43 protein-coding genes and 2 pseudogenes (1 of these 45 running past the window's edge) are annotated in these 56,578 nt (G+C 71.9%); 13 read left to right on the top strand and 32 right to left on the bottom strand.

Annotated elements, in window-relative coordinates; translation table 11 throughout:
- Positions 1-223: 223 nt before the first annotated feature.
- Positions 224-772 (bottom strand): AAA family ATPase, encoded by a 549-nt coding sequence (locus E1269_RS01920; RefSeq protein WP_131890387.1) that lies wholly within the window; start codon positions 770-772, stop codon positions 224-226.
- 22 nt (positions 773-794) lie between these two features.
- Between E1269_RS01920 and E1269_RS01915 the strand changes: the two genes are divergently transcribed.
- The gene (locus E1269_RS01915) at positions 795-983 is read left to right on the top strand and encodes a hypothetical protein (RefSeq protein WP_131890385.1); all 189 of its coding nucleotides are present in this window, start codon (positions 795-797) and stop codon (positions 981-983) included.
- 4 nt (positions 984-987) lie between these two features.
- On the opposite strand, the gene E1269_RS01910 is transcribed toward E1269_RS01915, so the two are convergent.
- The 8 genes from E1269_RS01910 to E1269_RS01875 form a co-directional block, all read right to left on the bottom strand.
- Complete coding sequence (locus E1269_RS01910; protein ID WP_131890383.1) at positions 988-1,728, bottom strand: nucleotidyltransferase domain-containing protein; 741 nt, start codon at positions 1,726-1,728, stop codon at positions 988-990.
- 26 nt (positions 1,729-1,754) lie between these two features.
- A complete protein-coding gene (locus E1269_RS01905; RefSeq protein ID WP_162606175.1) occupies positions 1,755-2,528 on the bottom strand; it encodes an SDR family NAD(P)-dependent oxidoreductase in 774 nt (257 codons plus the stop codon).
- 92 nt (positions 2,529-2,620) lie between these two features.
- Positions 2,621-4,855 carry an ABC transporter ATP-binding protein gene (locus tag E1269_RS33230; protein ID WP_131890379.1) on the bottom strand — a complete coding sequence of 745 codons (2,235 nt, stop codon included), beginning with the start codon at positions 4,853-4,855 and terminating at the stop codon, positions 2,621-2,623.
- A 22-nt stretch (positions 4,856-4,877) separates the two neighbouring features.
- Positions 4,878-6,032, bottom strand: coding sequence for an ABC transporter permease (locus tag E1269_RS01895; protein ID WP_131890377.1), 1,155 nt, complete (start codon positions 6,030-6,032; stop codon positions 4,878-4,880).
- Positions 6,033-6,042: 10 nt separating this feature from the next.
- Entirely contained in the window at positions 6,043-6,984 is a 942-nt protein-coding gene (locus E1269_RS01890) for an ABC transporter permease (RefSeq protein WP_131890375.1), read from the bottom strand.
- Positions 6,985-7,101: 117 nt separating this feature from the next.
- Complete coding sequence (locus E1269_RS01885; RefSeq protein ID WP_131890373.1) at positions 7,102-8,034, bottom strand: MurR/RpiR family transcriptional regulator; 933 nt, start codon at positions 8,032-8,034, stop codon at positions 7,102-7,104.
- A gap of 51 nt (positions 8,035-8,085) precedes the next feature.
- Positions 8,086-9,390, bottom strand: coding sequence for a sulfatase family protein (locus E1269_RS01880; RefSeq protein ID WP_131890371.1), 1,305 nt, complete (start codon positions 9,388-9,390; stop codon positions 8,086-8,088).
- Between the two features lie 8 nt (positions 9,391-9,398).
- Positions 9,399-11,351 (bottom strand): ABC transporter substrate-binding protein, encoded by a 1,953-nt coding sequence (locus tag E1269_RS01875; protein WP_203432717.1) that lies wholly within the window; start codon positions 11,349-11,351, stop codon positions 9,399-9,401.
- A gap of 179 nt (positions 11,352-11,530) precedes the next feature.
- Here E1269_RS01875 and E1269_RS01870 point away from each other — a divergent pair, with 179 nt between their 5' ends.
- Positions 11,531-12,535, top strand: coding sequence for a Gfo/Idh/MocA family protein (locus tag E1269_RS01870; RefSeq protein ID WP_131890367.1), 1,005 nt, complete (start codon positions 11,531-11,533; stop codon positions 12,533-12,535).
- Between the two features lie 205 nt (positions 12,536-12,740).
- Entirely contained in the window at positions 12,741-15,284 is a 2,544-nt protein-coding gene (locus E1269_RS01865; protein WP_131890365.1) for a sialidase family protein, read from the top strand.
- 62 nt (positions 15,285-15,346) lie between these two features.
- Here the strand turns inward: E1269_RS01865 and E1269_RS01860 are convergent, their stop codons facing one another.
- From E1269_RS01860 to E1269_RS01850, 3 genes are all read right to left on the bottom strand, one after another.
- The gene (locus E1269_RS01860) at positions 15,347-16,285 is read right to left on the bottom strand and encodes a fumarylacetoacetate hydrolase family protein (protein WP_131890363.1); all 939 of its coding nucleotides are present in this window, start codon (positions 16,283-16,285) and stop codon (positions 15,347-15,349) included.
- A gap of 18 nt (positions 16,286-16,303) precedes the next feature.
- Entirely contained in the window at positions 16,304-17,173 is an 870-nt protein-coding gene (locus E1269_RS01855) for a sugar phosphate isomerase/epimerase family protein (RefSeq protein ID WP_131890361.1), read from the bottom strand.
- 106 nt (positions 17,174-17,279) lie between these two features.
- Positions 17,280-17,768: a cupin domain-containing protein gene (locus E1269_RS01850; protein ID WP_131890478.1), complete on the bottom strand. Its 489-nt coding sequence runs from the start codon at positions 17,766-17,768 to the stop codon at positions 17,280-17,282.
- A 105-nt stretch (positions 17,769-17,873) separates the two neighbouring features.
- Here E1269_RS01850 and E1269_RS01845 point away from each other — a divergent pair, with 105 nt between their 5' ends.
- A complete protein-coding gene (locus E1269_RS01845) occupies positions 17,874-18,656 on the top strand; it encodes an aminoglycoside phosphotransferase family protein (protein WP_131890359.1) in 783 nt (260 codons plus the stop codon).
- Between the two features lie 19 nt (positions 18,657-18,675).
- Here E1269_RS01845 and E1269_RS01840 read toward each other — a convergent pair whose 3' ends face one another.
- From E1269_RS01840 to E1269_RS01785, 12 genes are all read right to left on the bottom strand, one after another.
- Entirely contained in the window at positions 18,676-20,175 is a 1,500-nt protein-coding gene (locus E1269_RS01840; RefSeq protein WP_203432712.1) for a mannitol dehydrogenase family protein, read from the bottom strand.
- Positions 20,172-21,191, bottom strand: a complete 1,020-nt coding sequence (locus E1269_RS01835) for a LacI family DNA-binding transcriptional regulator (RefSeq protein ID WP_131890357.1) — start codon at positions 21,189-21,191, stop codon at positions 20,172-20,174. The genes E1269_RS01840 and E1269_RS01835 overlap by 4 nt, the downstream gene beginning before the upstream one ends.
- 235 nt (positions 21,192-21,426) lie before the next feature.
- Positions 21,427-21,894 (bottom strand): GNAT family N-acetyltransferase, encoded by a 468-nt coding sequence (locus E1269_RS01830; protein ID WP_131890355.1) that lies wholly within the window; start codon positions 21,892-21,894, stop codon positions 21,427-21,429.
- Between the two features lie 175 nt (positions 21,895-22,069).
- Positions 22,070-23,761, bottom strand: a complete 1,692-nt coding sequence (locus tag E1269_RS01825) for an alkaline phosphatase D family protein (RefSeq protein WP_131890353.1) — start codon at positions 23,759-23,761, stop codon at positions 22,070-22,072.
- A 131-nt stretch (positions 23,762-23,892) separates the two neighbouring features.
- On the bottom strand, positions 23,893-24,057 hold the full coding sequence (rpmG, locus tag E1269_RS01820) for a 50S ribosomal protein L33 (RefSeq protein WP_131890351.1): 165 nt from the start codon (positions 24,055-24,057) through the stop codon (positions 23,893-23,895).
- Positions 24,058-24,087: 30 nt separating this feature from the next.
- A complete protein-coding gene (ykgO, locus tag E1269_RS01815; RefSeq protein WP_131890349.1) occupies positions 24,088-24,210 on the bottom strand; it encodes a type B 50S ribosomal protein L36 in 123 nt (40 codons plus the stop codon).
- Between the two features lie 265 nt (positions 24,211-24,475).
- Positions 24,476-27,274, bottom strand: coding sequence for a glycoside hydrolase domain-containing protein (locus E1269_RS01810; RefSeq protein ID WP_131890347.1), 2,799 nt, complete (start codon positions 27,272-27,274; stop codon positions 24,476-24,478).
- A 125-nt stretch (positions 27,275-27,399) separates the two neighbouring features.
- Positions 27,400-28,443, bottom strand: coding sequence for an ABC transporter ATP-binding protein (locus tag E1269_RS01805; RefSeq protein WP_131890345.1), 1,044 nt, complete (start codon positions 28,441-28,443; stop codon positions 27,400-27,402).
- The gene (locus tag E1269_RS01800; protein ID WP_131890343.1) at positions 28,424-29,434 is read right to left on the bottom strand and encodes an ABC transporter ATP-binding protein; all 1,011 of its coding nucleotides are present in this window, start codon (positions 29,432-29,434) and stop codon (positions 28,424-28,426) included. The genes E1269_RS01805 and E1269_RS01800 overlap by 20 nt, the downstream gene beginning before the upstream one ends.
- Before the next feature lie 7 nt (positions 29,435-29,441).
- Positions 29,442-30,347: an ABC transporter permease gene (locus E1269_RS01795; protein WP_131890341.1), complete on the bottom strand. Its 906-nt coding sequence runs from the start codon at positions 30,345-30,347 to the stop codon at positions 29,442-29,444.
- Between the two features lie 3 nt (positions 30,348-30,350).
- On the bottom strand, positions 30,351-31,274 hold the full coding sequence (nikB, locus tag E1269_RS01790; RefSeq protein WP_131890339.1) for a nickel ABC transporter permease: 924 nt from the start codon (positions 31,272-31,274) through the stop codon (positions 30,351-30,353).
- A complete protein-coding gene (locus E1269_RS01785; protein ID WP_131890337.1) occupies positions 31,274-32,041 on the bottom strand; it encodes an IclR family transcriptional regulator in 768 nt (255 codons plus the stop codon). The genes nikB and E1269_RS01785 overlap by 1 nt, the downstream gene beginning before the upstream one ends.
- A gap of 356 nt (positions 32,042-32,397) precedes the next feature.
- Between E1269_RS01785 and E1269_RS01780 the strand changes: the two genes are divergently transcribed.
- From E1269_RS01780 to E1269_RS01770, 3 genes are read left to right on the top strand one after another with little or no spacing between them, the layout of a single operon-like run.
- The gene (locus tag E1269_RS01780) at positions 32,398-33,363 is read left to right on the top strand and encodes a DUF6772 family protein (protein ID WP_131890335.1); all 966 of its coding nucleotides are present in this window, start codon (positions 32,398-32,400) and stop codon (positions 33,361-33,363) included.
- A gap of 9 nt (positions 33,364-33,372) precedes the next feature.
- Complete coding sequence (locus tag E1269_RS01775) at positions 33,373-33,708, top strand: hypothetical protein (protein WP_131890333.1); 336 nt, start codon at positions 33,373-33,375, stop codon at positions 33,706-33,708.
- A 43-nt stretch (positions 33,709-33,751) separates the two neighbouring features.
- Positions 33,752-34,801, top strand: a complete 1,050-nt coding sequence (locus E1269_RS01770) for a LacI family DNA-binding transcriptional regulator (RefSeq protein ID WP_131890331.1) — start codon at positions 33,752-33,754, stop codon at positions 34,799-34,801.
- Between the two features lie 64 nt (positions 34,802-34,865).
- Here the strand turns inward: E1269_RS01770 and E1269_RS01765 are convergent, their stop codons facing one another.
- From E1269_RS01765 to E1269_RS01755, 3 genes are read right to left on the bottom strand one after another with little or no spacing between them, the layout of a single operon-like run.
- Positions 34,866-36,401, bottom strand: a complete 1,536-nt coding sequence (locus E1269_RS01765; RefSeq protein WP_131890329.1) for an ABC transporter substrate-binding protein — start codon at positions 36,399-36,401, stop codon at positions 34,866-34,868.
- Positions 36,398-37,171 (bottom strand): endonuclease/exonuclease/phosphatase family protein, encoded by a 774-nt coding sequence (locus E1269_RS01760; RefSeq protein ID WP_131890327.1) that lies wholly within the window; start codon positions 37,169-37,171, stop codon positions 36,398-36,400. The genes E1269_RS01765 and E1269_RS01760 overlap by 4 nt, the downstream gene beginning before the upstream one ends.
- The gene (locus E1269_RS01755; protein WP_162606174.1) at positions 37,168-37,959 is read right to left on the bottom strand and encodes a histidine phosphatase family protein; all 792 of its coding nucleotides are present in this window, start codon (positions 37,957-37,959) and stop codon (positions 37,168-37,170) included. Before E1269_RS01755 ends, E1269_RS01760 begins: the two co-directional genes overlap by 4 nt.
- A gap of 149 nt (positions 37,960-38,108) precedes the next feature.
- On the opposite strand from E1269_RS01755, the gene E1269_RS01750 reads away from it, so the two are divergent.
- Positions 38,109-41,489: a lamin tail domain-containing metallophosphoesterase family protein gene (locus E1269_RS01750; RefSeq protein WP_131890323.1), complete on the top strand. Its 3,381-nt coding sequence runs from the start codon at positions 38,109-38,111 to the stop codon at positions 41,487-41,489.
- 6 nt (positions 41,490-41,495) lie between these two features.
- Here E1269_RS01750 and E1269_RS34540 read toward each other — a convergent pair.
- From E1269_RS34540 to E1269_RS01735, 4 genes and pseudogenes are all read right to left on the bottom strand, one after another.
- A pseudogene (locus tag E1269_RS34540) lies at positions 41,496-42,932 on the bottom strand (3-keto-alpha-glucoside-1,2-lyase-like domain-containing protein); the annotation flags it as partial.
- 45 nt (positions 42,933-42,977) lie between these two features.
- Positions 42,978-46,502 (bottom strand): annotated as a pseudogene (locus E1269_RS01745) (ThuA domain-containing protein); the annotation flags it as partial.
- Between the two features lie 491 nt (positions 46,503-46,993).
- Positions 46,994-48,493, bottom strand: coding sequence for an amidohydrolase family protein (locus tag E1269_RS01740; RefSeq protein WP_131890319.1), 1,500 nt, complete (start codon positions 48,491-48,493; stop codon positions 46,994-46,996).
- 44 nt (positions 48,494-48,537) lie between these two features.
- The gene (locus E1269_RS01735) at positions 48,538-49,302 is read right to left on the bottom strand and encodes an IclR family transcriptional regulator (RefSeq protein ID WP_131890317.1); all 765 of its coding nucleotides are present in this window, start codon (positions 49,300-49,302) and stop codon (positions 48,538-48,540) included.
- Between the two features lie 79 nt (positions 49,303-49,381).
- Between E1269_RS01735 and hutH the strand changes: the two genes are divergently transcribed.
- Genes hutH through E1269_RS01715 form a run of 4 tightly spaced genes read left to right on the top strand, consistent with a single transcriptional unit; the run spans position 49,382 to position 55,114 of the window.
- Complete coding sequence (gene hutH / locus E1269_RS01730) at positions 49,382-50,932, top strand: histidine ammonia-lyase (RefSeq protein WP_131890315.1); 1,551 nt, start codon at positions 49,382-49,384, stop codon at positions 50,930-50,932.
- A 17-nt stretch (positions 50,933-50,949) separates the two neighbouring features.
- On the top strand, positions 50,950-52,611 hold the full coding sequence (hutU, locus tag E1269_RS01725; RefSeq protein ID WP_131890313.1) for a urocanate hydratase: 1,662 nt from the start codon (positions 50,950-50,952) through the stop codon (positions 52,609-52,611).
- Entirely contained in the window at positions 52,611-53,795 is a 1,185-nt protein-coding gene (locus E1269_RS01720) for an allantoate amidohydrolase (protein WP_131890311.1), read from the top strand. The genes hutU and E1269_RS01720 overlap by 1 nt, the downstream gene beginning before the upstream one ends.
- The gene (locus E1269_RS01715) at positions 53,792-55,114 is read left to right on the top strand and encodes a formimidoylglutamate deiminase (protein ID WP_203432710.1); all 1,323 of its coding nucleotides are present in this window, start codon (positions 53,792-53,794) and stop codon (positions 55,112-55,114) included. The genes E1269_RS01720 and E1269_RS01715 overlap by 4 nt, the downstream gene beginning before the upstream one ends.
- A gap of 47 nt (positions 55,115-55,161) precedes the next feature.
- Here E1269_RS01715 and E1269_RS01710 read toward each other — a convergent pair whose 3' ends face one another.
- The gene (locus tag E1269_RS01710; protein WP_131890307.1) at positions 55,162-56,094 is read right to left on the bottom strand and encodes a LysR family transcriptional regulator; all 933 of its coding nucleotides are present in this window, start codon (positions 56,092-56,094) and stop codon (positions 55,162-55,164) included.
- 74 nt (positions 56,095-56,168) lie between these two features.
- On the opposite strand from E1269_RS01710, the gene E1269_RS01705 reads away from it, so the two are divergent.
- On the top strand, positions 56,169-56,578 hold the 5' portion of the coding sequence (locus tag E1269_RS01705) for a LysE family translocator (protein ID WP_131890305.1). It continues 211 nt past the right edge of the window; only the first 410 of its 621 coding nucleotides appear in the window; it begins with the start codon at positions 56,169-56,171; its stop codon lies off the right edge, out of view.

Raw genomic sequence — 56,578 nt, 5'->3', positions numbered from 1 at the left:
CACCCGACCCGCCACCGTTCCGACCCGGTGGAGGAACGTTCCATGATCATCAACCGGTGGCGACACCATGACGTCGCCAACCGTTGACGATCAACGGGACAGCACACACGAGCCGCACCCATCTGGTGATAGCCCGCAACTCACTGAACCGCCGGGCCCGCACACCGTTCAGCGGACAGTGCCGGGTCCGACGGAGTTCCGGCGCGGCCTGGTGCCGTGCAGGTCAGTCCAGGTGGGCCAGGAGGTCGCGGTAGGCCTGGTCGGGGTCGCCGTCGCGGGTGGGTACGACGACGGCGCGAGGGCGGGTGGGCAGCAGGGCCGCCAGGCGGTCGTGCATGGCGGACAGCTCGGCCGGGCCACCCTGCGTGTCCAGGTGCGCGGCCGCGTCCAGGTGCGCGGGGTCGGCGCCGGCCCGGGTGCGCTCGGCGAAGCGCCGCAGCGCGCCGTGCTTCTCGTCCCACAGCACGAGCTCGTGGAAGCGCGCGCCCACGGCCTCGGCGGTGGCCTCCAGCTCCTCCAGGAACCGCGGCCGGCCGAGGTACTGCGGCACGACGACGTCGTGGCCGGCGCGCAGGTGGGCGGCGGCCGCGGCGACGGCGATCGCGCGGGCCAGCAGGCCGGCGGCGTGCGGATCGTCGCGCCAGCCGCCGATCAGGTCGCGAACCCGGTCGACGTCGAGGTTCAGGGCGAGCGGGTGGTCGTCGACGTACCGGCGGGCGAGGGTGGACTTGCCGATGGCCGGTGGTCCGTTGAGCACGATCAGCCGGGGCACCGCACCACCATAGAGTGGTGGCATGGACGTCGTGGGCACGCTGACCCGCTGGCAGGACGCCGGCGGCGTGTGGCGGGTCGTGGCTCGCACTCCCGCCGGCACCACCGTCGCGCTGTGCCGGTGCGACGGGGGCGAGGAGGTCGACCGGGTCACGTCGGCCGACTCGGCGCTGCTGGCGTTCCTGGCCGGCCGTACCAGCAGCGACGACTGACTCGCTAGCCCGACAGTGCGGCGAGGACGCCGGCGAGCCGGTCGGCACGGTCGGCGTCGGCGCTGCGGGCCTCGGCCACCAACACCGCGACGGCCGCCCGGAACGCGCGCGTCAGCTCGGCCCTGTCGAGCGAGCGGACCAGGGCCTCGGCCACCAGGCCCAGCACGTCCGGCGGCAGCCGGTCCATGCCGCGGCCCTGGCTGGCCGGCAGCCCGTGGCGCAGGCAGGCCAGCGCGAGCACGTGGTCGCGCGTCCCGCTGATCATGTACTCAGCCTGCCAGGCCCGGCCACGCTCGATGCTCGACCTGGCATGCAGCGCGTACAGCCAGCCCATGCCGATCAGCGTCGACGGGTCCGGTGGCGACGACGGGGACTGCTCGGCCGCCGTGCCGAAGATCAGCCGGAAGGTCGGCGCCGTCGGGCCGAACTCGCCGTCCGGCGCGAACGCGAGATCCACCTGCAACGTGCTGGCCAGCAGGAACACTCGGTAGACGGTGCGGCGGAACGGCACGTCGAGATGGTCGACGGCGCCGTGCTCGGAGTACATGGCGGCGGTCCAGTCGGCGATGACGGCGTCCTGGTCGGTGCCGGCCGCGAGCCCGAACGCGAGGTCGATGTCGGACCACCGGTCCTCCGCGCCGACGGCCGCGGACCCGGTCGCGGCCGCGCTGGCGATGCGCGGGTCGGCGCGGGCTGTCTCGACGAGCCGGGCGCGCAGTTGATCACGGTCGGTGGGATTGAACACCGGGCCACGCTACGGCACGGCCGCGCTCACCAGTGCACCCAGCCGCCGTCGACGTTGATGACCTGACCGGTGATGAACGAGCTGTCGTCACTGGCCAGGAAGACGAACGTGCCGACGAGGTCGGCCGCGGTGCCGCGCCGCTTCAGCGCCTGCACGGCGGTGACGGCCGCGAAGGCCTCGTCCGCGTCGGGCACCAGCTCCTCCTCGCGCTCGGTCCGGATGGCGCCGGGCATGACGGCGTTGACCCGGACGCCGTCGGGCCCCACCTCGCGGGCCAGCGCCCGGGTGAGCCCGACGATGCCCGCCTTGCTCGAGGTGTAGTGCAGCGAGCCAGCCTGACCGGTGGCCACCATGACGCTCGTGACGGTGATGATCGAGCCGTGCCCGCCAGCCGCGAGGTCGGGGTGCGCGGCGCGGGCCAGCAGCCAGGTGGCGCGCAGGTTGACATCCATGACCCGACCCCAGTCGTCCACACCGATCTCGCGCCACGGGGTGCGGCTCGTGGCGGCGGCGTTGGCGACGACGACGTCGAGCCGGCCGACCTCCTGCCGCGCGGCCGCCACCAGAGCGTCGACCGCGTCGGAGTCGGCGAGGTCGGCACCGAGGGCGACGGCGGTGGCGTCGGTGCCGCGCAGCTCGGCGGCGAGCTTCTCGGCGAGGGTGGCCATCTCGGGGTGCGGCTCGTGTGCGATGGCTACGGCGGCGCCCTCGGCGGCGAACGCCCTGGCCACGGCCGCGCCGATGCCGCGCGAAGCCCCGGTCACCAGCGCCGCCCGTCCGGCCAGTCGCCCGTCGCGCACGCTCACCTCCGACGACGTTTCGCTGTTCGCAACAGACAGTTCGAAACTATGTCAGGCCGGTCGCCTCGTCAATCGAAAAACGAGCGGGGTGATCAGGACAGCGGGTCGGCGACACCGGCGAGGCTCAGCTCGTCGGCGTAGTGACAGGCGGCCAGGTGCTCGCTCGATCCCGTCGGCGACAGCTGGAGCAGCGGCCGCTCGTCGGCGCAGCGCTCGGCCCGGCGGTGCGGGCACCGGGTGTGGAACGGGCACCCGGACGGCGGGTTCGCCGGGTCGGGCAGGTCGTCGGCGAGCCGGATGCGCCGGCCCGCGCCGCGCAGGTGCGGGTCGGGTACCGGGACCGCCGACAGCAGCGCCTCGGTGTATGGGTGCCCGGGCCGCTGGAACACCTCCTCGGTCTCGGCCTGCTCGACGATCCGGCCGAGGTACATGACGGCGACCCGGTCGCAGATGTGCTCGACCACCGACAGGTCGTGGGAGATGAACAGGTAGGTCAGCTGGTACTCGTCCTGCAGGTCGCTGAGGAGGTTGAGGATCTGCGCGCGAATCGACACGTCCAGCGCCGAGACCGCCTCGTCGGCGATGACCAGCCGGGGGTTGGTGATGAGGGCGCGGGCGATGTTGATGCGCTGGCGCTGCCCGCCGGAGAACGCGTGCGGGTAGCGGCGCATGAACTCCGGACGCAGCCCGACGCGGCGCAGCATGGCCGCCACCCGGTCCTCGATGGAGCTGTCCACCCGCTCGGAGCGGATGTGCCGCAGCGGCTCGGCGATCAGCTGGAGCAGCGTCTTGCGCGGGTTCAGCGAGCCGAACGGGTCCTGGAAGATCACCCGGATGTGCTCGCGGTACGGCCGCAGCTGGTTGGCCTCCAGCTGGGCCAGATCGACCTCGGCACCGCCGCGGGGGTCCCGGTAGCGGATGGTGCCGGCGGTCGGGTCGAGGGCCCGGGCGATGCACCGGCCCAGCGTCGTCTTGCCACAGCCGGACTCGCCGACCAGACCGAGCGTCTCCCCCGGCCGGATGTCGAGGTCGACGTCGTCGACGGCCTGGACGTGACCGACCGTGCGGCCGAAGAACCCCTTCTTGACCGGGAACGTCATCCGCAGCCCGCGCACCGACAGCAGCGGCTCCGCCTCGTCCGGCGCCACCGCCGGCGACCGGTCCTCGGCCCCGGTGAGCGTCGCGGTGTTCGGTGCCGGCGCGGCCGGCACCGGCGGCCGTTCGACGTCGGGATCGTGCAGGTGGCAGGCGGCCTCGTGCCGGTCCCCGACCTGTCGCACGGCCGGCGGCGTGACGTCGCACAGCCCGGGCATGACCGACGGGCACCGGGTGTGGAACGGGCAGCCGGTGGGCCGGTCGTCCGGCGACGGCACCATGCCGGCGATGGCCGCCAGCCGCTCGCTGCGGGCCTGGCCCAGGGTCGGCACCGACTCCAGCAGCGCCCGCGTGTACGGATGCTCGGGGCGGTCGAAGATGTCGGTCACCGAGCCCTGTTCGGCGACGGTGCCCAGGTACATCACCGTGACGTCGTCGGCGATCTCGGCCACCACGCCGAGGTCGTGCGTGATGAACATGACCGACATCCCGGTTTCGTCCTGCAGCTGCGCGATCAGGTCGAGGATGCGGGCCTGCGTGGTGACGTCGAGAGCGGTCGTCGGCTCGTCGGCGATGAGCAGCGCCGGGTCGCAGGACAACGCGATGGCGATCATCACCCGCTGGCACATGCCGCCGGACAACTGGAACGAGTAGGAGTCGAAGCGCCGCTCCGGCTGCGGTATCCCGACCCGGGCCAGCTGCGCGATCGCGAGCTCCTTGGCCTCCGCCGCCGACACCGGTCGGTGCAGCCGGATCGCCTGGACGAGCTGGTCACCGATCGAGTACATCGGCGACAGCGACGCCATCGGCTCCTGGAACACCATGCCGATCTGGCCGCCGCGGACCTGGCGGATCTCGGCGCCGTGCGGGTCCAGCGCGGCCAGGTCGACCGCGGGTGCCTCCGGGTCCGGATGCCACCAGAGGTGGCCGGCCTCGATCCGTCCTGGCGCGTCGACCAGCCCGAGCACCGAGCGGGCGGTGATGGATTTGCCGCAGCCGGACTCGCCGACGACGCAGATGGTGCGGCCGCGCGGCACGTCGAGGCTGACGCCGTCGACGGCTTTCACCACGCTCTCGTCGGTGTGGAAGTACGTCCGTAGCCCGTCGATCCGCAGGATGGTGCCCGACGCGGCCAGCTCGCGCCCGACCTGCCGGGGGTCGGCCGGAGCCGGGCTGTCCAGGCCGGCCACCACGCCGACGCCGCGGCCGGTGTCGTCTCTGTGCGCAGTCATACGGAGTCCCGTCCTCGTGTGGTCATCGTCGATACGGGTCGGCGGCGTCGCGCAGTCCGTCACCCATGAAGTTCAGCGACAGGACCGCGACGACGACCGCCAGTCCGGGCAACAGCAGCCAGGGTGCGGTCGAGATCACCCGGATCTGCTGCGCTTCCTGCAACAGCACGCCCCACGACACCACCGGTGGCTGCAGGCCCAGGCCGAGGAAGGACAGCGCCGTCTCGGCCAGGATCATGGCCGGGATCGACAGCGTCAGGGTTGCGATGAGGTGCGAGGTGAACGACGGCAGCATGTGGCTGAAGATGATCGCCCGCCGGCCGACCCCGTCGAGCTTCGCCGCCATGACGAAGTCCTCCTCGCGCAGCGACAGGAACCTGCCGCGGACTTCCCGGGCGAGGCTCGTCCACGCCACGAACGACAGCACGACGGTGATCATGAAGTATCGCGCCAGCGGTCCCCAGTCGGTAGGCACCGCGGCCGCCAGGCCCAGCCACAGCGGCAGCGTCGGCAGCGACATGAAGAACTCGACCATGCGCTGGATGACGGTGTCGACCTTGCCGCCCAGGTAGCCGGAGACCCCGCCCAGCGTGACGCCGAGCACGAACGCGACCGCCACACCCACCAGGCCGACCGACATCGAAACCCGGGTGCCGTGGATGATGCGCGAGAGCTGGTCGCGGCCGAGCCGGTCCGCGCCGAGCAGGTACATCGGCGGACCGTCGGGGTCGGCCGGCCCGATCACGTGGATGTTCGTCTCGATCAGGCCGAACAGCGTGTAGGACGGGCCACGGGCGAACAGCTCGACCGGCACCTTGGTGTCCTCGTCGACCTCGAACCGGATCTCCAGCGTCTCCGGGTCCTGCTCGGCGGTGTAGCCGTTGACGTAGAGCCCCCAGTCCCAGCCGTCGCTGGTGTCGACGACGTGCAGCCGCTGCGGCGGCGCGTAGGTGTACTCGGGGTCCAGGTGGCTGGAGTCGTACGGGGCCAGGAAGCCGGCGAAGACGGCGACGAGGTACAGCGTCGCGGTCACGACGAGGCCGGCCAGCGCCAGCTTGTGCTTGCGGAACCGCCACCACATGAGGCGCCACTGCGAGGCCACCGACACGGCCGCGGGCGCGACGTCCTGGACCGCCGGTTCGGCCGCTGGCCCGGCCGGCGGCAACTGCTGCGTCATGTCGCTCTCCCTACCGGTAGCGGAGCCGGACCCGAGGATCGAGCCAGGCCAGGGCGATGTCGGAGATGAGCGTCCCGAGCACCGTCAGGACGCCGAGAATCAGGATGATCGAGCCGGCGAGGTACATGTCCTGGCTGCGCAACGCGCCCAGGAGCAGCGGCCCGACGGTGTTGAGGTTCATCACCGTCGCGACGATCACCTCACCGCCGACGAGACTCGGCAGCAGCCAGCCGATGGTCGAAAAGAACGGGTTCATCGCGACCCGCAAGGGGTACTTCACCAGCAGCCGCCCCTCCGGCAACCCCTGGGCCCGAGCCGCCACCACGTACGGTTTTCGCAGCTCGTCGAGGAGGTTCGCGCGCAGGATCCGGATCAGCCCGGCGGTGCCCGCCGTACCCAGGACGAGGATCGCGATGGCGAAGGTCACCGGGTTCGCCTCACCGACGGAGAGCCCGAACGTGCTGAACGCGACCCACAGCATGACCAGCGCGAGCAGGAAGTTCGGCGTCGCCAGTCCGAGGAACCCGATGGTCGTGGCGACGTAGTCGCCGATGGAGTACTGCTTCACCGCGGAGAAGACCCCGAGCGGCACCGCGACGAACCACGTCAGCAGCAGGGTCAGGCCGGCGAGCGCCATGGTCAGCGGCAGCCGGTCGGCGAGCAGGCCGGACACCGACTGGCTCCACTCGAAGGACTGTCCGAAGTCCAGGTGGAACATGATGCCCGAGATCCACTTCCAGTACTGCACGAAGAAGGGCTGGTCCAGCCCGTAGCGCTCGTTCATCGCGTCCAGCTGGGCCTGGTCCAGCGACTCGCCCTGCGACGCGTACTGCGCCATGAGTGTGGTCAGGTAGTCACCGGGCGGCAGTTGGATGATGACGAACGCCACCAGCGAGATCAGGAACACGGTCGGGACCATGTACAGGAACCGGCGCGCGATGAATGCGGCCATGGAGAAACGACACCCCCCATGTGGTCGGGTGAACGGCACGTCGAAGGCGGGAGACGAGATGGCGACGGCCCGATGGCCGGTCGCGTGCGAGTGCGGTCGGTGACCGCCCCGGCGTGGCTAGTCGCCGCGCCAGTCCGGCGGCAGGTCGTTGAGTCGCCCTTGGCTGGCCCCCAGCTCCTCCAGGGCCGCCAGCGAGGTGCCGCCCTTGGCCTCCGCGACCGCCGTCGCGATCGCCTCGAGCAGGGCCAGTCCGGCCACGCGCGCGCTGAACTGGGCCGAGCCGCGAGACACCGCTGAACTGAAGATGGTCAGCGACGTCTGGACTACGTCGCCGAGAGGTGACTGCGGGTTGGCCGTCAGCGCCGCCGTCTCGACACCGTGGCTCTTCGCGTAGTGCAGCGCCTGGACGGTGTCGCGGGACCGGCCGGAGTACGAGATGCCCAGGACGAGGTCACCTTGCTGCAGCCGCGAGACCTGCGCCAGCATCATCATCGGGTCGGAGGTCCAGGCCACGGCCACCCCGATGCTCGCCAGGCGGTACGACAGCATCTGGCACAGCGGCGCCGCCGTCCCCGTGCCCACGAGCAGCACCGCCGGCGCCGTCGCCAGCCGGTTGACGACGTGGCGCAGCGCCGGCTCGGAGAGGTTGGTCAGGGTGTCCTGCATGCACTCGACCTCCAGCGCCATGACCCGCTGGATGAGGTCGCTGACCCCGCCGGTGCCGGCCCTGGTCTCCAGTGCCAGGTCGACCGGGTGCGAGTGGTAGAAGCCGAGGGTCTTGCCCAGGTCGAGGGAGAGCGCCTGCGCGAACTCGCGGTAGCCGGAGTAGCCCAGCACGTGGGTGAGCCGGCTGACGGCGTTCTCCGAGGCACCGGCCGCCTGGGCCAGCACCTGGATGGCGACGCCGCGGACCTTCCACGGGTCGGCCAGGATCGTGTCGGCGACCCGGGCCCGCGCGCCGCTGAGGTTCGGTCGGGCCTGGCGCAGCCGTTCCAGGCAGGACGGCGCGTCCGCACCCTCGGGTGTCCCCGGCAAAGACTCGGAGGTCATGTCACGCTCCAATTCCGATCACACGGTAGCTCCGGCGCGGCGTCATCGGCATCAGCCGCGCAGACGCAGACGCAGGAAATCGTCACCGGTACGGTCGCACCACTCGGCCAGCCGTGCCCGGTGCTCGTCCAGGACCGGCCGATGACGGGCGTCGCGGGCCAGGTTCACCATCTCGCCGGGGTCCTCGTCCAGGTCGAACAGTTGCTCACGATCCTGGCCCCAGGCGTAGACGGCGTACTTGTACCGCCGGGTCCGCAGCATCCGGCCGTAGGCGTGCGGCAGCACCGGCGTGTCCCACCGGGTCTCGACCACTACCTGGTCCGCCGGGTTGGCCTCGTCGGACCGTCCCTCGCAGACGGCGCGCCGGCTGGTGCCGGCCACCCCGTCCGGCGCCTCGATACCGGCGAAGTCGCACAGCGTGGGCAGCACGTCCGCGCCGGCGGACACGAGGTCGTCGGCCACCCGCCCGGGCGTGGTGACGCCCTTCCACGAGACGATGAACGGCACCCGGACGGACTCCTCGTACAGCGTCCACTTCTGGTTCCAGCGGTGCGCCCCCATGCCGTCACCGTGGTCGCTGGAGAAGACGATCAGCGTCTCCTCCTCGACGCCGGTCTCCCGGACGGCGTCGAGCAGCCGGCCGATCTCGGCGTCGACCTTCTCGCACAGCCGGTAGTAGGTGTGCCGGTAGTGACGCCAGCGGTCCTCGGTCCAGTTGGCGACCGGGTACCACCGCGGGAACTGGGCCTGGGCCACCCGCAGAAGCTCCGGCTCGTACGGCGGGATGGGGAAGTTGGCCGGCAGGTTGGGGCACTCGTCGGTGTCGACGTCCGGCACGTCACCCCACGGCAGCGGCTCGTTGCGGGCCCATTCGCAGATGTTGTGCGGGTTGTCGAACGCCGCGACGAGGAAGAACGGTCGGTCACGCCGCTCGCGGATGAAGCCGACGCAGTCGTCGGCGAGGTGGTCGTCGCCGAAGCCGAAGACCTGGTGGAACCCGTAGTCGCCGGTCATGTCGTACTCCGGCAGGTGCCACTTCCCGCCGTACGCGCAGTCGTAGCCGGCGTCGGCGAACAGGTAGCCGAGCTGCCGCTTGCGCAGCGCGTCGTCCATCGCCGCGGCGTTGCCGGTGACGCCGGTCTGGTGCGGCATGAGACCGGTCATCATGCTGGCCCTGGACGGGCTGCACAGCGGTTGGGCGCAGTACGCGTTGGGGAACCGCACCCCCTGCGCGGCCAGGGCGTCCATCGCCGGAGTGCGCAGGTCGGTGTTGCCCGCGCAGCTCATCGCCCCGCCGAACTGCTGGTCGGTCAGCACGACCAGCACGTTGGGCCGCGACCGCGTCGTCTCCGTCATGGCCGTCCTCACGACGCGTGGAAGTACTGCTCGGGGCGGCTCGGGCCGGGCTCGGGGTACACCGCCGAGACCGGCATCGGCTCGTAGACGTTGCGGAATGAGTTCTTGACGATGCCGTACCCGCCCATCGGGAGCACCGTGCCGATGAGCCAGAACTCCTCCTTGGAGATCGCCAGGATCTGCCGGAAGATCTCGATCCGCGCGTCGTCGTCCGCGGTGGCTCGCAGCTGGTCGAAGAGGTCCATCTGCTCCTGGATCCGCGGCAGCGGCTCTTCCCGCGGGTCGCCGGCGTTGTTGTACCAGTTCGCCCAGGGGACACCCCAGTTGGAGCCGGTGTGCGAGGGGAAGTAGTACCGCGGGTCGAGCAGCCCGTCCAGCAGGCCGCCGTCGCCCACCCAGACCGCCGCGTCGTGGATGTTGGCCTCGCGGCGCTCGATGAACAGCGACCGGTCCATCGGGTTCATGCGCACGTCGATGCCGACCTCCTGCCAGTACCCGACCACGAGCTCGGTGGCGTCGGGGTGGAACGGGAACAGGCTCGGCGTGGCCACGTCCAGGGCGAAGGAGATGCGGTTGCCGTCGGGGCGCAGCCGGTAACCGTCGCCGTCGCGCTGGGAGTAGCCGGCGCGGTCGAGGTGCTCGTTGGCGAGGTCGACGTCGTACTCGGTGTACTGCTTGGCGAACTCCTCGTCGTAGAAGTCCGACTCCTCGCGCGGCGCCACCTGCCACGGCTCGCCCTGCTGCTGGAAGACCGCGTCGATCATCTCCTGGCGGTCGATGGCGTGCGACAGGCCGATGCGGAAGTCCTTGTTCTGGAAGACCTCGCGCAGCACCGGGTCCTGATGGACGAGGTTGAGCGCCATGACGGCCTGGTTCATCTTGCCGTCGACGATGTCGAAGAAGTCGTAGTCGCCGTCCTCGCGGCTGTTCGCCAGGACCGGCTTGTTGGTCAGCGAGTTGATGTGGCGCATGTGCATGTCGAGCTCGCCGTTGGTGGCCTGGAGCAGCATCAGCTCCTCGTCGCTGACCACGTTGTAGACGACCCGGTCGAGGTAGGGCAGCTGCGAGCCGTCCGGGTCGGTCTTGAAGTAGTACGGGTTGCGCTCCAGCACTACCTGCTCGCCGGTACCCAGCGGCGTCGTGACGGTCCAGGCGCCCAGCCGCGGCAGCTCCGGGTTCTGCCAGAAGCCGGCGTCGAGCAGGATGGAGAAGCCGACCTTGGAGCTGAAGAGCTCCACCCAGTCGGCCTTGCCCTCGGCAGCGACGAGGCTGGCCACGTCGGGGTTGTAGGTCTGGTGGAACTGCTCGAGGTAGTGGCGCGGGTAGCTGGTCAGCAGGCCACCCTCGTCGGGCATGCAGAGGTTGTGCATGAACAGGCCCTGCGGCTCGGCGAACGTGAACCGGACCGTCACCTCGTCGACCTTCTCGATGGTCGCCGGCTGCCCGCTGACCGTCGTGAGCCAGCGCGGGACACCCAGGAGCTGCTCGTTGGCGATCACGTCGGTGTAGGCGAACACGATGTCGTCGGCGGTGAACGGCGTGCCGTCGGACCATTTCATGCCCTGGCGCAGGCCGATGGTGTAGGCCCGGCCGCCGTCCTCCTGCTCGACCGACTCGGCGATGTTGAGCACCGGCTCGGTGAAGTCGATGCTCCAGTGCATGAGCAGCTCGTAGCCGCCGGTGCGGGCGAGCCAGGCGACGTCGCCGGGCCCGAGCAGGGCGGTCTTCCAGTCCCCGCCGTAGGTGCCGATCGAGTCGACCGGCTCGACCACCAGCGGATTGGCCGGCAGCCGCTCCTCGACCGGCGGCAGCTCACCGGCGGCCACCCGTTCGGCCAGCGACGGCGCCTCGGGGCCCTTCTCGGCGCCCCCGCCGGCGGGCGCGTCGTCGTCCCCGGAGCCGCCGGAGCAGGCCGAACCTGCCATGGTGAGCAGGGCGGCGGCTCCCCCCAGCTGGAGCACGTGGCGCCTGGTGTATCTGGGTCCCAACCACGGTCCGCGCGTCATCGCGCCTTCCCTTCTGCCTGGCCCTGCACGTTCCGAGCACCGTATTCGCGGTCCCGGAGGTTGTCAATGGAATAAATTGATATCTAGAAAAATTTCCCACCAGTCGCTAGGGTGCCGCCCATGGAGTCACACACATGACGAGGTTCCGAGTGGCGCTCGCCGGCGCCGGTCACTGGCACACGCCCATGCACGTCCGCGGGTTCGCGGCTGCGTCGGCCACCGTGACGGCCGTGTGCGAGCCGCACGACCCCGCCGCCGCTGACCGCTGGGCCAGCGAGTTCGGCTGCCCCGCCTACCCCACCGTCGAGGACCTGCTCGACGCCGGCGGCTTCGACGTGGTGTGGGCGATGCCCCGGCACGCCGAGGCGGCGGCGCTGGCCGAGCGGCTCATCGCGGCCGGGATGCCCTTCGCCATCGAGAAGCCGTCCGGGCTGAACAGCTCGCAGATCCAGCCGCTGCTGGCGCAGGTCGAGCGGGCCGGCGCGTTCGCCGCCGTCGCGTTCATCAACCGGTACGGGCCGTTCTGGGAAGAGCTGCAGGCCCTGCGCGAAGCCGGGCACCTGTCCACCGTCGTACACGGGCACTTCCGGGTCATCAACGGCACCCCGGTCCGCTACGTGCAGGAGGGCGTGCCCTGGATGCTGGAGCCCGACGTCTCCGGCGGCGGCGCGCTGCGCAACCTCGGCAGCCACGGCGCCGACGCCATCTGCCAGCTCGCCGGCGACGACCCCGTCGTGCTCGCCGCCGCCACCACGTCCGGCCTGTACCGCGGTGAGGTCGAGGACTACGCCGCCGCCCTGGTCAGCGGCCGCGACGGTGGCATCTTCGGACTCGAGGCCGGCTACACCCACGGCCACATCGACGCCAGCGACCAGGAGTTCCGCGTCGCCGGACCCGGCGCGTACATCGTCGAGCGCCGCTCGGACGTCGTGGTCGCCACGCCCGACGGCGAGCGCATCCGCCGCGGCCTGTCGATCGACGAGCGCTACGCGCGGTTCGTCGTCGACACCCTCGACCGGCTCAGCGCGGGCCGGCCGCCGATCGCCACCATCGAGGACTGCTGGCGGGCCATGCGGCTCATCGACCACATCTACCTGTCGGCCGAGACGTCGGCCGAGCTGTCCCCCGGCGGCCTCTGAACGCCGCGCCGTCACGGTCCGGCGACCTACCCCCGACCCGTCGCCGCTCCGCGGCACGAAGGAGGACCCATGCCCCACCTCGCCGGCCGAGCCAGGGCGCCACCGGAGGGCCCAGACGTTTGGACCATGTGCACGGACGCGCCCCGGGCGCGTTCTGGTGATCTCCCAGCGTGTGAAGCATCCACTCGTGAGTCAAAGGAGACCCATGTCCGAACGCACCAGCCGGCGCCGCCTCCCTCGGGCGGTCCTCCCGGCCACCGCCGCGCTTCTCTGCACGGCGGCTCTGGCCCACTCCGGGGCCACCGCATCCATCGCCGCGGCGGCCTCGTACGCCGACGGCGTCACCTCCGGCGTCGTGTTCGAACGCGGCGAGTCCGGCTACCACTCCTTCCGCATCCCCGCGATCATCGAGGTCGACGGCGTCCTGCTGGCCTTCGCAGAGGGCCGGGTCAACGACGCCACCGACAACGGCGACATCGACATGGTCCTCAAGCGGTCGTTCGACGGCGGCTTGACCTGGGGATCGATCCAGGTGCTCGCCGACGACGCCAACAAGTGGGGTAATCCGGTGCCGATGGTCACCGCCGATGGCGACCTGGTCCTGAACATGACCCGCACCGGCGGCAACGTCACCGGCGAGGACGTGCGCTGCGGCACCGCCACCGAGCAGGAGACCCGGCGCTCGTTCATGCTGTACAGCAGCAACAACGGCGCGACCTGGACCGGTCTGACCGAGATCACGGCCGCCGTCCGGCCGTCCAACTGGGGGCACTTCGTCGGCGGCCCCGGTCACGGCGTCACCATGACCCAGGGCGACCACCCGGGCCGGCTGATCATCCCGGGCAACCACTCGATCGACCCGCCACCGGGCTCGGGCATCGACTGTCTCGACCCGAGGCTGCTCGGCGCCCACATCCTCTACAGCGACAACGACGGCGTCACGTGGGAGCTCGGCGCCGTCGACCAGCCGCAAGCCACCGGCTACCACCCGCACGAGTCCACCGCGACGGAGCTCGACGACGGCACGATCTACATGAACTCGCGCGACCAGCGCGGCGACAGCCCTGGCCTGCGCGTGGACACCACCAGCAGTGACGCGGGCGAGACGTTCGACGCGACGTTCGGGCCGGCCACCGGCGTCATGACGTCCGAGATCGGCGGGTCGGTGATCAACCTCCCGGACGGCGGCGGCCGGCTGGTCCTGTCCACGCCCGGCCATCCCACCGCGCGCGAGAACCTCACCCTCTGGTCCAGCTTCGACGACGGCGCGTCCTGGCAGGAAAGCCTCCAGGTCTACGACGGGCCGTCCGGCTACTCCGACCTGGTGGATCTCGGCAGCGACACCATCGGGGTGCTGTTCGAGAACGGCGAGCGCCTGTACGACGAGACCGAGCTCTTCTACAGCCACCTCATCAGCTTCGCCCGCGTCCCGGTCGCGCTCCTGGACGGTCCGACGGCGCCGGAGCCGGTGACGCCGGACGTCTCGGCCAGCGGGCACGACAGCGTGGTCAGCGGGGATCCGACGCTCGTCGACGCCGAGTTCGGCACCGGTATGGAGCTGGCCGGCGACTACGTCGAGCTACCCGCCACGAACGACCTGGAGTTCGGCAGTGGTGAGTTCACCGCGGCGATGTGGTTCCGCAGCACCGACGTCACCTACCAGCAGGCACTGTTCTGGGCGTACTCGCGCATCGACGGCGAACCCAAGTGGTGGATCCGGCTGGAACCGGATCAGAACCGCATCCGCGGGATGCTCGACAACAGCAGCACCACCCAGGCCGTCACCGCGACCGGGAACTTCGCCGACGGCGACTGGCATCACGTCGCGCTGGCCCGCGACAGCACCGGCCTCACGCTCTACGTCGACGGCGTCGCGGCCGGCACCGCGCCGGCGATCTCCGGCTCGGTCTCCGGCGACCCGCGCACCGGCATCCGCGTCGGCGCCCGCGTCGACGGCGTCAACAACCCGCTGCGCGGCGCCGCCGACGAGGTGTGGCTGTTCGACCGGGCGCTGAGCGCGTCCGAGGTCGGCACGCTGGCGTCGACGAACACCGGTCCCGCCGGGGCGACCGCGATCCACCTGCCGCTCGACGAGGTCGAGTGCGCAAGCGGCACGCAGACGACGTCGGACACCTCCGGCCAGGGCAACCCCGGCACCGTCGTGGGTTGCGCCGCACCCGTGACCGGTGAGTTCGGCGACGCCGCGGAGCTGTCGTACGCCGACCACGTCGAGGTGGCCGACGACACCACCATCCAGGTCGGCACGCAGCCGTTCACCGCGGCGGCGTGGTTCCGCACCGACGAGGACACCGACCAGGCGATCCTCTGGGCGCACGACGTCGGGGCGGCCAACCCGCAGTGGTGGGTGCGGCTGGAGCCCGGGCTGAACCGGCTTCGCGCCAACCTCAACAACGGCACGACGACAGCGACGCTGGCGGCGCCCGGGACGTTCGACGACGGCGAATGGCATCACGTCGCGCTCGTCCGCGGCAGCGGCGGGTTGTCGCTCTACGTCGACGGGATGCTGGCCGACACCGCGGCGGCGCTCAGCGGGTCGCTGTCAGCGGGCGCCTCCTACGGCATCCACATCGGTCAGCGCGTGGACGGGCAGAGCCCGCTCAGCGGCACCGTCGACGAGGTGTGGCTGGTGAACCAAGCGCTGACGGCCACTCAGGTCGGCACGCTGATGAACCTGAACACCGCGCCCAGCGGGTCGGCCCGGCTGCACCTGCCGCTCGACGACCTGTAGCTTTGCCGGGCTCCGTGGCCGGCGCGGCGCTCGTGACGGGCGCCGCGCCGGTCAGTCCTTGGTTACCGTCCGTTCGCGGCGACGATCGTCGTCAGCAGCGGGCCGATGCGGTCCACGTACGCCACCACCTGGTCGCCCGGCGCCAGATACTCCGGCGGGGTGCGTGCGTCGCCGACACCGGACGGCGTGCCGGTCAGCAGCACGTCGCCGGGGCACAGCGTCACGAACCGGGACAGCTCCGCGATCAGCGCCGGGACGTCGAAGACCATGTCCGCGGTGGTGGAGTCCTGCTTCACCGCGCCGTTGACGGTGAGCGTGAGGCGCAGGTCCCGCGGGTCGGGAACCTCGTCGCGGGTGACCAGCCAGGGCCCCAGCGGGCAGAACCCGTCCAGGCTCTTGCCGAGGAACCACTGGCCCTCGGGCCGGCCGTGCTGCTGGTCGCGGGCGGACAGGTCGTTCGCGGTGGTGTAGCCGAACACGGCGTCAGCGGCCTGCTCGGGTGACAAATGCCGTCCGCCGGCGCCCAGAACGACCGCTAGTTCGACCTCCCAGTCGACGCGGGTCGTGAGCGCGGGATCGACGGCCACGGCGCCCGGCCCGGTCACCGTCGTGGTGGCCTTGGTGAAGAAGATCGGGCTGGCCGGCGGCCCGGACGAGTGCTCGGACTCCTCGACGTGGCCGCGGTAGTTGGCGCCGACGGCGAACACGTTGCGACGCGGTCGCGGGATCGGGGCCAGCAGCTCCACGTCGCCGACGGTGAGGTCGCTCTCCTTGCCCTGCAGCGCGGCCAGATCGGCCAGCACCTCGTCACGTTCGGCGACCGCGAGCTCGAGCAGTGTCGCGACGTCCGCCGGGTACGACCGCCCGGCACGCGTCGCGTCGACCACCGCGACGGCGGCCAGCGCGCCGGGATCGTCGGCGGACACGCCGGCCGGTGGCACCGTGGCAGCGCCCCAGGAAGGGGTCGTCGCCCCGGGCCGTCGGAAGCTCAGCAGATGCATCGGTACCTCGTCTTTCGGTCAGCCGGTCGTCAGGGAACGCAGCAGGTCGCGGTCGGCGCGTAGGCCGATCTGTGCCGGCGGCAGCTGATCGGGGTACCAGCGCCGCTCGTACTCGAAGGTCAACGCGCCGGTGTAGCCGTCGAGCAGGCGCAGCGTCGCCGGCCAGTCCACCGTCCCCTCGGCCAGACCCACCGGCCGCCGCCCGTCGCCGGCGGGGACGAAGTTCTTGACGTGCACGTGCCGGATCAGCTCACGCTGCAGGTCGACGGCGACGGTGGCCGGCTCGGCCGCCATGATGGCGAGGTTCGCCTGGTCGTACAGGACCCCGACCGCCGGCGCCGTCGCGGCATCCACCAGTTCGCGGGTGGCCTTCGCGCTGGTCGCGAGCGTGTCCATGTGGTTCTCGACGTTCAGGCTGACGCCGGCCGCCTGCGCGTGTGGCGCGAGACCGCGCAGGGTCTCGGCCGCGCGGCGGACCGCGTCGGGTCGCTCTTCCGCCGGACGATCGTGCCCGGCCAGCACCCGGACGTGCCCGGCACCGAGCGCCGCGGCGAGGTCCACCGCCCGGCGCAGCGCGTCGGCGGTGTTCTGGCGATCGGTAGCGGCCTCGTGGTCGATGTCGCGGGCGTACGAGCACAGCGCGCCGACCCGCAGGCCGAGCCCGTCGGCGACGGAGGACACGGCGGCCGCCTCTGCCGGGCTCGCGGCCTGCGGGAGCGCCGCCGGGTAGTCGTCGGCGACTATCAGCTCGATGCCGTCGAGACCCAGCTCGTGTGCGACCGCCAGGCACCCTGCGGCATCGGTGTCCGGCGTAGCCATCGAGTGCAGCCACAGCGGCCATGGGCCGGGCCCGTCGTCCACTCCGTCACCACGCCTCTCCTCACGCATCGCGGTGACAGTTTAGAAATAAATGATGCTCTACTCAAGAGTTGAGCAGAAACTTCTACGGAGCGCCGTCCGCCCATCCCCCGTCGGGGCAGAACGCGGGACCGGCTCAGACCCAGTGGTTGTCGTGCTGTTCGTAGAAGGCGGCCTTCTCCTCGTCGGACATCTGGCTGGCCGCGACGTCGATGAGGCCCTCGAAGTAACCCTCGCGCGGCGCGCCGGGCGTGAAGAGCAGCAGCATCGAGGCCGGGACGCCGGTGACGCTGCGGAAGCCGTGCAGGCCGCCCGGCGGAACGTAGACGTAGTCGCCGGCGTTGGTCTCGAGCCATTCCTTGCCGTTGTAGATGCGCATGGTGCCGGAGAGGATGAAGAACGACTCGGAGATGGTGCGGTGGAAGTGCGGCGCGGGGCCGGACTCCTCCGGACCGGCGGTCCAGCGGTACAGGCCGAAGTCGCCGTCGCTGGACGCGCCGGTCGCGAGGTAGTCGATGGTGACGCCGGAGGACGGGTATGTCAGGTCCGGGCGCTGTCCTGCGGGCCGGTACGTGGCGCTGACCTCCCCGCCGTCACCGTGGTAGCGGGGTTCGGGGTACCGCAGCAGGCTCATGAGCTCGTCCCTTCGGTCGTCGACGACACCGCCTTCAACCTAGGGCGGGTGAAAAATCATTCCTACCCACGCGCCCGTGCGGGCTAGGTTCGGCGCATGGTCGAGGAGGTCCTTCAAGACGATCCGCACCGCCGCGTGGTGCGGGTCGGCGACACCGTCCGCCGGCCGGTCCAGCCGTGGTCGCCGGCGATCCACGCGCTGCTGTTGCACCTGGAGGAGGTCGGCTTCGGGTACGCGCCGCGGTTCCTCGGCATCGACGAGCACGGCCGCGAGATGCTCACCTTCGTCGAGGGCGAGTCGGGGCCGCAGAGCTGGGCGAAAGTGGTCGACGACGGTGGCCTGGCGCGGTTCGCCGAGCTGCTGCGGGAGTACCACGACGCCGTGACGGGGTTCGAGCTGCCGCCGAGTGTCGCCTGGTCCACCGATACCGACACCAGCGGGATCGACGGGGCCGAGGTGGTCTGCCACGGCGACTTCGGCCCGTGGAACGTCGTCTGGCAGGGCGCGGACCCGGTCGGCGTCATCGACTGGGACTTCGCCCACTGGGGCACCCGGAGCTACGACGTCGCCTACGCCCTGGAGTACGTCGCGCCGTTCCGCGACGACGCCGAGTGCCTGCGGTGGCTGCGCTACCCCGAGCCGCCGGATCGCCGGCACCGGATCGAGGTGTTCGCCGCTGCCTACGGCTTGGACTCGACCGACGGGCTCGTCGACGCCGTCATCGAGGTCCAGCGCGACATGATCGAGCGGGTACGCCGGCTCGCCGCCGCGGGCCAGCAGCCCCAAGTGGACTGGGTGGCGGCGGGCCACCTGGACGAGTTGCTCGCCCGGGTCGCCTGGAGCGAGGGCAACCGCCAGCTCGTCGAGGGAGCTCCATGATCATCAACGGTTGGCGACGTCACGGCGTCGCCAACCGTTGATGATCATGGACCACGGCGTCGACGAACGGCACCGACCGCACCACCTCGGCGGGCAGCAGGCCGGGCAGGCCCAGCAGTCGCTGTACCGGGTCGCCCGGTCCCGCCGCCGCGGCGCGCAGCTCGTCGGCCCGCGCGTCGGGCAACGGGGCGTCGTCGCGGACCCGGCGCAGCACGAACGCGACCCAGGCGGCCAGCCCGTACGCCGCGCCGGCGGGCAGCTCGCCGGCCGCGAGGCGATCGGCGACGACCCCACCCCAGCGCTGCGGGATCTTCAGGGTGCCGTCGGTGGCGACCTTCTCGGTCGTGTGCCGCAGGTGCGGGTTGGCGAACCGTTCCAGGATGCTCTCGCCGTAGTGGGCCAGGTCGAGGCCCGGCGGCGCGGTCAGGGTCGGCAGGGCGTCGTCGAACAGGTAGGCGCGGGCGCTGGCGGCGACGGCGGGATCGGCGACGGCCGCGGCGATGGTCGCGTGCCCGGCCAGCGCGCCGCCGTACGCCACCAGCGAGTGGGTGCCGTTGAGCAGCCGCAGCTTCGCCCGCTCCCAGGGCCCCACGTCGTCGGTGAACACGACGCCGGCGCGTTCCCAGGCCGGCCGCGGTCCGGCGAAGCGGTCCTCGACGACCCACTGCCGGAACGGCTCGGCCACGACCAGTCCCTCGTCGAGCGTACCCAGCCGAGCGGCGACGGCGGCGCGCTGCTCGTCCGTCGTGGCCGGGACCATCCGGTCGACCATGCTGGCAGGGAACGTCACCGCGCCGTCCAGCCACGACCGCAGCGCGCGACCGGCGTCGCCGGGCAGCGCCGCGTCGACCGCCGCGCGCACCAGCCGGGCCAGCAGGGCACCGTTGTCGGCGAGGTTGTCGCACGACAGCACGGTGATCGGGGCGCCGCCGGCTCGCCTGCGGGCCGCCAGCGCGCGCACCAGCAGCCCGACCGCGCTGCCGGCCGGGCGGTCGGCGACGCCGCCGGCCTCCTCCGCCGCCAGCGCGTCGAGGTCGGTGCGGACAACCGCCACGTCCAGGGCGCCGTCGGCGGTGCGGCTGTAGCCCTGCTCAGTGACGGTGAGCGTGACGACCTGCGTGGTGGGCGCGGCGACGGCGGCCAGCACCCGCGGGGTTTCGTCGGCCGGGTGCGCGACGTCGACGACCGACCCGACGACCCGCAGCGAGGACTCGTCCGCACCGAGCGTCAGCACGCCGAACAGGCCGTCCTGCGAGCGCAACTGGTCGCGGACCGTGGCCGAGCGCTGGGTGACGCCGAGGATGCCCCAGCCGGTCTCGCCGGTGGCCGCGGCGGCGTCCTCGGTGAGGACGGCCTGGTGGGCGCGGTGGAACGCGCCGATGCCCAGGTGCACGATGCCCACCCGCTCCGGCCGCGCCGCCGGCACGCAGACGTCCGGTGCGACGTCCGCGGCGGCCGCCAGCCAGCCGGCGCCCAGCCGGCCCGTGACCGGCCGGTCGACGCCCGGCCGGCCAGTCACGGCGCGATCCCGGTGGACGCACGGACGACGAGCTCGACCGGCACCCGCACCTGGCCGCCGGACTCGCCGTCGGCCCCCGCGGCATCGGCGGCGCCCGCACCGGACCGTCGCGATCGCCGGACGCTCTCGAGCACGACGTCGGTGGCCACGGCGCCGAGCGCGGGCAGGTCGGCACCGACGCTGGTCAGCTCCGGGGAGGCGAGGGTGGCGACGAACGTGTCGTCCCAGCCGACCACGCTGAGGTCGCGCGGCACGTCGAGACCGCGGGCGCGGAGCCGCTCGATCAACCCGATGGCGACGAGGTCGTTGTACGCGACCACCGCGGTGGCGCCGGAGGCGACGACGAGGTCGGCGGCGGCGTGTCCGCCGGCAACGTGCGGGCGGAACGCGCCGAGCTGAACCGCGCGCACGTCCGGCAACTCGCGCACCGCCTGGTCCAAGCCGGCGCGTCGCCTCGCGTCGGACCACGACCGGGCCGGCCCGCCGACGTAGGCGACGCACCGGTGGCCCAGAGCGCGCAGGTGCTCGACCGCCTGCCGCATGCCGGACACGTCGTTCGCGGTGACCGACGGACGCACGCCGAGCTCGCGGTTGACCAGGACGAGCGGCACGGCGCCGACGGCGTCGAGGTCGCGCTCCGCGGCCCGCGGCGAGCACAGCACGAGCCCGTCGATCTGCGGACCCATGCCGGTGACCAGCTCGACCTCGAGCTCGGGGTCCTCACCGGTGTCGGCGACCAGGACGGCGTACCCGCAGGCGCGCGCCCGCGCCTGCGCGCCCTTGGTGAGCGAGGCGAAGTAGGGGTTCTCCAGGTCGGGCACGACGAAGCCGACGGCGCCGGTGCGGCCGGCACGCAGCCGGCTGGCCGCGGAGTTGGGCCGGTAGCCCAGCTCTTGCGCGGCGAGGACGACGCGGGTGCGGGTGCTCTCGGCGACCCGCTCGGGCATGGCCAGCGCACGCGAGACCGTGGAGATGGACACCCCGGCGGCCCGCGCGACGTCATGGACGGTGACCAACCCCAGCCTCCTCACGGCAACTTGCAAAGGATTCTAGCAAGCTGGCCCTGTCGACCCTTTCAAGCAGGTGAACGGCATGGCATGGTATGAAAACGTTCGCACGGGTCCACCGACGCCGCGTTTGGTGACCCGGCCGGGTGGTCCCGACGTTCCGGCCGGACCGGTTGGTCCGTTCCGGGATACGACCAGTTTCCCGCGGTCGCGAGCCGCGGGATTTCCGCTGCGCGGGCCGGGCCTAGCCGCGGTGAGTGAGGGTGCGGGTCATGAAGACGCTGAGCGGGTCCGGGCGGTAGTCGGCGAACGGCTCGCAGTAGGCGAACCCGAACTTCCGGTAGAGCCGCCGCGCCGGCAGGAAGAACTCGTCGGCCCCGGTCTCGAGGCTCATCCGGGTGAACCCCATTCGGGTGGCCTCGCCGATGATGTGCTCCAGCAGCGACGACGCGATCCCGCCGCGCTGCCTGGCCGGCGCGGTGCGCATCGACTTCAGCTCGGCGTGGCCGGCGTCGAGGCGCTTGATGGCGCCGCAGCCGACGATGCGGCCACCGTCGGTGACCGACCAGAACGTGACCTCGGGCCGGCGCAGGCCGTCGAGATCGAGCGCGTGCTTGCTCTCCGGCGGGGTGATGGAGAGCATCTGCCGGACGTGCTCGTCGAGGAACCCGGCGATCTCCGGGCCCGAGAGGTCGTCGATCGTGATCTTCATGGTTCTCCGTCTTCGTGGTACCTGCCGTCGTGCGGCCGGCGTCTCGACCGTATGTCGCAGCAGGTGACGTCCGGGTTTCCAGGCGTTACGGCGAGATGTCCGGCCGAAAGAACAGCGCCGCCGGCGGCCCGCGGTGGTAGCGAGCGGCCGGCGGCGCCACGACGTCGGATGCGGGTCAGCGCCCCACGTCGGCCAGGTCCTCGGTGTCGTCGACGTCGTAGACGGGGCCGGCCTCGCGCCGGGCCTGGGCGCGCTGGGTGACGGCCGGCGGCTCCTGGAACTCGACGGTGACGCCGGGCGCCCCGGCCTCGACGACGAACTCCGCGGCGGTGCGCACGGTCGCCCCGCTCGGCTGCCAGACGGTGTCGACCAGCCGCAGCGAGCTCAGCATCCGTTCGCCGTCGACATCGCAGACGACGTAGCCACGCTGGTTGTCGAAGAACTTCCAGTGCGGGCTCTCCGCCGCGATCGGCCGGTAGGTCTGCTGGAACGCGTCCGGGTCGGAGTCGCCGCCGGACGAGATCGAGGTTCCGGTGATCTCGGCACCCACGACCGGAGCGGACGGGTCGTCGAAGTCCGGCTCGAGGTCGCAGACCCAGGTGCAGTGGCGGTCGCCGGTGAGGACGACGGGGTTGGCCACCTGGCCGCTGCCGAACAGCTCCAGCAGCCGGCGCCGCTGGACGCGGTAGCCGTCCCAGTTGTCGAGGTCGAAGGTGTCCTCGGGACCGGCGGTCCGGTCGTTCTGCGCCCACATGACCTGGTTGGCCAGCAGGTTCCAGCGGGTCCCGCCGTCGGTGAGCCCGTCGACGAGCCAGCGCTCCTGGTCCTCGCCGGTCATGGTCAGCGACGGGTCGGTCGAGGCCGCCTCGAGCGTCGCCGGCTGGTCCGACCGGTACTGCCGGGTGTCCAGGACGTGCAGGTCGACCAGGTCGCCGAACCGGAGCCGCCGGTAGAGCTGCAGGTCCAGGCCGCGCGGGCGGGCGCCACGGCGCAGCGGCATGTGCTCGTAGTACGCCTGGAACGCCGCCTCGCGCCGGGCCCGGAACGCCTCGGGCGTCTGAAGGTCCGGGTCCTGCGGGATCTCGTCGGCCCAGTTGTTGTCGACCTCGTGGTCATCCCAGGTGACGATCCACGGGAACGCGGCGTGTGCGGCCTGCAGGTTGGGATCGGACCGGTACTGGGCGTGCCGGTTGCGGTACTCCGCGAGCGTGACGGGCTCACCGGTGCCCTCGTGGGTGCGGACGGTGGTGGTCCGGGGCACCGACTCGTAGATGTAGTCGCCCAGGAACGCGACGAAGTCGAGGTCCTCCGCGGCCAGCGCCTCGTAGGCGGTGTAGTAGCCGTCCTGCCAGTTCTGGCAGGACGCGAACGCGAAGCGCAGCCCGGACGAGACGGCGCCGGCCGGCGCGGTGCGGGTGCGGCCGACCGGGGAGATCCGGCCGCCGGCGCGGAACCGGTAGACGTAGTCCGCGCCAGACTCCAGGCCGTCGACCTCGACGTGGACACTGTGGCCCTCCTGGGGTAGGGCGACGGTGCGCCCTCGGCGCACGACGCGGGCGAACGCGTCGTCCTCGGCCACCTCCCACTCCACCGGATACGGACGGCTCGGCATCCCGCCGCCGGCCAGCGGGTCCGGCGCGAGCCGGGTCCACAGCACGACGCCGTCCGGCAGCGGATCACCGGACGCGACACCGAGGGAGAAGACACCGTCGGGCAGCGAGCCGCCGGTGCTGGGCGCCGCGGCGTACGCGCCGTCGACGCGGATCAGGGACGGGACCGAGACCGCGGCGGCGGAGGCACCGAGGCCGGCGACGAAGAGACGACGAGACAGGGACGCGCCCGTTGGACGCTCGGGGGAAGCTTCCATGCGCACCAACGGTCCGCTTGGAAGGTTAACGCCGGGCATGACTCATGATGACCGGTCTCTGAACGTCGTCGGTGCGCCCGGGGCCGGCTCCCGGGCGCAGGCGCTGAGGCGTGCCTCCCCGCCGCTGGGCCTCAGCGCTCCTCGCGGAACCCCACGTGCCGGCGGGCCAACGGGTCGTACTTGCGCAACACCAGGCGATCCGGGTCGTTGCGCCGGTTCTTGCGGGTCACGTAGGTGTAGCCGGTGCCGGCGGTCGAGCGGAGCTTGACCACCGGGCGAAGCTCGGTGCGAGCCATCGACCTCTCCTTCCAGACGTCGGGTGTGCCTCAGCCCTGGCGTGCCTTGCGGCGCGGGTTCGCCGGGTTGATGACGAAGACCCGGCCGCGCCGCCGCACGACCTGCGATCCGGGCGCGTTCTTCAGCGACCTCAACGAGGTGCGGACCTTCATCGGCGGGCCACCTTCCTGTAGTTGAGAACTGATTTCATCAACACGGGCGTCGAGGCGCTCATTCCCACCGACGTGCGGTCGGCGTCAACCACTGTCGCCCGAGAAGCCGGACCTGATGCGCACGCACACCTGATCACGGGGGTGGTTCGCTCTCCAGCCCGGCGAGGTCGGCGCCGGATCCGCACCGTCCAGGGGACCCGCCCGTCGGACGAGTGAAGGCCCGAGCGCGCCGGGCGACCGCTTCACCCTGATCACGCTGGCCGCGTCAGCCGGATTCGCAGCGCAGCCACGCACCGGCCCAGTCGGCGTGGTCCTGGCCGACGCCGTTGCCACCGTCGTCGACCACGAGGGCCAGCGTCTGGACGCCGGTCACGTCGAGATCGACCCAGCGGGCCGCGGAGGTCTGGGTCATCACCGGTGACGCGAAGATCTCCTGGCCGTCAGCTTCGACGTGGAACCGAACGCTGCCGCCGGCGACCTCGTCGTCGACCCCGATGTCGGTCTGGAACCGGCTGCACCGGCCGGCCAGGTCGAGCGTGATCCGCGACGGCGCGTGCACGCCGACGCCGACGCCGTACTGCCGGCCGTTGATCGACATGCGGGCACCGTCGCCGGGCTGGTCCTCGCCGTTGCTGGTGTCGCGCTCGGCCGGGCCCCAGCCGTTGGTCTGCGACGCCCACTCCCACTCCGACACGTGCCGGCCGCCGGAGACGATGTCGACCCGGCCGGAGCCGACCGCGGCGCCGCCGTGCCGGACCTCGACGTCGACGGTGCTCCATCCGGTCCGGCCGCCTGGGAGCAGCCGCACCGACGCGTTCACCGTCGCGCCCGGCGGGACTGCGACCGGCGACGTCGGCACGTCGAGCTGCCAGAAGCCGAGGTTGCCGACGACCAGCTCGACCGTCTGCTCGCGGTCGGAGACGTTGGTGACCGGGACCGTGATCGTCACCGGGCTGGTCGCGTCCGGGGAGCTGGCCGGCGCTGCCACCGGCGGGCCGGTGGTCTCGACCGGGGGCCGGACGGTGAGGTCGGTCGCGAAGTCGGCGCGGTCGCGGCCGCCCGCATCGGTCACCGCGCCGCCGAGGTACAGGTAGCCGCCGGCGTCGTCGTCGACGGTGACCCGCACGGTCCACGTGACCTGCTCGCCGGGCAGCAGCGCACCCGGCCGCGGCGCGCTCACGACCCGCGCGGACCAGCCGGGCTGGTCGGGCAGATCCAGCCGCGGCGCCGGCACCGGGCGCTCGCCGGTGGCGGTGGCGGTCACCGTCATCTCGACGACGTCGCCGGCCGCCACCTCGCCGTCCGGCCGGGAGACGGTGACGTCCAGGTCCCCGTCCGCCCGCAGCCCTCGGAGCACCGCGTGCCGGCCCAGCAGCATCGCCGACCACGCCGGCGCGCTGCTCTGCGCCCTCGGGTCGACCGCGCCGAGGACTTGCGTGAACAGGGGGTCGTCGCGGCCGTAGCGCTCGGCGTACCTGCGCAGCAGCTCCGCGTCGTCCAGGCCGTCGGTGAACGTCTCCCAGCGGATCGACGAGACCGGCCCGTCCTCGCCCGGGTACACGATGTACTCGTCGCCCTGGCCGTAGCGGAAGCTCGGGTCGGCGAAGACGTCCTCCGGCCAGGAGTTGTAGGTCCAGCGCAGGTAGCCGTCGAGATTCTTCTGCGCGACCACCCAGCCCAGCACGCGCGCGGAGATCGGCGGTGACGCCGTCACGGTGTTGGGCCGCAGCGGGTTGAAGTACGTGTAGAACAGCGTCGGCTTGCCCTCGGCGCGGCGCTGGGCGATGTCCTCGTCCGGCACGCTGTCGAGAAACGAGTAGTTGTAGCTGACGTAGTCGGCGAAGTCCTGGACGTCCAGGCTGTTCGCGGCGACCGCGATCTTGTCCAGCCACTCCGGCGCCTCACCGGTGAGGACGTCGAACACGATCTCCAGCTCGTCGGCCGGCCGCTCGTCGAAGCCGAGCGACGCGTCGTCGAACCAGCCCTTCTCGGTCAGGTGCGCCGTGAACGCGCGCAGGAACTGGCCCCAGCCCTCGCGGTAGCGCGCGTCGCCGAGATCGACCTCCTCGACCACGCGCTCACCGGTGCTGGTGTCGGTGTAGACGAAGCGTTCCCGGTGGTCGAACTGGAGCATCGCGAAGGCGTGGATGCGCTCGCCGATGCCCGCCGCGCGGGACTCCTCCACATAGCGGTCGAAGACGCCGAAGTCGAAGCCGAACCGCTCGCCGTCCCAGCTCCACTCGACCATGGACGCGAAGTGGCTCCACGTCTGCGGCCGCCACTCGCCCTGGTGGTCGACCATCCACGGGTCCTCGGTGACGGCGACGTTGACCACCCGCTGCCCGTGCTCGGCGAGGTCACGCAGGTACGGGCGCATCGCCGCCCAGTGTTCCTCGCTCCACAGCGGCGTACCGGTCTGGTCGGCGACCGCGTCCGGGTGCGCCCAGAGGTCCAGCGTGAACGGCCGGTCCGCCATCGGCTCCACAGCGACGTCGGCGACGACCACCTGCAGCGTCCACCCGCCCAGGCTGCGACCGCCGCCGGTCACGTCCACCGTCGCCGAGTAGACGCCGGGCGCGGCGCCGGCGGGGACGTCGACGGTGAACCACACCGGCTGGTTGGCGTTCTCGGCTACGTCGACGGAGGCGACGTCGAGCAGCGGGTCGGCCACCACACCGCCGGAGTCGAACGGGATGTACCGCGGGTAGCGCACCTGGACGGCCTCGGCCGGCAGCGCGCCGCCGTGCCGCGACCGCGGCCGCCCGACCGACACGTTGAGCTCGTCCAGGCCGCCGGACGCGTGGACCGCGAGCTGTGCGGAACTCCGACCGCCGGCCGGCACGTCCAGCCGGAGGACCTCGCCCTCACGCACCGTCGCGCCGGGGCCGGCGTCCTGCTCCACCCGGACGAACGACGAGCTGGCGAACGACCCCGTCGGCACCCAGACGACGGGGTCGGCTCCCACGGCCGCGGCCGTGGGAGCCGACCCACCACCAGGAGGCAGCGCGGCGACAGTGGTGACGATGGTGGCGATGGCGATCACGGTGCGCAGACCCAATCTCATGTGCCTACTCCTGATCGGACGACGGGTGACCCGAGCAGATTCGCGCAGATCGCCCCTGTTCGTCAAGATCTTGACACCATGCCGGCCCGCCGCCCCGAGGTAGGCACCGCGACGTAGGCCGGGCCTCACCCACCAGGGGTGAGGGACCCTTCGGGCGAGTTCCCGGGCGCGGCCGACAGGAGCTCGGCGAAGTGGCAGGCGCTGGGGTGCAGGCCCAGACGGATCTCCAGGGCGGGCTCGACCTGCGCGCACACGTCCTGGGCCTTCCAGCACCGGGTGCGGAACCGGCACCCCGACGGCGGGTCAGCCGGCGACGGGACGTCGCCGCCGATGATGATGCTCTCGCGCTGCGGCTGGTCCCACGGACGCGGGACAGGGACGGCGGACAGTAGCGCCTGGGTGTACGGGTGGGTGGGCCGCTGGAAGATCTCCTCCTGGTCGGCCACCTCGACCACCCGGCCCAGGTACATGACGGCGACCCGGTCGGCGACGTGCCGGACCACCGACAGGTCGTGCGCGATGAACAGGTAGGTGAGGCCGAGGTCGGCCTGCAGGTCGGCGAGCAGGTTGAGCACCTGGGCCTGGATCGACACGTCCAGCGCCGACACGGCCTCGTCGCAGATGACGATCTTGGGCTTGAGCGCGAGGGCGCGGGCGATGCCCAGGCGTTGCCGCTGTCCGCCGGAGAACTGGTGGGGGTAGCGGTCGGCGTGGCTCGGGTCCAGGCCCACCCGGGCGAGAAGGTCGCTCACCTCGTCCCGCCACCGCGAGCGGGACACGACGTCGGGATGGATCTCCCAGGCCTCGGCCACGATCTGGCCGGCGGTCCGGCGCGGGTTCAGCGACGAGTAGGGGTCCTGGAAGATCATCTGGATGTCGCGACGTGCCGCGCGCAGCTCTGCCGGCGACGCCGACGTCAGCTCCCGGCCGTCGAAGGTGACGGTGCCCGAGGCGGCCTTCTCCAGCCCGATCACCGTCCGCGCCAGGGTCGACTTGCCCGAGCCGGACTCGCCGACCAGCCCGAGCGTCTCGCCCGGGCGCAGGTCGAAGGACACGCCGGCGACCGCCTGGATGTGTCCGGTGACCCGGCGCAGCAGGGCCGAGCGGATCGGGAAGGTCGTGTGCAGCTCACGCACCGAGAGCAGGGGCTCAGACGGGCTCGCGCTCACCGGCCAGCACCTCCTCGGCGTAGTGGCACGCGGACCGGTGCTCCTCGGGGCGCCCGTCGATCGGCCGGAGCACGGGATCGTCGACGGAGCACCGGTCGGTGGCGTGCGGGCAGCGCGGATGGAACGAGCACCCCGACGGCAGGTCCAGGAGGTTCGGCGGCGCGCCGCGCACCGGCGTGAGCCGTTCGCGCGGCGCGTCGAGGTCCGGGATCGACGCCATGAGGCCCCGGGTGTACGGGTGGGCGGCATGGTCGTAGACCTCACGGATGTCGCCGGTCTCGACCGCGCGCCCGGCGTACATGAGCAGCGCCCGGTCGGCCACGTCGGCCACCACCCCGAGGTCGTGCGTGATCAGCACCAGCGCCATGCCCTCCTCGCGCCGCAGGTCCGCCAGGAGCCGCATGATCTGCGCCTGGACGGTGACGTCGAGCGCCGTCGTGGGCTCGTCGGCGATGAGCAGCCGCGGCTTCAGCGCGAGCGCCATGGCGATCATGATCCGCTGGCGCATGCCGCCGGAGAACTGGTGCGGGAAATCGTCCACCCGTCGCCGGGCGGCCGGGATGCCGACCCGCTCCATCAACTCGACGGCGGCGGCGCGAGCGTCCCGGCGCGACGCGCCTCGATGCCGGCGGAACATCTCGCCGATCTGCCAGCCGACCCGGAAAACCGGGTTGAGTGAGCTCAGCGGGTCCTGGAAGACCATCGCGATCTCGTCGCCGCGCAGCTTGCGGACCCGGTTCGGGTCCTCGGCCAGCAGGTCGCGACCGTCGTAGACGATGCTGCCGGCTACGACCTCACCGGCCGGTCTGGGCAGGATGCCCATGATGGCCTGGGCGGTGACGCTCTTCCCGCTGCCGGACTCGCCGAGGACGGCGAGGGTCTCGCCCCTGCGCACGTCGAACGACACGCCGTCGACAGCCCGGACCTGGCCGGCGCCAGTGCGGAACCGTACCGCGAGGTCACGCACGCTGAGCAGTGGAGTGTCCGTCACGGCCGCCTCACAGGTTCTTCAGCTTCGGGTCGAACCGGTCCCGCAGCGCGTCACCGAGGAGTCCGAACGACACGACGAGCAGCGCCAGGCAGATGCCCGGGATGGTCGAGATCCACCACGCGTCGCCCAGGTAGTTCCGCCCGTTCGCGATGGTGACGCCCCAGCTCGGTGAGCTGGCCGGGGTGCCGAGGCCGAGGAAGCTCAGCGACGCCTCGGCCAGGATGACGTGGCCGATCTCGACCGTCGCGACGACCAGCACCGGTGCCGCGCAGGCCGGCAGGACGCAGCGGCGCACCAGGTGCCAGGACCTCGCGCCGAGAGTCCGAGTCGCGTCGACGAAGTCTCGGTTCTTCGTCACCAGGACCTGGCTGCGGGCAACCCTCGCGAACGTCACCCAGTTCGAGATGGCCAGCACGATGACGACGTTCACCACGCTCGGGCCGAGCAGCGCGGCGATGAAGATGGCCAGCAGGATCGACGGGAACGTGAGCTGGACGTCGGCCAGGCGCATCAGCGCACCGTCCAGCCACCGGCCGTACCACCCGGCCACGACGCCGATGGCGACACCGATCACCCCGGCCAGCAGCAGGGTGGCGACGCCGACCGCGATGGAAATCCGCGCGCCCTGCAGCACCTGGGCGAACAGGTCCTGGCCCACCTGGTCGGTACCGAAGATCGCCAGCGACCCGTCCTCGGTGCGCGATCCGGGCGGCAGCAGCCGGTCGCCCGTACTCGTCGCGACAGAGTCGTACCCGACGAGCCACGGCCCGAAGACGGCCGCGAGGACGTAGATGCCGATGACGGCGCTCGCGAAGCGGATGCGCCCCGATCCGGCCCGGCGGCGGGCCCGGACGACCTGCTCCGGGACGGGAGCGGCCGGTGGGCTGCCGAGGTCGGTGAGAGTGTCGGTCATGGTTCACCCGGCCAATCGCACTCGGGGGTCGAGGTAGCCGTACAGGATGTCGACGACGAGGTTGACCAGCACGAAGACGCCGGCGATGAAGAGCACGGCGGCCTGGACGACGCCGTAGTCGCGATGCGAGATCGCGTCCACGAGCAGCCGGCCGACGCCTGGCCAGGCGAACACCGTCTCGACGATGACGGTGCCGCCGAGCAGCTGGCCGAACTGTAGGCCGACCACCGTCACGACCGGGATGAGCGCGTTGCGGGCGGCGTGCGGGAAGATCACTACGCGTTCGCGCAGGCCCTTCGCGCGGGCGGTCTGCACGTAGCCCTCGTGGATCACTTCCAGCAGCCCGCTGCGGGTCAGCCGGACCAGAATCGCGAGGAACGGCAGGGCGAGCGTCACCGCCGGGAGCACCAGGTGCTGCCAGCCGCCGGTGCCGCCGCTGGGCAGCACGTCCAGCGTCCGGGCGAACACCAGGATGAAGACGATGCCCACCCAGAACGCCGGAGTCGACTGCCCCACCAGCGACAGCACCGAGATGACCCGGTCGGTCAGCGTGTTGGCCTTCAGCGCCGCGACCACGCCGAGCGGGAACCCGATGAGGATCGACAGCCCGAGCGCGGCGACCGCCAGCTGCGCGGTGTTCGGCAGCCGGGACAGCACCAGGTCCATGGCGTCGACGCTCATCCGGAACGACTCGCCGAAGTCCAGCCGCACGACGTCGCGCAGGTAGATGCCGTACTGGACGATCAGCGGTTCGTCCAGGCCCATCCGCGCCCGCAGCTCGTCGACTTGGCTCGCCGTCGCGTCCGGGCCCAGCAGCACCATGGCGGGGTCGCCGGGCACCAGCCGCAGCACCAGGAAGATCACCGAGACGGCGCCCCAGAGCACGAAGACGGAGAACAGCAGCCGGCGGGCGAGGTAAGCCGGCATCAGGCCCCCTGGGCGTGGGCCAGGACGACCACTGGAGCAGCCTCGTCCAGCAGGCCGGCGCCGATGCGGTCCGCACACGCGGTGACCGCCGCGGCCAGCCCACCCAGCTCGGCCGGATGCGTCACCCGCGACGGGATCCGTACGGCCACCGCGGCGACGGCCAGCCCGTCGTGGTCGAGCACCGGAGCGGCCACCGCCCGCCCGGTCTCGGCGTACTCGCGGTCCTCGACGGCGTAGCCGCAGGTACGCGTCCTGGCCAGGGCGCGCAGCAGGCCGTAGGCGTCGGTCACCGTGCGGGCGGTGAGCCGCGGGAACGGAGCGCGCACCACGAACCGGTCCACCTCGACCCGCGGACGATGCGCGAGGTAGGCCTTGCCCAGCGCGGTCGCGTGCATCGGCAGCGGTGACCCAGGCTCCGCCGCGGACTGGCCGGCCGTCGCAGTCCGCACCAGCTGGCCGCCGCGTGGCTGCCCGTAGCTCACCGCCTCGCCGGTGCGCTCGTGCAGCTCAGCCAGGGCGGGGTGCACGACGGAGTCCGGTCCGGCCTCGCCTCGGGCGGCTCGCGCCAGGTCGAGTGCCCCGAGGCCGACGACGTACCGGTTGGCCTCGTCGCGGCGGACCAGGCCGAACTCGACGAAGGTCGCCAGCATCCGGTGGACGGTGCTCTTGTGCAGGCCGACGGCGTTGGTGATGTCGGTCAGCGTGCGCGGATGGCCGTGCCGGCTCAGCTCGGTCAGCACCTCGAGGGCGCGGCTCAGCGACTTCATCGATCACTCACCCCTGTGCTCTGGTCGGCGGTCCGGCGCACGCGCTCGCGAGGGCCGGGCAGCGGGTGGAGCCGCGCCCAGGTTCACCCGGCGCGGCCGACGCGACCGCCGCGATGTCAGGACGAGGTCGGGCCCGTTCCATTAACGTTAACGGTAGCGTTCATGTGCGACGCTAGGGTAATGGCGCGAACGCTGTCAAGGGTGGCGCCGACGAATTGGCGAATACGCTGGTCAGCGTGGTTGCGAGGGATGCAACGCCACCTTGACACCGCTGTTCCGTGAACGTTAACGTCCGAGCAGGTGCGAGCCGCTGGAAATCACCCTCGAAGCGGGCTCGAATTCGCGAGGAGGCGACCTTGTCTGTGGATACTGAGAGCGATCTGACGGGCCAGCTCCGGAGGGCGCTCGTAGCGGCCGATCCACGCCTGTCGAAATTCAATCCGCTGGGCCGCATCCTCGCGCACGACGATTTCGACTCCGGCACGCACGGCTGGTGCGAACTGCTCGGCAACTACGACGGCAACGGCAACCTCGACACCGTCGACGACCACATGCGCGACTTCCGCCCGCCGCAGCTCAGCGCCTGCAACTTCTTCGACATCGGCACCCATGGGACGCTCGGCGGCACCTATGCCCTGAAGCTGGCCACCCGGCCGTATCCGGGCCACACCGCGGTCGCCATCAGGCGGCTCACCATGAGCGGGCGCGGCCGGGTGCAGCTGGAGACGTACTTCGCCTTCAAAGCCGAGGCCACCCTGGGTGCGGACCCGGCCAACGACTCCTTCGGCGACGTCGTCTGGGACGGCAACCTGCACCCGTCCGAGGCCCAGTTCGGCGCGCTGACCGTGGCCACCGACCTGTGCGGCGACGGCGGTGTCCGCTACCACACGGTCGCGCGCTACCAGAACACCGATCTCGACCACCGGCTGACCCGGCGGTGGATGTACCCCGTGGTCCCGGAGCCGACACCGCGCGAACACCTCGAAGGCAAGATCAAGCTGGGCTACGCCGCCGACTTCACCGCGCCGAACCCGGAGGACTGGCACCCCTTCGGTGAGCCACAGGAGCTCTGCTACAACGAGGTCCCGACGAAGATCAACTGGCATTATCTGCGCTGGGTCGTCGACACCGCCGCGCGCAAGAACGTGGAATTGCAGATCAATGACCGCGTCATGGACATGAGCGATGTCCCGGTCCCGATCTACGAGGACCGGTACGAGTCGCTGGAGAATCTGCTCAACTTCTATTTCAGCGTCCGCACGCATTCGTCCGTGCGCAATTTCCTGTACCTGGACTCCGTCCTCATCTCGGTTGATTGGTAGGCAACGACGATGCGTCAATCGCTGACCGCTGTACTCGAGCGGAACACGACGGTACGGGGCGAGTTCGAGACCGAGCCGTACGAGGTCGCGTGGGCCACCGAAGCACGCTGGTTCGTCCAGGTCCTGTCGGCCACCGGCGACCCGGTCGAGCTCGAGCTGGTCACGCAGCTCTCCCCGGACGGCATCACGTGGTGCGACCACGACGAAGCATCGCACCTGGCGACCGGGCTCGGTCTGACGAGCTGGGCGGTACGCGAGTTCGGCCACTGGCTGCGCCTGCGCGGGCGGGTCCGCGGCGACGACGCCGAGGCCAAGCTGCGCGTCTACCTGGCGGTCAAGAGCTGAGGCGCTCTCCAGCCGGCGGCACGACACGAGAACGAGGACGACGGTGACCGACACCCGCAGGGCCCGGCTACGCGACATCGCCAATTCGCTGGGTGTGTCGGTCAACACCGTCTCCCGGGCGCTTGGCGGCAAGGACAACGTCAGCGAGCACACACGTGCGCGCATCCGCGCCGAGGCCGAGCGCATCGGCTACGTGCCCAACACCCATGCGCGCTCGCTCGTCCTCGGTTCGGCCATGACCATCGGGCTGGTCATCACCAACCCGTCGAACCCGTTCTACGCTCAGCTGATCAGCGGCATCGAGCCGCGCGGGCGTGGCCGCGGCTACTCACTGCTGCTCCTGGTCACCGACGAGAGCGTCGAGAACGAGCGGCGGGCGGTGGAGTCGCTGCTGCACTCGGCCGTCGACGGCGCCATCGTCGTGCCCGTCCAGGGCGAGACCGATCACTGGACGCGGGTCCAAGCGGCCGGCGTGCCCATCGTGTTCGCCAACCGCGACGTTCCCGAGCTCGGCTGCGACTTCGTCGGCATCGACAACGAGCGCGGCGCCTACGAGTCGACCCGCCACCTCATCGCCGCCGGAGCCCGGCGCGTCCAGGTGCTCGAGGAGGACCTGCCGATCACCACGATCGCCGGGCGCATCGCCGGCTTCCACAGCGCCATGGCCGACGCCGGGCTGCCCAGCTCCGACGCCGACATCATCTCCGTCCCGACCCGCCGGCACGACTCGGCGGTCCTGCCGTGGCAGCCGGCCGAGGCCTACAAACTGGCCCGTGAGCTCGTCAGCCGGGGCGACCGGCCCGACGCCGTCGTCGCCGGCAACGACTACTTCGCCCTCGGGCTCTACCGGGCGCTGGCCGAGCAGGGCCTGCGGGCACCGACGGACCTCGCGATCGTCGGCTACGGCGACCATCCCTACGCCGCGTACCTCGACCCGCCGCTGACCACCGTGCACCTGCCCGCCCGCCGCATCGGCGAGACCGCGGTCGACCTCCTGCTGCGCCGGCTGCGCGGCGACTCCACGACCGATGCGCAGGCGCAGCCGCGCAAGCGCCTGCTGAGGCCCGAGCTCGTCGTGCGTGCCTCGGCTTGAGGCCCGTGCCGCGCTACCCCGTCCCCCGGTCACCCACCTCATGGGTGGGTCGAGGATGAGGTGCTCAGTAGACCTCGCCGGCGTCCCCGGTGACCGACACGTCGTGGAAGCGCGCCCGGCCGTTCGCGGGCATCTCGAAGCCCTCCACGCGGTCGCGATACGCCACGTTGTTGGCCAGGTCCATCGGGAAGATGCCGACCGCCTGGTCCCAGATCAGCGCGGCCGCCTGCTCGTACAGGGCGGTGCGCTCCTCCGGGTCCAGCGCCGAGCGCGCACCGAGCAGGAGCTGGTCGAGCTCCTCGTTGCAGAACCCGTTGCGGTTGGCCTCGCAGGTGTACAGCCGCCCGAGCGTGTAGTCGGCGTCACCGGTCCCGACGCTGTTCGTCTGCAGGTTCATGTCCCAGTTCAGCGCGTTGAGGTCCTCGATCCACTGCGCCCGCTCCTTCTCCAGCGGTTCGACGGTGACACCGATCTCGGACCAGTCGGACATGAAGGTCTGCGCGAGCGCGCGGATGTTGGCGCCGGACTCGCGCGGCCACTGCAGGGTCGTGCTGAAGCCGTCGGGGTAGCCGGCCTCGGCGAGCAGCTGGCGGGCCAGGTCCGGGTCGTAGCCGTACGGCTCGTGCTGGCTGGCTCCGAAGACGTCCTGCGGGATCGGGCCGCGCGCGACCGTCGCGGCGTCGCCGAACAGGTCGGCGACGGCGCTCTCGATGTCCACGGCGTGCCACATCGCCTGCCGCACCCTGGGGTCGGTGAACGGCTCGCGGCTTGAGTTGAACCAGGTGAAGTAGTACGTGTAGCTGGGCACCGTCTCGAAGACGATGTCGTCGTTGTCCTGGACCGACGGGGCCTGGTCCGGCGGCACGCCGGTGGTCAGGTCCACCTCGCCGGTCTCCAGCGCGGTCAGGCGTGCGGAGATCTCCGGAATGTAGGTGAACTCCAGCCGGTCCAGTTCCGGCGCACCGTCCCAGTAGTCCTCGTTGGCCGTCATCACGACGCGCTCGTCGGGCAGGAACTCCTCGAACACGAACGGCCCGGAGCCCACCGGCTCGCGCCAGAAGTCGTCCTCGCCGATGCGGTCGGCCGGCCCCACGAACAGCAACGAGACGGTACTGATCACCGTGCCGAGGGGTTGTGCGGTCCGGATGGTCACGGTGTGCTCGTCGGTGGCCTCGACGGCCGCCACGGCCGACCACAGCGGCGCGAGCGGACCGTTCAGCTCGATCAGCCGTTCCGCTGAGGCCTTGACGTCCGCCGCGGTCAGCGGAGTCCCGTCGTGGAACGTGACGTCGTCGCGCAGGTGGAACACCCACGTCAGGTCGTCGGGGTTCTCCCACGACTCGGCCAGCACCGGCACGAACTCGCCGTCCTCCAGCCGCACGAGGGGGTCGAGCAGGTGCTGGACGATCTCCTGGACGCCCTCCTCGGCGGACTGTTCGCCGTGCGGGTCGAGCGAGACCGGAGCCACGCTCGGCGCGACGCGGAGGACCTGCTCACCGTCGGAGCCGGTCTCCTCGTCGGCGCCGCATGCGGCGAGCCCCAGGGCCAGGACGGCGGCGGCGCCCAGTGCCAGCGGACGGTGTGCCCGGCTGCGAATCATGGCTTCTCCTTGTCAGGCAGCGTGTAGGTGACGACCACGGGCTTGTGGTCAGAGGGAGCCACGCCCTCGTGGAAGAACTCGACGACCTCGGCGCAGCGCGGCCGCAGCGAGCCGCGATGAAACTGCCAGTCGATCGCCTTGGCCACGGGCTCGGGAGCGGACCAGCCGCGGCCGGGCCCGATCAGCGGCACGACGGGGTGAGTGATCGGCGAGCTGCGGCCCAGCGCCGCGAACGAGTCCGCGAAGCCGGCCGCACGCAGGACCCACAGGGGCCGCGCGTAGTCGTTGATGTCGACGGTGAAGACGCACGGGCCCTCGCCGGCCAGCCGGTCCAGGGCGGCCGCGACCTGACGGGCCTGGCCGACCCGGGGGTTCAGGTCGTCGGCGCGCTCCTGCGGGTGACCCGGCCAGGTCAGGTGCGCTGTGCTGTACACGAACGACGACGAGGAACCGGCGGGCCGCAGCCGGACCCAGAACAGCCGCGCGTGCTCGGCGCGGATGCCCACGTCCTCGGCACCGTACTCCTCCATCGCGAACAGGTCGTCGCGCCACCAGAGGTTGCTCTGGACCGCCCATCCGGGGAACGGGTCGTCCACCCGCCGGTGGCCGGGCAGGGCGGCGTCGATGATGTCGCGCGACGACGGCGTCAGTTCCTGGACGGCGAGCAGGTCGGGCTCGCGGACCTCGAAAAGCCAGCGGAGCGCCGGGGTGCGCTCGGCCAGCCAGTGTCCGCCCCAGATGTTGTAGGTCATCGACACGAAGGTGGTCACGCGCGCCTCCCCGCGGCACCTGCCGGCGCACCCGCCGCTGCGACGTCGTCGGCGGCGGTCCTCGGCCCGGCCGGGTCGAGCGGATCGTGGTTGTAGCCGACGAGTGTCGTCGCCAGCGTCTCGCCGTCGGTCCCGACCAGCGCGGACAGTTCGGTCACCGAGCAGTTGCCCGGCGGTTCCAGCAGGGCGTGGCCGCCGGCGGGCAACCGCAGCGCCGTGGCGACGGCCACCCGGATGGGGCCACCGTGGGTGAACACCAGTGCCGTGGGCTCGGTGGGCGCGTCGACGCCGGCAGCGCGGCGGGCGACGCGCCCAGCGACCCGCCGGGCCAGGTCCCGCAGCGCGACGTCGACCCGCGCGCGCAGCTGGGCGAACGTCTCGCCGCCGCCGCGCGGGATGTCCTCGCCGCGGCGGATCGCGGCGATCTGCTCGGGGTGCGCCGTCGCGACCTCGGCGGTGGTGCGACCGCTCCAGGCGCCGTTGTCGATCTCGCGCAGCCGGCGGTCGTGGTCGACGACCGCCGCGGTGACGGCGGTGTACGCCGCGGCGGTCTCGATGACCCGCGGGAGGTCGCTGCTGGTCACGACGGCGACCCGCGGGTGAAGAGCATGCAGCCGCTTCGCCGCGTCGGCGGCCTGAGCCCGGCCGCGCTCGGACAGCCCCGACCCGAGGTGCCCCTGGATGCGGCCCTCCGCGTTCCACGTCGACTCGCCGTGCCGGACCAGCACCAGGCGCACCCTGCGGGCGTCGGCCGCCGCTGGCTCGTCCACCAGCCATCTCGCGCTCACCGGCTCAGAGTCGGCCAACCCGGTGCGACCGGGCAACGCGGTTCCGCCCTGTGCAACACCGCCGCGTTGCACGGTGGGAAACCGCATTGCCCGCGGCAGCGCGCGAGCAGCAAGGTGACCGTCGCCGGATCACGTGAGAGGTGAGGGAAATGTCGCGTTCTCGAGACCGGATCGTCGCCGCGCGCAGGACGACGGCGCTCGCCGGTGCCCTCCTCACCGGGGCGGTGCTGGCCGCGGGCGCCGTCGTGACGGCACCCGCGGCCAGCTCGGCCGACGCCGTCGCGGACGTCCTCATCAGCGAGGTGGCCGCCGGTGGCCCGGCCGGTGCCGACGACGCCTTCATCGAGCTGACCAACTACGGCGACGCGCCGGCCGACCTGGACTCCTGGCGCATCTACCACTGTGGCGCGAGCGGCAGCCGCGGCGGCAGTCCGCTGGTGCCGCCGCTGACCGGGGTCACGCTGGAGCCCGGCGAGACGTTCGTTATCGCGCACCGCACCTCCAGCCTCACCGGCACCGCGGACGGCGTGTTCAGCACGTCGCTGGCCGACGACGCGATGGGGGTGTGGCTCGAGGACGGACAGGCCCAGCTGGTCGACCGGATCGCCGTCTCCCCGGAGTCGCGCGACAGCATCTGCGGCCCGCCGGTGCCGAGCACCCTGGACTTCGCCCGCGGACAGTCCTACCAGCGTGTGGGCGCCACCGGCGACGTCGGCGTCGACTTCATCCGAGCCACCCGCACACCCGCGGCCGCCAACGCCGACCGGCCCGACCCTGGTGTGCGAGCCGGGGACGTCCTGGTCAGTGAGCTGGCGAACGGTGGTCCCGGCGGTGACGCGGACGAGTTCGTGGCGCTCACCAACACCGGGGCCGACGCCGTCGACGTCGGCGGCTGGCGGCTCTCGGTGTGCACGACGCTCGGGGCCCGCCAGACCGCCGGGGTGCTGACGCAGCTCCCGGCCGGGACGACGCTGCCACCGGGCGAGGGCCTGGTGGTGGCGCACGAGTCCGCGAGCGTGCCGGGCGGCGGCGTCGTCGTGCGCTACGCGGAGCCGGTCCTGGCCGAGGACGGCTTCGGCGTGCTCGTGGAGGACGCGCGCGGCGGCGTGGTCGACGCCGTCGGCGTCTACGAGTCCGACGCGGTGCATGAGCCGGCCATCGACAGCCCGTGCAGCCAGGGGGCCGCCCTCCCGGACCGGCTGGACTACCCGTCGGGCCAGACCTACCGGCGCACCGGGAACACCGGCGACAACGCCGCCGACTTCACCGTCTCCGTGCCCGCTCCGGCCGAGAACCGCGGCTCCGGCATCCGCGTCAGCGAGTTCACGCACGACCCGGCAGCACCGTTCGTCGAGCTGGTCAACGACGGCGACAGCGCCGTCGACCTGGACGGCTGGACCGTCGACCGTTGCTTGGCGAACGGTCGGCGGGCGCTCGAGCCCGTGGCGGTCCTCGACGGTGTCGCGCTCGAGCCGGGCGCGGCGCACGTCGTCCCGCTTGCCGGCACGCCACCGGACGAGGCCGGCTACGGGTTCATCGTGCGCGACGCCGCCGGCCGGCCGGCCGATCGGGTCGGCGCCTACTTCGCGCTGTACAGCCCCTGTACCGACGGCGTGTCCCTGGTGCCGTTCCTGGACACCGCGGCCGGCGAGACCCACCAGCGGCACCAGGACACCGGCGACAACGTCCGCGACTTCGTCCGGGCACCGGCCTCACCCGGCGCCATACCCGGCGACCTGCGCGCTCCGGCCGACATCCCCGCGGACGAGCTCGAGCCGGTCGACGTGCCCGCGGCGCCGCGCCCGGAGCCGCCGGCGCTGCTCGCGCCCGCCGACGGAGCCGACGACGTGAGCAGGGAGGCGTCGCTGTCGGTGCGGGCCGGGCACACCGCCGGTGATCCCGCCGACGTGACGTTTCGCGGCGGGCCGCGGCTGCCGGTCCTGGAGAACGCCGCCGCCGTCTACACCGGCACCAGCCCGACCGCCCCGCCGGCCGAGCGCGAGCTGCCGGGCGAGTCCCGGCGCAGCGCCGCGGACCTGCTGCGCGGCCAGGACGGCGAGCCACTGGTCACCGAGGCGACCGAGGGCTTCCCCTACCAGCGCTTCGAGCTGACCGTGACCGGCGACGTGCCGGACAGCTTCGACGTCGTCTGGAGCGGCCGCTCCACCGGCGCCAGCGAACTGCAGCTCTACGTCTGGAACCACCGGTCGCAGGCGTGGGACCTGCTCGACGCGGACGCCGGACGCGACGGCGGCGAGCTCACCCTCACCGGTGCGGTCGACGCCGACACGGGTGTCCGCGGCCGGCGCGTCAGCGTCCTCGTGCAGGACGGCCCGGCGACCCGGGCCACGTTCACCGGTGCCGCCGACGGCTCCTTCGAGGACCCGGGCGACTACGACTTCGCGATCGGCATGCTCCCGGACCCCCAGCAGCTCACCGAGCAGTTCCGCGACGTCCACGCCGACCAGGTGTCCTGGCTGGTGCGCAACGCCGCCGCCCGCAAGATCGAGTACACCGCGCACGTCGGCGACATCGTGCAGAACTGGATGTGGGGCACCCACCTGGAGAGCCGCGCCCGCGACGAGTGGCAGTTCGCCTCCGACGCCATGGGCGTGCTCGAGGACGCCGGCATGCCCTACGGCATCCTGCCGGGCAACCACGACAACAAGTGGGGCCGCGACTCCGGACTGTTCAACGCGTACTTCCCGCCGGAGCGGTTCGAGGACAGCGCGTGGTACGGCGACTCCTGGCGGCCCGGCGACAACGTCAGCCACTACGACATCCTGGAGATCGACGGAGCCCGGTTCCTCGTGCTGAACCTCGGCTTCGTCGCGTACCCGGACCGCGACGAGACGCTGGGCTGGGCCGCCTCCGTCGTCGCCGACCATCCCGACCACAACGTCATCGTGTCCACCCACGAGTACCTCAACCGCGACGCCGTCCCGACGCGGCCGGACGCCGATCGCTGGACGTCGCTCGGCGAGCGCATCTGGCAGGAGGTCGTGCGCCCGTACGACAACGTCTTCCTCGTGCTCAGCGGCCACGTCAACGGCGTGGCCCACGCCGTCAAGCACGACGTCGACGGCGTCGAGGGCCGCGTGGTGACCGAGGTGCTCGCGAACTACCAGGGCTACCGAGCCGACGGCCTCCGGGACACCGGGTTCCTGCGGCTGCTGCAGTTCGACCTGGACGGCAAGACGATGTCGGTCAACACGTACTCGCCGTCGCGCGACGAGCACAACGCCGGTGAGTACTACGTGGGCGGCGCCTACGGCGCCGAGGCCGACGAGTTCGTCGTCCCCGTCGGCCTCGGCGACGTCTACGACAAGCGGGTCGAGACCGCCGCGTTCGCCCTGGCCTCGCTGGGCGAGCCGTTGGGCGCGGTACCCGCCGCCGACGGGTCCCCGGCCGCGCTCACCTGGCCCGGGCTCGCCGCCGGTCAGCGGTACGTGTGGTTCACCGAGGCGCTCGACGCCGCCGGCCGGGCCGCGCGGTCACCGCTGTGGAGCTTCACGGTGTCATCCCCGTGATCACGGCTATCGCCGTCCGATGCCGGACTCGGCCGCGGCCCGCTGGACCCGGCTCCGCTCCCGCTCGTCGATGACGCCGTCGGCGACCAGCACGCCCAGGACTTCGGCGACGTGGCGCAGGAACGCGCCGGGCGTCTCCCAGCCGCGCTCCTCGTCGATGAGGTCGTTGACCGTGCAGCCGTCGGCGGCGGCACGGTTGGGCACGCCGCTGTCCACGTCGCCGACGACCACCGTCGCCTGCGGGTCGGGCTGCGGGCAGGCCGACGGCTCGACCTCGGCGATCCACACGTCGCGGAACTCCACGTCCGAGCCGTCGTGGTGGTTCTGGAAGCCGAGGTGTCCCTCCAACGCCCGGCTCCCGTCGCCGGTGTACGTGTTCACGAGCTCACCGTTGAGGTAGACCGAGTACCTCTGGCCGACCGCCCGGATCTCGTACGTGTTCCACTCCCCGATCGGTTTGGCGAGAAGGTCGGTGATGGTCGCGAAGTTGTAGATCGAACCGGTCTTCTGCGGGTCGCCGCCGTCGGGGTTGTCCTCGATCTGCGCCTCGTAGCCGCGCACGCTGTCATCGGGCTGCCTGGCCCACGGTCCTTCCCAGTCCAACGGTGCCGGGAAACGCATGAACGCCCCGGAGTTGTCGGTCGGGTTGTTCATCCGGTACTCGAAGCGAAGGTGGAAGTCGCCGAACGACTCCGGCGTGTACCACAGCAGCCCACCGGAGCCCCGGCTCATGAGCGTGCAGTCAGAGGTGACGGTGAACGACCCGTTGCCCGCCATCTGCCAGCCGTCGAGCGTCTTCCCGTCCCAGAGCGCGGTGAAGCCCGCCGGCGGCTCCGGCTCCGGGCACACCTGGGGCTCGTCCCCGGTGAGCCGGAGCCAGTCGAACGACGCGTCGACGACCGGGATGTTGGGGTCGCCATCCCCGCCGGAGAGTGCGGCCACCCCGACGCTCCACGGCGCGGCGGCGCCGAGCCCGTACGGCCGGCCCAGCGGCGTCCACTCCTCCCCGTCCACCGAGTACGAAGCGGTGACCTCGAGGCCGTCGCTGGTCAACCGCAGGTCGAAGGTCGTCGGGAAGTCCGCGGGCAGGGCCACGTAGTCGTCGACGGTGTTGCGTTCCTGCCCGCCGGCGACGGTGAAGAACGACATCCGGCGGGTGCCGTCCGGGCGTGCCATCACCACGGCTTTGGCGAAGTCGTCGTCGCCGGCGTGGAGCACGAGCCCGGCCTGCTGGAACGCCGTCGTCGTCTCGATGCTGACGCGGGTGGTGGCCTCCCATCCGCCATCGGGGACCGGCCGCATGATCAGGTTGGCGGCGTCGGACCTGGCCGCGGTGAGCTCGCCGTGCGCGGTCGGCAGCACCAGCCGCCCGTCGGCGATCTGGTAGCCGTCGGGGTCGTGCCGGACGATCGAGGACCAGCAGCCCAGGTCCAGCGCGTCGCCGTCGAACTCGTCGACGCCGCCGTCGAGGCACTCCGGCTGCGGCTCGATGACCGTGATGCGCACGTCGGCCGAGCCGATGCGGCCCTCGGCGTCGGTCGCGGTCAGGACGGCGTGGTACTCGCCCGGTTCGGTGTAGGTGTGCGTCACGTTCGGCTCGCCCGACGTGGCTCCGTCGCCGAAGTCCCAGTTGTACCCGGTGATCTCCGCACCCTCCGGGCTGGTCGCCGAACCGGTGAAGGAGACCTCCAGTGGCGCCGTGCCCTGCTCCGGTGTCGCCTCGACCGTCACCTGCGGACCGCTCTGGTCGGTGACACCGGCGCCGTTGAACCGCAGCCAGTCCAGCGCCAGCAGGTCAGGCCCTCCCGAGACCCACTCGTCGTGACGGAACACCAGGTACAGGGCGAAGGTGTCGCCCGGATCGGTGAGCTCGCCGGTCTGTTCGACGACGGTGTCGTAGCTGCCGGTGACCGGCACGTCGACCGACCCGATCAGCTCGCCGTCGGGACTGTCGCGGCGTACCTCGATGGTGCCGCCGAGGCCACCGGAGGACGCACCGACGGTGAGCGAGTCGATGTTGGTCAGGTTCACCGGCTCGAACATGATCCAGTCGCCGTCGGTGATGTCGCCGAGCCGCGCCCCGGCGCTGGCCTGTGGACGCTCGTAGACGGTGACGCCCTCGGACGCGGCGAAGTGCTCGGCCTCCCTGCGCTTCGGGTTCAGTCGCACCGAGTCGCCGCCGGTGAGCGGCTGGACGCCGGGAGCGCCCGCGTCGGTGAACGTCGCCTCGAGGACGTAGTACAGGTTGGTGTCCAGTCCGTGCCCGCCGTCGGTGATGGTGGGCACGAGGCCGGTGCAGTTCGGATAGTTGTCCAGCGGATGCTGATGCTGGTCGTGGCCGAGCAGCGCACCGGCCACCACGGTGTCGCAGGCGATCGTGCCATCCGCGGTGCTGCCGTCCTCGGCGTCCTCCACCGTCACGTCGTAGGCGATGTCGTCGCCCCAGTCGTAGAAGCCGCCGTGCGGTGGCCAGGCGAAGTTCACCTCCGGAGCGCTGTTCCCGGCCGAGACCCGGACCGCGGCGACGGAACTGCGCTCCCTGCTGTCGGTGACCGTCAGCAGTGCCGTGTAGTTGCCCGCCTCGGTGTACGTGTGCGACGGGTTCGGCTCGTCGGAGGTGGCGCCGTCGCCGAACGACCAGTGGTACGTCATGGGCAGCCCGGCCGGATGGACGGTGCCCTCGCTGTCGAACGCGACGGTGAGCGGGAGCTGCCCCGAGGTCGGCGTACCGGTCGCCTGGACGACAGGTGGCCGGTCGCCGCCGACGTAGTCGATCCGGTAGATCCCGGCGCCCTCGTTCACGTCGCCGCGGCCGGCACCGCTGCCGGAGCCGAAGTCGATGACGTAGAGCGAGCCGTCCGGGCCGAACGTCGCGTCGAACGGGCCGCGGAACGTGGTCGAGTCGAGGAACGGGTTGATCGCCAGCAGGTCACCCGCGGCCACCGGGTCGAACCGATCGTCCTCGAACTCCAGGTCCTCCTCCACCCGGGTGATGGTCTTGTAGAAGTGCCGGGCGTACTCGAACACGAACCACTTTCCGTCGTAGTACTCGGGGAACTTGGTGTCGGACTCCAGGTCCGGGTCGTAGTGGTAGACCGGACCGCTCATCGGGCCAGCACCACCCGTGCCCAGCTCGGGGAAGTCCGGCGACTCCTGGTAGGAGTACCAGACGAACGCCTCCTGGACCGGCGGGAGCTGCTGCAGTCCGGTGTTGTGCGGTGAGTCGTTGACCGGTCCGCCGGCGCAGTCGAACGGCTCGCCGGACTCCCCGGTGGCGAAGTCGTAGTCGATGTACGGGATGTTGTTGCCGACGCAGTGCGGCCAGCCGTAGTTGCCGGCCTCGCTGATCACGTTCCACTCCACGATGCCCTCCGGTCCGCGGTCCGGGTTGGGCTGGGTGGCGTCCGGGCCGTAGTCGGCCACGAGCACCTCGCCGGTCTGCTGGTCGACGGTCATCCGGAACGGGTTGCGAAAGCCCATCGCGAAGATCTCCGGCCGGGTCAGCTCCGGGTCCGAGGTCTCGGGCGGGAACAGGTTGCCCTCGGGGATCTCGTAGCCGCCGTCGTCCGTCGGGATGATCCGGATCACCTTGCCGCGCAGGTCGTTGGTGTTGGCGGAGGTTGCCTGCGCGTCCCAGGGCGCGCGGTCTGGCCGCTCGTCGATGGGCGCGAAGTTGCCCGACTGGGAGAAGTCGGTGTTGTCCCCCATCGAGGCGTAAAGGCTGCCGTCCGGGCCGAACTCGACCGCACCGCCCATGTGCACGTTGGCCAGGCCAACGTCACGCCAGGTCGGGAACGACAGCAGGCGTCGCTCGGACTCCATGTCCACCAGGTCGGTCTCGAAGTCGAAGGTCAACCTGGAGATGTTGATCTGTGCGACGTCGGGGTCGGAGTACATCACGTACAGCCAGCCGTTGTCGGCGAACTCCGGGTCCAGGGCGAATCCGGTCAGGCCGTCGGAGTGCCGGGCGGTGCTGAGCCCCAGCTCGAGGTCGCCGATGGTCGAGACCTCGAGCGTCTCCTGGTCGATCATCTTGATCTGCCCGGTGCGCTGGATGTAGATGACCCGGCGATCCGGCGTGACCTCCAGTTCGAACGGGTCGGCGAGGTCGTCGGTGAGCTGCGTGGTCGCGAAGCTGTCCTCGTCGGTGGCGCCGCAGTCGCCGGGCACCGCGCCGGCGGCCCACTGGATGCCGCCGAGCAGGTGGCCCACGAACGCGGGCTCCTCGAAGGCGGCGGCGTCGTGCCCACCCGCGGTGAACCACGACCGGCCGCCGTCGTAGACCTGACACCAGGAGAACGGGTGGTGCACGCCGGTGTCCAGATCGGGGATGCCGTCGCGCTGTTTGACCTCGGCCAGGACGTGGACGTCGCCGGTGGGGTTGGTGGCGAGGTCGTACCACTCTTCCGCGCGCTCCCACAGCTGCGGCAGCTCCCGCGTCGACGGGTGCACCTGGTCGAGCACCGTGATCCGGCCCGGGAACGTCCCGCCGGTCGCGCTGAAGTCCGGGTGGTCGGAGAAGTACGCGCCGACCAGTCCGCCGTACCACTCCCAGTTCCGCTCGGAGTCCGCCGCCGAGTGCAGCCCGACGTACCCGCCGCCGTTCTGGATGTACCGCGTGAACGCCTCGCGTTCCGCCGCCGACAACAGGTCGCCGCTCTCCGGTGTGGAGTGCGTGTTGTTGAAGACGACGACGTCGAACGTGGCCAGGTCGGCGTCGTTGAACAGCGACGTGCCGTCGTCGACCACGACCTCGAAGTCGTGTTCGGCGCCGAGCTGTTCGATGAGGGCCTCGCCGGCCGGGATGGACTCGTGGGCCTCGCCGGTCACCTTCGAGAAGACCAGGGCCCGGAACTGGGCCGCCTCTGTGGTGTCGTCGGTGGTGGTGTCGTCACCGATCGTGTCCTCGGTGGCTTGGACATCGAAGTCCTGGGCGCCGGCGGACGGGATCGCGGACAACGACAGCACCAGGGCGCTGACGGACAGGGCGGCGAGCAGGCTGGATCGGCGCATTCGTGACTCCGTCCACGGGGGCGTCGGAAGGGTGGAAAGCGCTTACCCCAACCAGAGTGGCGACGATCACTCCGCTCTGTCAAGACGTCGAGTCACCGGATCCCGAATCCCGGTCATCGCGGCAGGGCCGCACGCCACGACCACGGCGCCGCCTGCCATGGTGCGCCCGTCAGCCGTTGGGCGAACGCCCCGCCGCACCGGGCGAGCTGGCATTCCGCACTCTCCCGGCGCCATCCGGGAGACCACGGCCGTCCCCAGCGCGACGATCGCCAGAGCGACGATCCCGGTGATCAATGGCACGAACCGAACGAACATGCGTCACTCCCTACGCGAGCGCTCCGGGTCGACAGCTGTCGTTGCCATCAGTGCATCGGTATGTGACATACGACACGACCGGACACATGGATTGCCCGCAGGACAGTTCGCTCCCCATGATCATCAACGATTACCCGTGCTATAACGCCCACGATCGTTGATGATCATGGGGACAGCTAGCGGGGCTCGGAGCGTACTGGGGCGCCGGGCAGCGCGTCCGGGACGATGTCGCCGTCGCGGACGACGAAGGTGCCGCCGACCACGACGTGGCGCATGCCGACGGACGGCAGCGGGCTGTCGCCGTAGGTGGCGCGGTCGGTGAGCGTGGCGGGGTCGAAGACCGCGAGATCGGCGTCGCAGCCGACCTGAACCCGGCCCTTCCGCCGCATCGCCGGCGCCATGTCCTCCACCAGCCGGGCCGGGAGCAGGCTGCACCTGCGGATCGCCTCGAGCAGCTCGAGGTCGGCGTCGTCCCTGGTGAGCATGCGGATGCTGCGGGCGAACGTGCCGGCCGTGCGCGGATGGGTGAGCCCGCCCGGTGGGAGAGGCCACTGCATCGGGTCCGGTGGCGGGGTGGTCCAGACGATCGGCATGGCGTCGCTGGCGATCACCGTGTCGGGGAAGCTGAGAGCGCGGAGCAGGAAGCCGCGATCGTGGGGGTCGTCCTCGCGCAGGTACTCGGAGACGACCAGGCCGCCGGGGTCGCTCTCGCGCAGCCGCCGCAAGTGATCAGCGTCGCGCACGCGTTCGCGGGTCTTCAGGTAGACGAGAGAGTCGGGGGTGCGGCCCCGCGCGGCCATGACGTCCGGGTCGAAGAACACCGCACCGATGGCGGTCATCGCGAAGCCGTAGGGGTAGGCCTCGACGGAGACGCGCGACCCCTCCGAGCGCGCCCGGTCGACGAGGGCGAGAACACGGTCGACATGGCGGCTGGCCACGCTGTTCACGTGGCACATGTGCATGGTCGCGCCGGTCTGGCCGGCGGCCCTGACGATCTCCTCCGCCCCGTCGATCACGGGGGCGGACGCGCCGTTGGCCGAGGGGACGTGGTCCTCGGCCAGGGCGCGGGTGTGGGTGAAGGTGACGCAGCCGGCCTCCGCCGCGAGCCGGGCCACCGCGAGGTACTCCTCGGGGTCGGTGCCCGGCGCATAGCCGAGCAGGAAGCCGACGCCGAGTGCGCCGTCGGCCAGATCCGCGCTGACGGCGGCGATGATCCGGTCGACCTCGTGCTGTTCGGCGGAGCGGTGCCATCCCGGATGCCCCAGGTTCTCCAGGATCGCGCGCTGCCTGCCTTCAGTGTCGACGCCGGCGAGCACGGCCATCCGCGCCGACGCCCAGGACGCGGAGAAGCCGTAGTTGACCGGCCGACCCTCGGCCGCGGCCCGCTCGTACGCAGGGCCGACCGGACCGACGCCTGCCTCCAGGTCCAGGGCCGTCGTCACGCCGTCGAGAACCTGGAGCCTGAGCTCGGGGATGCCCGGCGAGTGGCTGTGCAGGTCGACGAACCCGGGCGCGACGACGAGCCCGCTGACGTCGAGGCGGAGGCGGGCGCCCGGCAGCGGGCCGGCCGCGACGGCCGTCACGGTCCCGCCGTTCATGCCGACGTCGCGGACCGCGTCCAAGCCCGTCTCGGGATCGAGGACGCGGCCACCCTCCAGCACCACATCGAACGTCATGGAGCACCCCTTCAGCCGGTGTGGCCCTCAACGATGTCATCCGGTCAGGGCTGCCGGAAGCCGAGCCGGCGGGACAGCTCCTCGGCGATGTGCACGGCGGCAGCGGCGAGCCTCGCCCGCTCCGCGCCGTCGACAGTGCTGGCCGGGAACGTGACCGCGACCGCGGCGACGGAATGCCCGTTGTGGTCGCGAACCGCGGCGGCGACCGAGGCGAACCCGGGCGTCACGGACCCCTCCTCGATCGCGTACCCGCGCTGCCTCACGTCCACCAGGGCGGCGCGCAACTCCCCGGGCGAGACGATCCCGGTCGCGTGGCGCCGCACGAACGCCTCACCGGACGGGAACAGCGCCCGCACCTGCTGCCGGGGCAGTGCCGCGAGCATCGCCAGGCCGCTGGCGGTGAGCTGCGCGGGCAGCCGGACGCCCACGTCGGTGACGAGCGGCGGCCGGCCGGCCGCGCGGTCCTCGATGATGTAGAGGACATCGCGGCCGTGCAGGACGGCCAGATGCGCATTGTGTGTCGTCTCGTCGACGAGCCGCGCGAGCAACGTCCGGGCGATGCGCCGCAGTGGCGCCTGCCGGCTGTAGGCCGACCCGAGCTCGAACGACGCGACGCCGAGCCCATAACGGCGCTCGTCGGTTAGATGCGCGACGAACCCCTCGGAGACCAGCACCGCCAGCAGATGGTAGACGCTGGAGCGGGGTAGCCGCAGGTCGCGGGCGATGGCCGCGGCCGGCATCGGTTCGGCGTGCCGGGCCAGATAGCTGAGGATCGCCAGCGCGTGGCCGGCAGCTGGCGCGTTGGCCATGGCTCATTGTCTCAGATCCGAGACACCATTCCGTCGGAGATGGTTGGTGCCGGCCGGTCTGGCGGCTGAGATGGACATCATGACGGTTCAGGCATCGTCGGCCGCCCGGCAGATCGAGGTCGGGGTCGGGCCGGTCAGTGTGGATGATGTGGTGGCGGTGGCCCGGCGGGGTGTTGGTGTGCGATTGGGTGCGGATGCGCGCAGGGCCGTCGAGCGCAGCCGTGAGGTGGTCGAACAGCTGGCCGTGGCCGATGTGCCCTACTACGGGGTGTCGACGGGGTTTGGTGCGTTGGCCACCCGGCACATCCCGGCCGATCGGCGGGCGGGGCTGCAGCGCAGCCTGATCCGCAGCCACGCGGCCGGGTCCGGCCCGGAGGTGGAGCGTGAGGTGGTGCGGGCGTTGATGCTGTTGCGGTTGTCGACGCTGGCCACTGGGCGCACCGGGGTGCGGTGGCAGACCGCGGCCGCGTACGCGGCGATGCTCGATGCCGGCATCACCCCGGTGGTGTACGAGTACGGCAGCCTGGGTTGTTCTGGTGATCTGGCGCCGCTGGCCCATTGTGCGCTGGCCCTGATGGGTGAGGGGGTGGTGCGTGAGGCGTCGGGTGCGCTGGTGGCCGCGGCCGACGCGCTGGCCGGCGCCGGGCTCGAACCGGTGCAGCTGGCGGAGAAGGAGGGCCTGGCGCTGATCAACGGCACCGATGGCATGCTCGGGATGCTGGTGCTGGCCGCCCATGACCTGGCCCGGTTGCTGGCGGTGGCCGACGTGGCCGCGGCGATGAGCGTGGAGGCGCTGCTGGGCACGGACCGGGTGTTCGCCCAGGACCTGCAGGCGCTGCGCCCGCACCCGGGGCAGCGCGAGTCCGCGACCAACCTGCGCGAGCTGCTGGCCGGGTCGGCCATCGTGGCCAGCCACCGCGGCCCGCAGTGCACCCGCGTCCAGGACGCCTACTCGCTGCGCTGCTCCCCGCAGGTGCACGGCGCGGTCCGCGACACGCTGACCCACGCCGTCACCGTCGCCGAGCGGGAGCTGGCCGCGGCCGTGGACAACCCCGTCGTGATGCCCGACGGGCGGGTCGAGTCCAACGGCAACTTCCACGGCGCGCCGCTGGGGTACGTGCTGGACTTCCTCGCCATCGCCGTGGCCGACCTGGCCTCGATCTGCGAACGGCGCACCGACCGGTTCCTCGACGTGGCACGCAACGCCGGGTTGGCGCCGTTCCTGGCCCACGACCCCGGCGTGGACTCCGGGCACATGATCGCCCAATACACCCAAGCCGGCATCGTCTCCGAGCTCAAGCGGCTGGCCGTACCGGCCTCGGTGGACTCCATCCCCTCCAGCGCCATGCAAGAAGACCACGTCTCGATGGGCTGGGCGGCTGGGCGCAAGCTACGCCGCGCCATCGACGGGCTCACGCGGGTCCTGGCCATCGAACTACTCACCGCCGCCCGAGCCCTGGACCTACGCGCACCACTGACCCCCGCCCCCCGCACCGGCGCCGTCCGCGACCTCATCCGAACCCACGTACCCGGCCCCGGACCAGACCGCCACCTCACACCCGAGATCGACACCGTCCTCGAACTGATACACAACGACGCCATCGCCGCCGCGGCAGGGCCGCTGCACTGACCGTTCAGGAGGAGACCATGGAAGGTGCCCGACCTGTCCGCGCCGCGCGCGGTACGCAGCTGACCGCGAAGACCTGGCCGCAGGAGGCCGCCCTGCGCATGCTGCAGAACAACCTCGACCCCGAGGTGGCCGAGCACCCCGACGAGCTCGTGGTCTACGGCGGCACCGGTAGGGCCGCGCGCGACTGGCCGTCCTTCGACGCTCTGGTGCGTACGCTCACCACGCTGGCCGACGACGAGACCATGCTGGTGCAGTCGGGCCGGCCGGTCGGGGTGATGCGGACGCACGAGTGGGCGCCGCGGGTGCTGATCGCCAACTCCAACCTGGTCGGCGACTGGGCCACGTGGGAGGAGTTCCGCCGCCTCGAGGCGCTCGGGCTGACGATGTACGGGCAGATGACCGCGGGGTCGTGGATCTACATCGGCACCCAGGGCATCCTGCAGGGCACGTACGAGACGTTCGCGGCGGTGGCGGCCAAGCGCTTCGGCGGCTCCCTGGCCGGCACGGTCACGCTGACCGCGGGGCTGGGCGGCATGGGCGGTGCGCAGCCGCTGGCGGTCACGATGAACGGCGGCGTCGCCATCGTCGTGGAGTGCGACCCGTCGCGCATCACCCGTCGCATCGAACACGGCTACCTCGACGTGCAGGCCGCGACCGTCGACGACGCGCTCCGGCTGGCCGACGACGCCCGCGCGAGCCGCCGCCCGCTGTCCATCGGTGTCCTGGGCAACGCCGCGCGGATCGTACCGGACCTGCTGCGTCGCGGCGCCGCCGTCGACGTCGTCACCGACCAGACCTCCGCGCACGACCCCCTGGCCTACCTTCCCGCCGGGGTGGCGTTCGAGGACTGGGCCGCCGAGCGGTCCAAGGACCCGGCCGGCTTCACCCAGCGCGCCCGCGAGTCCATGGCCGCGCACGTCGAGGCGATGGTCGGCTTCCTCGACGCCGGCGCCGAGGTGTTCGACTACGGCAACTCGATCCGGGGTGAGGCGCAGCTGGCCGGGTTCGATCGCGCCTTCGCCTTTCCTGGGTTCGTGCCCGCCTACATCCGGCCCCTGTTCTGCGAGGGCAAGGGGCCGTTCCGGTGGGCGGCACTGTCCGGCGACCCCGCCGACATCGCCGCCACCGACCGCGCCATCCTCGAGCTGTTCCCCGACAACGAGCCGCTGGCCCGCTGGATCCGGATGGCCGGCGAGAAGGTGCGCTTCCAAGGGTTGCCGGCGCGCATCTGCTGGCTCGGCTACGGCGAGCGCGACCGGGCGGGCCTGCGGTTCAACGAACTGGTCGCCGCAGGCGAGCTGTCCGCTCCGGTCGTCATCGGCCGGGACCACCTCGACGCCGGCTCCGTCGCCTCGCCCTACCGCGAGACCGAGGCCATGGCCGACGGCTCGGACGCCATCGCCGACTGGCCGCTGCTGAACGCGCTGGTCAACACCGCATCCGGCGCGACCTGGGTGTCCATCCACCACGGCGGCGGCGTCGGCATGGGCCGCTCCATCCACGCCGGCCAGGTCACCGTCGCCGACGGCACACCGCTGGCCGCCGAGAAGATCGCTCGGGTGCTGTCCAACGACCCCGGCATGGGTGTCATCCGCCACGTCGACGCCGGCTACGACCACGCCGCCGACGTGGCCGAGCGCCGCGGCGTCCGCGTCCCGATGCGCGAAGGCGAGGCCTGATGGACCACGGTTTCGAGGCCATGTGGGCCGACCTGGAGCCGATCGGCCGTGATCGGCGTGGCGGGTACCGCCGGTTCGCCTGGACCGGGCCGGACGCGCAGCTGCGGGAGTGGTTCGTCGCCGAGGCGCGGCGCCGGGACTTGGACACCACGCTGGACCGCGCGGGCAACCTGTGGGCGTGGTGGGGCGACCCGGACGCCGCTGTGGCCGCCGGCGACCCGGGGGTGGTGGCCGGCAGCCACCTCGACTCGGTGCCGAGCGGCGGCGCGTTCGACGGGCCGCTCGGGGTGGTGTCGGCGTTCGCGGCACTCGACATCCTGCGCGGACAGGACCACACCCCGGCACGGCCGATCGGGGTGGCCTGCTTCGCCGACGAGGAGGGCGCCCGGTTCGGCGTGGCCTGCGCCGGGTCGCGGGTCATCACCGGGGCGCTGGACGCCGACCGTGCCCTGGCGCTCACCGACCGCGACGGGGTCAGCCTCGCCGAGGCGCTGCGCCGGCATGGCCGCGACCCGCGCGACCTCGGCCCGGACCGCGACACGCTGCGACGCGTGGGCACGTTCGTGGAGCTGCACGTCGAGCAGGGCCGCGGCCTGGTCGACCTGGGCCGACCGGTCGGGGTGGCCACCTCCATCTGGCCGCACGGCCGGTGGCGGGTCACCCTCACCGGCGAGGCCAACCACGCCGGCACGACACCGCTGCCCGACCGGGTCGACCCCATGCTGGACCTGGCCGGCCTGATCACCGGCGCGCGCGAGGCCGCCGAGCGGCACGGTGTGCTGGCCACCGTCGGCAGGATCGAGGTCGACCCGAACGGCGTCAACGCCATCGCGTCGCAGGTCCGCGCATGGCTGGACTGCCGCGGCGCCGACGAAGACGCCGTACGCTCGGTGCTCGCCGACCTGGCACCCTACGGGCCGCAGAGCGAGTCGTGGACGCCCGCGACGCGGTTCGACCCGCGCCTCGCGCACCGGCTGTCCACCCGGCTCGAGGACGCACCGCTGCTGGCCACCGGCGCCGGCCACGACGCCGGCATCCTCAGCGCCGCGGGCATCCCGACCACGATGCTGTTCGTCCGCAACCCCACCGGTGTCTCCCACTCCCCCGCCGAGCACGCGGACAGCGACGACTGCCTGGCCGGCGTCGACGCACTGGCGGCCGTACTCACCGAGCTCACCCGGTGAGCGACACGTTCTGGGCCGAGCTGGCCTGGGTCGGCGACGTCCCGGCGGCGCAGGTGCGCATCGAGGTCGACGACGGGGTCATCGTCGCGGTGGTGCCCGGCACCGACCCGGCCACCGGCGACGAGCGGCTCCCCGGCATCGTGCTGCCCGGCTTCGCCAACGCCCACTCTCACGCCTTCCACCGTGCGCTGCGCGGGCGCACCCACACCGGTCGCGGCTCGTTCTGGACCTGGCGCACCAGCATGTACGCGCTGGCCGAACGGCTCACCCCGGACAGCTACCACCGCCTGGCACTGGCCGTTTACGCCGAGATGGCGCTGGCCGGCGTCACCGTCGTCGGCGAGTTCCACTACCTGCACCACGGCCCCGGCGGCGCTCCGTACGCCGACCCGAACGCCATGGCCGCCGCGCTGCGGCAGGCCGCCGCGGACGCCGGGGTCCGGCTCACCCTGCTGGACACCTGCTACCTGACCGGCGGGATCGGACAGCCGCTGGGCGGGGCGCAGCTGCGGTTCGGCGACGGCACCGCCGTGCGCTGGGCCGAGCGGGCGAGCGACCTGCGCGATGATCCCATGACCAGGGTCGGCGCCGCGATCCACTCCGTCCGCGCGGTGCCACCCGACGCCGTCGCCGTCGTCGCCGAATGGGCGGCACGGCGCGGTGCACCGTTGCACGTCCACCTCTCCGAACAGGTCGCCGAGAACGAGGCCACCCTCGCCGCCTACGGGCGCACCCCCGCCCGGCTACTAGCCGACCACGGCGCCCTCACCGACCGGACCACGGCGGTGCACGCCAACCACGTCGACGACGGCGACATCGCACTGCTGGGCGCCGCCCGAAGCGCCGTCTGCGCCTGCCCGACCACCGAGCAGGACCTCGCCGACGGACTGTCGCCGGCCCGCGCGCTCGCCTCCGCCGGGTCGCCGCTGTGCCTGGGCAGCGACCAGCACGCCGTCGTCGACCTGCTCGCCGAGGCGCGGCTGCTGGAGATGCACGAGCGGCTCGGCACCGGCCGGCGCGGCAGCTTCACGCCCGCCGAGCTCGTCGCCGCGCTCACCCACCGCGGGCACACCGCCCTCGGCTGGCCCGGCAACGGCCGCATCGCCGTGGGTGCCGCCGCCGACCTCGTCGCCGTCCGTACCGACACCGTCCGTACCGCCGGCACCGACCCGGCCCAGATCGCCCTCACCGCCGGCGCGGCCGACGTCCACACCGTCGTCGCCGGTGGGCGGACCATCGTCCGCGACGGCCGACACGAACGGGGCGATGTCGCCGGCCTGTTCGCCGAGGCCATCGACCCGCTGTGGGAGTTCGCATGACGACGACCCTGGTGACGAAAATCGCCGAACTGGTCACGAACGACCCCTCACCCGGGCCCCGGTTCCGACCGCGGTGAACGTCTGGCGACTCCGCTGCCCTCTTCGTCGGTGTCGAGGGCAGTGGCGGCTCGGGCAAGGGCGGCGAGCAGGGCCGCGGTCGGCGGCGGGTCGGGCGGGTCGCCGTAGGTGGCCGCGTAGATCCGGCGGGGCGGACCCGGGAGTTTCGTCGCGACGACGCCCGAGTGGCGGTGGGCCCGCAGCGCCAGGCCCGGGATGGTGGTGACGCCCATCCCGGCGGCGACGAGGCTCTGCATGACCACCATGTCGTCGGTGGTGTAGGCCAGTCGCGGGGTGAAGCCGGCCCGCTGGCACTGCTCGACGAGGTGACTGCGGCACCGCTCGCAGCCGCCGACCCACGCAGAGTCCGCGTGCTCGGCCATTGTGGTGCCCCCATCGGTCGTGAGCAGGAACAACGGGTCGTCGAGCAGGTGCGTCAGGCGGACGCCGTCCTCCTCCGGTGCCGTCTCGTCGTACCGGAAGACCACGGCGACGTCGATGTGGCCGGCCCGCAGCAGGCGCAGCGCGTCCTCGGGGTGGGTGTCGGTCAGGCCGAGGTCGAGACCGGGGTGCCGTCGGGAGAGCAGCGCGGCCGCCGGTGGGACCAGCGAGCTCATGACGGAGCCGAAGGCGGCCAGCCGCACCCGCCCCGACTCCAGCCCCACCAGCGCGGACAGCTCCGTCGTCGCCGAGTCGACCCTGCCGATGATCTCCGCCGCGCGGTCGGCCAACAGGCGGCCGGCCTCGGTCAGCCGGATACCGCGCCCGACCCGCTGGAGCAGCCGGGCACCGGTCTGCGCCTCGAGCCTGGCCAGGTGGTGGCTGAGGGACGGCTGGGTGTAGTGCAACTCCCTGGCGGCCGCGGTGACGGACCCGTGCCGGCGCACCGCGTCGAGCACCCGGAGCTGGACGAGACTCACCATTCATAGAGTTTATGCATGGGTCACCGCGAATATCGACATTGGACCTATTGCTCGTTCGGCGGCAGGCTCGTGTCATGACGACATTCGCGATAGCAGCGCTGGTGCTGATCATGATCCCCGGGCCCGACCAGGCCCTGATCACCCGGAACGCCCTGGTCGGTGGGAGGCGCGGCGGGCTGCTGACGATGCTCGGCGGAGTGCTCGGAGTCACCGCGCACGCGAGTGCCGCGGCGCTCGGGCTGTCGGCGCTGCTGCTCGCCTCGTCCACCGCGTTCCTGGTTCTCAGGATCGCCGGCGCGGTGTACTTGCTCTGGCTCGCGGTGCGGATGCTCCGCTCGGCGGCCCGGTCCCGGCACGAGCCGGAGGCACGGGAGCCGGTCGTGATATCCCGGCGCCAGTGGGCCTACCTGCGGCAGGGCTTCCTGTCGAACGCGCTCAACCCCAAGGTGGCGCTGTTCTTCGTCACCTTCCTGCCGCAGTTCCT

It is taken from the genome of Jiangella asiatica, assembly GCF_004349065.1.
GTDB lineage: Bacteria > Actinomycetota > Actinomycetes > Jiangellales > Jiangellaceae > Jiangella > Jiangella asiatica.
The sequence above is the reverse complement of the archived record's forward strand: the minus strand, read 5'-3'. Positions and strand labels throughout refer to the sequence as shown.

Coding starts and splice junctions, on each gene's coding strand:
- E1269_RS01860 (WP_131890363.1), bottom strand. CDS start 16,285: ATGCATCTGCTGAGCTTCCGACGGCCCGGGGCGACGACCCCTTCCTGG.
- E1269_RS01870 (WP_131890367.1), top strand. CDS start 11,531: ATGACGAGGTTCCGAGTGGCGCTCGCCGGCGCCGGTCACTGGCACACG.
- E1269_RS01895 (WP_131890377.1), bottom strand. CDS start 6,032: ATGACGCAGCAGTTGCCGCCGGCCGGGCCAGCGGCCGAACCGGCGGTC.
- E1269_RS01720 (WP_131890311.1), top strand. CDS start 52,611: ATGGACCACGGTTTCGAGGCCATGTGGGCCGACCTGGAGCCGATCGGC.
- E1269_RS01855 (WP_131890361.1), bottom strand. CDS start 17,173: ATGCGTGAGGAGAGGCGTGGTGACGGAGTGGACGACGGGCCCGGCCCA.
- E1269_RS01795 (WP_131890341.1), bottom strand. CDS start 30,347: ATGACCGACACTCTCACCGACCTCGGCAGCCCACCGGCCGCTCCCGTC.
- E1269_RS01710 (WP_131890307.1), bottom strand. CDS start 56,094: ATGGTGAGTCTCGTCCAGCTCCGGGTGCTCGACGCGGTGCGCCGGCAC.
- E1269_RS01845 (WP_131890359.1), top strand. CDS start 17,874: ATGGTCGAGGAGGTCCTTCAAGACGATCCGCACCGCCGCGTGGTGCGG.
- E1269_RS01735 (WP_131890317.1), bottom strand. CDS start 49,302: ATGGCCAACGCGCCAGCTGCCGGCCACGCGCTGGCGATCCTCAGCTAT.
- E1269_RS01775 (WP_131890333.1), top strand. CDS start 33,373: ATGCGTCAATCGCTGACCGCTGTACTCGAGCGGAACACGACGGTACGG.
- E1269_RS01825 (WP_131890353.1), bottom strand. CDS start 23,761: ATGGAAGCTTCCCCCGAGCGTCCAACGGGCGCGTCCCTGTCTCGTCGT.
- E1269_RS01890 (WP_131890375.1), bottom strand. CDS start 6,984: ATGGCCGCATTCATCGCGCGCCGGTTCCTGTACATGGTCCCGACCGTG.
- hutU (WP_131890313.1), top strand. CDS start 50,950: ATGGAAGGTGCCCGACCTGTCCGCGCCGCGCGCGGTACGCAGCTGACC.
- hutH (WP_131890315.1), top strand. CDS start 49,382: ATGACGGTTCAGGCATCGTCGGCCGCCCGGCAGATCGAGGTCGGGGTC.
- E1269_RS01810 (WP_131890347.1), bottom strand. CDS start 27,274: ATGAGATTGGGTCTGCGCACCGTGATCGCCATCGCCACCATCGTCACC.
- ykgO (WP_131890349.1), bottom strand. CDS start 24,210: ATGAAGGTCCGCACCTCGTTGAGGTCGCTGAAGAACGCGCCCGGATCG.
- E1269_RS01915 (WP_131890385.1), top strand. CDS start 795: ATGGACGTCGTGGGCACGCTGACCCGCTGGCAGGACGCCGGCGGCGTG.
- E1269_RS01740 (WP_131890319.1), bottom strand. CDS start 48,493: ATGACGTTCGATGTGGTGCTGGAGGGTGGCCGCGTCCTCGATCCCGAG.
- E1269_RS01880 (WP_131890371.1), bottom strand. CDS start 9,390: ATGACGGAGACGACGCGGTCGCGGCCCAACGTGCTGGTCGTGCTGACC.
- rpmG (WP_131890351.1), bottom strand. CDS start 24,057: ATGGCTCGCACCGAGCTTCGCCCGGTGGTCAAGCTCCGCTCGACCGCC.
- E1269_RS01865 (WP_131890365.1), top strand. CDS start 12,741: ATGTCCGAACGCACCAGCCGGCGCCGCCTCCCTCGGGCGGTCCTCCCG.
- E1269_RS01765 (WP_131890329.1), bottom strand. CDS start 36,401: ATGATTCGCAGCCGGGCACACCGTCCGCTGGCACTGGGCGCCGCCGCC.
- E1269_RS01830 (WP_131890355.1), bottom strand. CDS start 21,894: ATGAAGATCACGATCGACGACCTCTCGGGCCCGGAGATCGCCGGGTTC.
- E1269_RS01750 (WP_131890323.1), top strand. CDS start 38,109: ATGTCGCGTTCTCGAGACCGGATCGTCGCCGCGCGCAGGACGACGGCG.
- E1269_RS01785 (WP_131890337.1), bottom strand. CDS start 32,041: ATGAAGTCGCTGAGCCGCGCCCTCGAGGTGCTGACCGAGCTGAGCCGG.
- E1269_RS01885 (WP_131890373.1), bottom strand. CDS start 8,034: ATGACCTCCGAGTCTTTGCCGGGGACACCCGAGGGTGCGGACGCGCCG.
- E1269_RS33230 (WP_131890379.1), bottom strand. CDS start 4,855: ATGACTGCGCACAGAGACGACACCGGCCGCGGCGTCGGCGTGGTGGCC.
- nikB (WP_131890339.1), bottom strand. CDS start 31,274: ATGCCGGCTTACCTCGCCCGCCGGCTGCTGTTCTCCGTCTTCGTGCTC.